Here is a 54494-nt window from a genome sequence, read left to right on the forward strand (position 1 = left end):
GATCTCGTCCGTTCCGGCCGTTATGGTGGCCCGGGCACGGGCCGCGATCACCGGCTACGGGCGCGTACCGAGCGCCCGATCGGGGCCCCGACCGTGCGCCAGCGGCGCCGGCCGGGCGCCGATGACCTGCACCCTCCGCACGGAAAAGACGATTTCTCATGTCCGACACCCTCACCGACACCACCGGACCCGCGGCCAACGGGACCGACGCCGACGAGAAGACGGCCGAGGACACCGCCGCGCACGGCCGCCACCGCGGCCGTTCCGCCGCAGACGACACCCCGGAGTCCGACCCGCACGGCCGCCACCGCGCGGCGGCGGCACAGGGCTGATCCACCCGCACCACGCGACAGGGCCCGCCGAGGGAGCAGCGCTCCCCCTGGCGGGCCCTCGCCCGTGCAGGCGCCGAGGCGCCGGATCCTCAGCGCATCAGGACGCATCAGGACGCATCAGGCCATCGGAACGCGGGGCGTCAGTCCATCGTCACGACGGTCCGCAGGGCCTCACCGCTGCGCATCTGCGCGATCGCGTCGTTGACGTCCGCCAGGCCGACCCGGTGGGTGATCATGCCGTCGAGGTCGATCCGCCCGGCCCGCCAGAGGTCCACGACCAGCGCGATGGTGCGCCCGACGGTCGCGCCGCCGTACAGCGAGGGCAGCAGGCGCTTCTCGTTGAAGAACAGCTCGCCCATGGTGAACTGCGCCAGGTCGTCCTGGGCGCCCGCGCCGATGACGACCACCGCGCCGCCCCGCCGGGCGGCGTCGTAGCCGGCCCGGACGGTGGCCGCGCGACCGACCGCCTCGAAGACGTAGTCGAAGCCGCCGCCGGGCAGCTTCTTCGCCACCGCCTTCAGGTCCTCGGGGGCGATCGCCTCGGTCGCGCCGAAGGCGAGGGCGCGCTCACGGCGGGAGGCGACCGGGTCGACGACGGTGATCCGGCCGGCGCCGCAGACCCGGGCACCCTGCACGGTGGCGACGCCGACGCCGCCCGCCCCGATGACCGCGACGGACGCCCCGGGCTCGACCTCGGCGGTGTTCACCGCCGCGCCTATGCCCGTGGTCACCCCGCAGCCGATCAGCGCGGCAGCCTCGTACGGGAGGTCGGCAGGAACCTTGATGAGGGCGTTGGCGGAGACCACGACCTCGTCGGCGAAGGCGCCCGTGCCGTAGAAGCCGGAGGCGATGACGCCGCCCTCCTCGATGCGGAAGCCCGGGGCGCCGAGCCGGCGCAGGCTGGCGACGCAGAGGTGGCCGCGGTCCCGCACGCAGTGGTCGCAACTGCCGCAGGGGGCCATCCAGCAGAGCACCACGCGGTCGCCGACGCGCAGCCCGGTCACGCCCTCGCCGACCTCGACGACGTCACCCGCGCCCTCGTGCCCGGGGACGAACGGCGCGGGCTGCGGCAGGACCCCGCTCATCGCGGAGAGGTCGGAGTGGCAGAGGCTGGCGGCGCGCATCCGGACCCGGACACTGCCTCTTCTGAAGCCGACCGCGGTCACGTCCTCGCGGACGTCGAGGGTGTCCTGGCCGGTCTTGTGCAGGACGGCTGCGCGCATGGTGCTGCTCCCTGTATGCATCGGATGACACGGAGTGGATCCTCGGACGGGGCGATTGTGGCATGACCTCCGCAACATCAGGAGGACGGGTTCCACAACAACGGTGCGGCAGAACTGTGGAAATTCGCTGCCCGTCCACCACGGGACCACGTCATGATCACCAACGTGCCGAATCCCACCCGCATACCGTCCGACCGAACCGGCCACGGCGCACCGTGCCCCCGGTGCGATGCCGAGCTGACCTCCGACCCGCGCTTCACCGCCTGGTGCCCGGGCTGTGACTGGAACCTGGTCCCCGGTGAGGACGCCGCCCCGGAACCCACCCGGCGCGAGCGGGCCGCCGCCGCCCGCTCCGACCGGCTGTTCGAGGACCAGCTCGAAGGCAGGCCGTCCCCCACCGCGCGGCGCGACTGGCTGCTGGCCTCCGTCGCGGCCGGTCTGATCCACCTCGTCACCCTCACCCTGTGCTGCCTGGGGATCTGGCTGGTCGTCGCCGGCACCACCGTGCAGCGCTGCGCGGGTGCGGTCGTCCTGGTGATCGTCCTCGCCCTGCGGCCGCGGCTGGGCCGGGTGCCGCGCGGCGAGGACGTCCTCGACCGCACGCGGGCGCCCGCGCTGTTCGGGCTGGCGGACCGGGTGGCCGCCGAGGTCGGCGCCGCCCCGGCGGACGTCATCGTGGTCGACGACGACTTCAACGCCTCGTACGGCCTGGTCGGGCTCCGGCGCAGGGCCGTCCTGACCGTCGGCCTGCCGCTGTGGGAGACGCTGGACGACCGGCAGCGGGTCGCCCTGCTCGGGCACGAGTTCGGCCACCGCGTCAACGGCGACCACCGGCGCTCGCTCTGGCTGCACAGCGCCGTCTCGACGCTCGCGGTCTGGTACGACCTGGCGCGGGGCGGCCGGAACGGCGGCTGGGGGTCCGCGGTCGAGGTCGGTGAGTCGGACGGGCCGCGCTACGACGGCACTCCGCTGCTGGTCAAGCTCGGGGCGATCCTCGGCGCGGCCGTGCTGCGGGCCGTCGCCTGGCTGATGTACCAGGGCCTGTTGCTGTTCGACCGGCTCACCTCCCGGGCCGGTCAGCAGGCCGAGTACGGCGCGGACGCCCTCGCCGCCCGGGTCGGCGGCAGCGAGGCGGCGCACGGCATGCTGACGGCGCTCCTGCTCAGCCGTTCGGCGGGCACCGCGGTGAGCCGGATCCGCGCCGAGGAGCGCAGGCGGCCCCGGACGGTCCGCCGCGGCCGGGGCGGGACCGCCGAACGGCCCGGGCAACCCCCGGAGCAGCCCGGGCAGTCCGCACGGACCTCGGAGCAGCCCGGGCAGCGGAGCCCGGCCGTCCCGGAGCCGCCCCGCGGTCCCGAGGCGCTCTGGGAGCGGATGCGCGAGCACCTCGCCTCCGTCCCCGCGACGGAGCACGAGCGTCTGCTCCGGCTGAGCGCGCGCGACCGCGCCGCGGTGGACTCCTCCCATCCGCCCACCCACCTGCGGATCGCCGTGGTCCGGCAGGCCGGCGCCCGGCCCGCCGCCGTCAGCGTCTCCGCCGCCGAGGGCGCGGCGATCGCCGCCGAGCTCGCCCCGCACCGCGCGCGGATCGCGGCCGAGCTGCTCGCGGGCTGAGCCGGTCCGGGGCCGGGCCGTCGCCCCCGGACCGGCCCCGGAGCGGACGGCCCGCCGAAGCCACCGGCGCTACCGTCGAGTAAGGTCCCAGCACGCCCGTCCCCTGATCCGACCCGAGGAGCACCGCATGTCCGACCTGCTGCAGAGCGCCCGCCCGGCGCCCGAGGTGCTGGCGGCGTTCGAGGCGGCCACCGGGTTCATGCCGGTGGACGAGGGGCTCGCGCTGTACGCGGCGGCGGTGGCCGCGGCCCGCGACACCGGCCTGCCCGTGCTGGAGATCGGCACCTACTGCGGACGCTCGGCGATCCTGCTGGCGGCCGCGGCCCGCGAGACGGGGACGCTCGCGCTGACCGTGGACCACCACCGCGGCTCGGAGGAGCAGCAGCCCGGCTGGGAGTACCACGACCCGACCCTGGTCGACCCGGAGGTCGGCCTGATGGACACCCTGCCCCGGTTCCGCCGCACCCTGCACGCCGCCGGGCTGGAGGAGCACGTGGTGGCACTGGTCGGCCGCTCGCCGCGGATCGCCGCGCTCTGGGGGCGCCCGCTGGGCCTGGTGTTCATCGACGGCGGGCACACCGACGAGCACGCGACCGGCGACTACGAGGGCTGGGTGCCGCACCTCGCGCCGGAGGGCCTGCTGGTGGTGCACGACGTCTTCCCGGACCCCGCGGACGGCGGCCAGGCCCCGTACCGGGTGTACCTGCGGGCGCTCGCCGAGGGCTTCGAGGAGGTCTCGGTGACCGGCTCGCTGCGCGTCCTGCGCCGCTCCGCCCGCTGACCCCGCGGGCCCTCCCCCGCTGACCCCGCGGGCCCTCCCCCGCCGCCCCGCCGGGCCCCGCCGCCGCAGATCCCCCGAGCCGCCCCACGGCCCCGCGCCGATGCTCTAACGTCGTGCCGGGGCTGTCGGGCGGGGGTTCGAACGGTACGGTGGCCGCGCAGCACCAGGCAGAGCATCGGCGGACGGTGGGGGCCAGCAGCGACATGACGGACCAGCAGAACACCGCTCCGGCGGTCTGGGACCCGACCGCGCGCGGCGGCGCCGGCGGCTGGGTGCGCGGCCCGCAGCTCCCGGCCGGTGCCGAACCCGCTCCCGGAGCCCCGCAGGCCCCCGTCGGCCCGCAGTCCCCGGCCGCCCCGCAGGCCCCCGTCGACCCGCGCCTCGACCGGGTCGTCCCGCCCGCCGGGCCCGGCTCGGACGAGGACCACGGCCCGCCGCTGGGCGCCCGCCCGTACCTGGCGACCGCGCCCGGCTTCGACCCGCCGACCGCCCCGATCCCCCGCGCCGCCGCCCCGCAGCCGCCCGCCGCTCCCCCGGCTGCCTCGCCCTTCCCCGCCCACGCGACCGCGCAGCACCAGCCGCCGCCGGGCTACGGCTACCCCGGGCCCCCGGCCGCCCCGCCGCAGCCCCCGTACGGCGCCCAGCCCGGCCACCCGGCCGGCCCTCCGCCCGACTATCCGACCGCCTACGCGTACGAGGACGAGCAGGGGGACCGCCCGACCAACCGCAAGGCCCCGCTGCTGATCGGCTTCGCGCTGCTCCTGGTGCTGGCGATCGGCGGCGGCCTGCTGTTCGCCGCCAGGGGCGACGACAAGACCGGCCAGGCGGCGCCGGCCCCGGCCTCCGCCCCCGCGACCGGTGGCGGCACTCCGCAGCCCGTCCCCGCGCCCGCCGGCACGGACACCGCGCCGAGCGGCGGCGCGAGCGCCCCGGCCTCGCCCACCGCCGCGCCGTCCCCGACCGCGACCGGCGCCGGGCCCAACGCCCAGTCCCAGGCGCAGGCGCTGGACGGCGTGCTCAGTGAGGGCGAGAACGCGAAGGCCCCGATCGGCAGCGCCGTCGCCAAGGTGAGCAGCTGCCCGTCGAAGGCCGACATCGCGAGCGCCGCCCAGACCTTCGACAACGGCGCCGCGCAGCGCACCGCGCTGCTGGCCAAGCTCGCCGGCCTGAGCCTCACGGACGTGCCGGGCGGGGCGGACGCGCTGAACTCGCTGAAGTCGGCGTGGCAGTTGTCCGCCGAGATAGACAAGGCGTACGCGGCCTGGGCGCGCACCGTCGCCGCCCAGGGCTGCTCCGGCCGGGCCCCGACGACCCAGGACAAGAAGCACGCGGACGAGCTCAACCCGCAGGCCACGCAGGCGAAGTCGGACTTCATGAACAAGTGGAACCCGATCGCGAAGAGCTACGGCCTGACCCCGCTCACCCAGGACAGGATCTGACCCACCCGTGACCGGCACAGCCCCCCGACCGCCCCGCCGTTCCACCCTGCTGCGCGTCACCACGGTGGTGGCCGCGGCCGTTCCGCTCTGCACGGCGGGGTGGTTCGGCTGGCAGGCCCTCGACCGTTCCGGCCCGGCGGGCGCAACGTCAGCCGCCTCCGCTCCCGCCGCCGCCCCGGACACGGCGCAGGCCGCAGGCGCGCCGTCGGACGCCGCCGACGGCACGGCGCCGCTCACCCCGCCCGTCGCACCGGCGCCGACCTCCGGTGCCCCGGCGGCCGAGGCGCCCACCGCGGCCCCGAGCCAGCTGCCGACCCCGGCCGTACCGGCCCCGACCGCACCGGCACAGAGCGCCGCCACTGCGGCCGGCAGCCTCGCCGGGAGGACGGTCCTCCTCGACCCCGGTCACAACCCCGGCAACGGCGCGCACTCCGCCGAGATCAACCGTCAGGTGGACATCGGCAACGCCCGCAAGGAGTGCGACACCACCGGGACCGAGACCAACGCCGGTTACACCGAGGCCGAGTACACCCTGGACGTCTCCCGCCGGGCCCGCGCCCTCCTGGCCGCCCGGGGCGCCACGGTGGTGCTGGTGCAGGACGGCGACCGCCCCTGGGGCCCGTGCATCGACGAGCGCGCCCGGGCCGGCGCCGACGCGCACGCCGACGTCGCGGTCTCGGTGCACGGGGACGGCGGCCCGGCGAGCGGCAGCGGGTTCCACGTGATCATGCCCGCGAAGGTGGTGGCCGGGAAGGCGGACAACTCCGCGATCGTCGAACCCTCGCACCGGCTCGGCCTGCTGCTGCGCGACCACTTCCACGCCGCGACCGGCGAGCCGTACGCGGACTACATCGCGAACCAGGGCCTGGACACCCGGTCCGACCTGGGCGGGCTCAACCTGTCCGGTGTCCCCAAGGTGTTCATCGAGTGCGGTAACATGCGCAACTCGACGGACGCGAAGCGGATGACGGACCCTCAGTGGCGCCAGCAGGCGGCCCAGGGGATCGCCGACGCGCTCACCGCGTTCCTGACGACTCAATAGAAGATCCGAAGGCCCAGTGGCGGAAGTTGAGCCGCGCAGCGCGGTGGACGGGGTTCCGTCCGGCCCGCGCGGTTTGCAACGACTTCGCCCCATTCCCGGTCCCGCCGTGCGCCGACAGGACGGTTGGGCCTAGGCTTCTGGTCCGTTCGGGAGTTTCGGCCGGTCAGCCCGACCGCACGAAGCACCGTCCACGACACGTCAACGAGGGGAACGTTAGTGAATCTGCGCGCTCTCACCAGGGGAGACGCCGCCGTCGCGGGCGCGGCCGTCCTGCTCTTCATCGCCTCCTTCCTGCCCTACTGGACCCTGGACTGCAGCGGCCGGTACTGCCCGCCCGACGCCTCGCAGAACGCGTGGAGCACCCAGCTGTTCCCCATCCTGCCCTCGATCTACCTGCTGGGCATCGCCGCTGCAGCGCTGATCCTGGCGCAGCGGTTCCAGGGTCAGAACGCGGCCAACCGCCAGGTGCTCGGTCTGCGCCTGGACCAGTGGGGCATCGCCTTCTCCGTCGCCGCGCTGTGGACCTCGATCTGGGCGCTGGGCGGCGGCGTGTCGGGCAACGGCGTCAGCCACGGCTTCGGCGCCTGGCTCGGCTTCATCTCGCTGATCGTGCTCGCCGGTGCGGCCGCGGCCGGCCCGCTGGTGCCCGCGCTGAAGGCCCCGCTGACCTCCGACCGCCCGGCCGTCCCCTACCAGGGCGGCTACCCGGTCCCCGGTCAGCCCGGCCACCCGGGTGCGCCCGGCCAGCCCGGCCAGCAGTACGGCTACCCGGCCCAGGGCCACGACCCGGCGTTCGGCACCCAGGGCGGCTACGGCTTCCCGGCCGCCGGCCAGCCGCAGCCCGGCCAGCCGCAGGACGCCGGCGTCCCGGCCCCGCAGCCGTCCCCGGTCGCGCAGCAGGCCGCCCCGGCTGCTGCGGACTTCCAGCCGTACTGGTTCGCCGTCCCGGCCCCGCGCCAGCTGGCTCCGAAGGACAACCCGGCCGGCGCCCCGATCGGCGAGGTCGTGCCCGGCACCTGGTACCTGGCCGTCGAGCAGCGCGGCACCGCGCTGGTCGCGCAGCTGGCGGACGGCACCCAGGGCGTGCTGACCGACACCACGGGCATCCAGCGGGGCTGACGTCCCGGACACACGGCGAAGGGGCGGGACCGGTTCTCCGGTCCCGCCCCTTCCTCGTACCCGCGCTTCGCCGTACCCGCGCTTCGCCGCACCCGCGCTTCCCGGTTCCCGCGCCCGGGCCGCACCCGTTCCGGACGGGCGGGCGCCCATCCGGACGGGCGGGCACTCAGCAGCAGTCCTGGACCACCAGCCCGGCGGGCAGCTGGTCCCCGCCGAAGACCGCGACCGTCGCCGGGTCCCCGCCGAGGGCGGCCACCGCGAGCAGCAGCGCTCCGGCCGTCCAGGTGGTGCGCTCCTCGGGCCAGATCGCGTCGTCCTCGAACACGTACCCGGTCCAGTACGAGCCGTCCTCGTGCCGCAGGTGCTTCTGGATCCAGCGCAGGATGTCCACCGCGCGGTCGGACTGCCCGATCGCCCAGAGCGCCAGGGCCAGCTCGGCGCTCTCGCCGCCGGTCACCCACGGGCGGTCGCTGACGCAGCGCACGCCGAGGCCGGGGACGACGAAGCGCTCCCAGTCCCGCTCGATCCGGGCCACCGCCGCGTCGCCGCGCAGACCGGTGCCGAGCACCGGGTAGTACCAGTCCATCGAGTAGCGGTCCTTGTCCAGGAACCGCTCGGGGTGGTGGGCGATGGCGTGCCGCAGCCGGCCGGCCGCGAGCTCCCAGTCGGGCTGCGGCTCCTCCAGGTAGTCGGCGACGGCCAGGCCGCAGCGCAGCGCGTGCAGGATGCTGGACGAGCCGGTGAGCAGCGCCTCCTCGGTGGCGGCGCCGTCCTCGGCGACCCGCCAGGCGATCGGGCCGCCGGGCAGCCGCAGCGAGACGATGAAGTCCAGGGCGCGCCGGACGACGGGCCAGATCCACTCCAGGAAGGCGTCGTCGCCGGTGCTGAGGTGGTGGTGCCAGACCCCGACCGCCACGTAGGCGCAGAAGTTGCTCTCCTTGGCCCGGTCGGTGACGACGCCGTCGGTGTAGGCGGCGTACCAGGAGCCGTCCGGGTTCTGGTTGGCCGCGAGCCAGCGGTAGGCGGCCTCGGCGGCGGCGTGCTCGCCGGCCGTGTCGAGGGCCATCGCGCCCTCGGTGTGGTCCCACGGGTCCAGGTGGTGGCCGGCGAACCAGGGTATGGCGCCGTCGGGGCGCTGCTCGGCGAGGATGCTGCGCACGGTGTCGGCGGCCTGCTCGGCGTCGAGCACGCCGTCGAGGAGCAGCACCTCGGGGACGGCGGCGGTCACGCCGCGCCGCCCGGGGCGCGGTTCGGCTTGGAGGCGTACGCGACGAAGCTCTTGCCGATGACCGGGTTGAGCGCCCGCTCGGCGGCCTTGGTGAGGGTGCTGATCACCGGGGTGCCGACGATGTCCCAGACCAGCAGCTGGTGGTAGGCCTTGACCGGCAGCGCCTTGTCGTTGTTCACGCCGACCGCGCACTTGATCCACCAGTACGGCGAGTGCAGCGCGTGCGCGTGGTGGGTGCCGTACGGTTCCAGGCCGGCGTCCTTGAGCTTGCCGAGCAGCTCGTCGCCCCGGTAGATCCGGATGTGGCCGCCCTCGACCTCGTGGTACTCGTCGGACAGAGCCCAGCAGATCTTCTCGGGCAGCCAGCGCGGCACGGTGACGGCGAGCAGGCCGCCCGGCTTGAGGACGCGGAACATCTCGTTGAGCACGCCCTTGTCGTCGGGGATGTGCTCCATCACCTCGGAGATGATGATCTTGTCGAAGTACTCGTCCTCGAACGGCAGGGCCAGCGCGTTGCCCTCCATCGCGACCGCCGACGCGCCCTCGGGGGCCTCGCCGGCCTGCTCCATCGCCGCGAACCACTTCTTGACCTCGGCGATCTCCTCGGTGTTCTGGTCGAGGGCGATCACGTTGGCGCCGCGGCGGTAGCACTCGAACGCGTGCCGGCCCCCGCCGCAGCCCAGGTCGAGCACCCGGTCGCCGGGGGCGAGCGGGAAGCGCGAGAAATCGACGGTCAGCACTGCAGGACTCCCATTCCTATTGCTACCAAGCGTCCTTGACGCTTCGTCACGCTTCGTCGGGCGGCGCGCGCCCCGGGGCGGCGCTCCGCGTCGGCACACCCGGCCGGGCTGCCGACCCGACCCCGGCGGCTAGGCCACGTACCGCCAGCCCGGCCCGGAACGGGCCCGGGCGCCGACGCCGGTGGCGATCGCCGCGCGGTAGGCCTCGGCGGTCAGCTCGGCGGCCCGCTCCCAGGTGAACCGGGCCAGCACCCGCTCCCGGCCCGCCGCGCCGAGCGCGGCGCGCAGCTGCGGGTCGTCCAGCAGCCGGCCGAGCGCCGCGGCCAGCGTGTCCGCCTCGCCCGGCGGCACGGCCAGGCAGGTCTCCCCGTCCGGTCCGGCGACCTCGGGGATCGCCCCGCCGGTGGTGGCGACCAGCGGGGTGCCGGTGGCCATCGCCTCGGCGGCCGGCAGCGAGAAGCCCTCGTACAGCGACGGGACGCAGGCCACCTCGGCCGAGCGGTACAGGTCGACCAGTTCCTGGTCGGTCAGGCCGCTGCGGAACTCGATGTGCCCGGCCAGCCCGAAGCGGCGCACCGCCTCGGCCACCGGCCCGTCCTCCTTCTGCGGCTTGCCGACCACCACCAGGTGGGCGTCCCGCTCGGTGCGGACCTTGGCCAGCGCCTCGACCAGGAAGACCAGGCCCTTCAGCGGGACGTCGGCGCTGGAGGTGGTGACGATCCGTCCGGGCACCCGCTCGACCGCGTCCGAGGGCGACCAGAGCCGGGTGTCGGCGCCGATCGGCACCACCGAGATCGCGCCGGGCGCGGCGCCCAGGTGCTCGGCGATCTCGCGCTGCGAGGTGCCGGAGACGGTGATCACGTGGTCCAGGCGGGCGGCGACCCGACGCTGCATCCGGGTGAAGGCGTACCAGCGGCGCAGCGAGAGGCGCTTGAGCCGGGTGGTGGCCGCGTCCAGCTCCAACTGCCGGTCCACGGTGATCGGGTGGTGGATCGTGGTGACCAGCGGGAAGCCGTGCCGGGCCAGGCCCAGCAGGCCGTAGCCGAGGGTCTGGTTGTCGTGCACCACGTCGTAGCGGCCCTTGTGGGCGGCCAGGTGGCGGCGGGCGCGCAGCGAGAAGGTCAGCGGCTCGGGGAAGCCGCCGGTGCGCATGGTGGCGAACTCCAGCGCGTCCACCGGGCCGCGGAACTCGCCGCGGGCCGGGGTTCGGAAGGGGTCGTCGGCCCGGTAGAGGTCCAGGCTGGGCAGCTCGACCAGGCGCACCGAACCGGGGCCCTCGACCTCGTCCAGCACCGGGTAGGGCTGGGCGCCGATCACGTCCACGTGGTGGCCGAGCCTGGCCAGCTCACGGGAGAGGTGCCGTACGTACACGCCCTGACCGCCGCAGAAGGGGTCCCCGCGGTACGACAGCAGGGCAATCCGCAGCGGCTGCGCGGTCATCCTGGGCCCTCATCTCTAGCTGCTATCTGTGCTGCCGGTCGCTAAAGTAGATCAGGTTTCAGTGGATGTGGAACTCGTCATCGACCACGTGAACAATGAGAGACCTCGAAGATACCGGCCCGTAGCTTTTCCTCAGGTGTCAGGGCTGGTGATTCCCGCCACGCCGACCCTGCCGACCATGTGAGCACACCGCCACTCTCGCCTGCCCGGGAGCACCTTTGCCGCCGTCGACCGAGCCCCTGACCCCGACCCCCGTCACGCCCCGGCCCGGCGAGCCGCCGCTGACCACGCGGCAGGCCGAGCGCCGGCGGCGGATCCTGCGGGCCGCCACCGCGCTGGCCGCCCGGGGCGGGTACGAGGCGGTGCAGATGCGGGAGGTCGCGGAGAGCGCCCAGGTCGCGCTCGGCACGCTGTACCGGTACTTCCCGTCCAAGGTCCACCTGCTGGTCGCGGTGATGCTGGAACAGCTGCAGGGCCTGCACGAACACATCCGGCGCCACCCGCCGACCGACGCGGAACCGGCCCTGCGGGTCGCCGACACGCTCACCCGGGCCTTCCACGCCCTCCAGCGCGAGCCGCTGCTGGCCGAGGCGATGGTCCGGGCGCTGTCCTTCGCGGACCGCTCGGTCGGCGCCGAGGTGGACCAGGTCAGCGTGGCCACCGGGCAGCTCATCCTGGACGCGATCGGCCAGTCCGGCCCGCCCAGCGAGAGCCAGCGCGCCGCGGTGCGGGTGATCGAGCACACCTGGCACTCGGCGCTCGTCGCCTGGCTCTCCGGGCGCGCCTCGATCGCCGAGGTCCGGGCCGACCTGCACACGGCGGCGCGGCTGCTCACCCTGCCGTGACCGCGGCGGGGCACCGCGGGCCGTCGCCCCGGCGACGCCGGGGAGCCCTCCCACTGGAACCTGTTCCTGCTGCGGCGCGGTGGTCCGCCCGCTCCGGCGGTTAGAGTCGACGGGCACCACAACTCCATCCCGCTCCTCCCCCGGGGGAAGCCGGTGGGAATCCGGCACTGACCCCGCAACCGTGAGCCCGGCCCTCCTGGTCGCCGGACGAGTCGGAGCACCCGGGGCGGGGCGAGCGGCCGGTCCGGACGCACGCGCCCGGAACCGTCGAGGACTACGGAACGGCCCGCCCGGGCCACCACCGCTCACCGAAAGGCACCACCGCACCATGCTGACCGCCGCCCGCCTGGGCGCCTCCGCCCTGTCCGCCGCGCTGCTCGCCGGCGTCGCCGCCGGACCGGCCCTGGCCGACAGCCCCCCGCCGACCCCGGCCGCCGCCCCCGACGGCCTGTACGGGAAGAGCGACCCGACGTACGACGGCGTGTGGCGGCAGTCGCTGGCGCTCACCGCGCTCTCCGCGGCCAAGGTCACCCCCGCCGACTCGGCGGTCGGCTGGCTCACCGGCCAGCAGTGCGAGGACGGCGGCTGGCCCTCCTACCGGGCGGCCGGCACGGCCTGCGACCCCAAGACCGAGGACAGCAACGCCACCGCCCTCGCCATCCAGGCCCTGGTCGCCCTCGGCGGGCAGCAGCCGGCCGTCGACAAGGGCGTCGCCTGGCTCAAGGCCAACCAGAACGCCGACGGCAGCTGGGCCTACAACCCGGGCAGCCCGGGCGACGCCAACTCCACCGGGCTCGCCGTGAACGCGCTGTTCGCCGCCCGGACCGACCCGGCGAGCGTCGCCAAGGCCGGGCCCGGCGGCGCCGGGAAGAACGCCTTCGACGGCCTCGCCCGCTTCCAGCTCGGCTGCTCCGCCCCCGCCGACCAGCGCGGGGCCTTCGCCTACCAGCCGGACCCCGCCACCGGCGCCCTCGCCCCCAACGCCCTGGCCGGCGGCCAGGCCGCGCTCGCCGCCGCGGGCGGACACCTGCCGGTCGCCAACTCGGTCCGCGCCGACGCCGAGCCGAAGCCCCTCGCCTGCGCCGACGGCTCCGCACCCACCACCGTCCCGCACGCCGAAGCAGGCGAGGCCGTCGGCGCCTACCTCGCCGCCCAGCTCACGAGCGGCGGCAACCACCTCACCCTCACCACCCCGGGCGCCGCCCCGAGCCCCGACTACACCGCCACCGCCTGGGCCACCCTCTCCCTCATCCAGAGCGGCCACCCCGACCAGGCCACCGACGCCGCCGACTGGCTCGACGCGCAGGAGGCCACCTGGACCAAGAACGGCACCGACGCCGCCGCCACCGCCACCCTCCTGCTGGTCGCCCAGGCCGACCACCGCCCCACCGCCGACCTCACCGGCAAGCTGACCGCGCTCGGCCCCGCCCCCAAGGCCACCGCCCCCGCCGCGGACGAGGCCACCCCGGCGAAGAAGAAGAACGACGGCATCGGCCAGTACTGGCTCATCGGCATCGGCCTCCTCGTCGGCATCGGCGGCGGCCTCCTGCTCAGCCTCCAGCGCAAGCGCAACCCGAACCTCTGATGCCCCCGACCCGCCACCCCCGGCCCGCCCGGCCCGGAGCGGCCGCCACCGGCGGCGCCACCCCGCGTCGCACGCGGGCGCGCGGGCGCCTCGCCGTGCTGCTCCTGCCGCTGCTCGGGGCGCTCCTGGTGCTCGCCGGCGCGGCGCCCGCCGAGGCGGCCGGGTACCGGTACTGGTCGTTCTGGCGCGGCGCCGACGGCGGGTGGGCCTACCAGCAGCAGGGCCCGGCGATCGCGGTGCCGCCCGACGGGGCCGTGGACGGGTGGCGGTTCGCGGTGAGTCCGGACGGCGGGCAGGACGCCGCCAGGCCGCGGACGGCCGGGAGCTTCGCGGACATCTGTGCGCAGACCCCCGCGCAGGACGGCCGCAAGCGGGTGGCCGTCGTCCTGGACTTCGGGACCGCCGACGACGCCGGACCGGCCGCCGGGGCGGTGCCCGAGCCGCGGACGGCGTGCGCCGTCGTCGCCCCGCGCGCCACCTCGGCCGAGGTGCTGGCCGCCGTCGCGCCACCACTGCGGTACGACACCAACGGGCTGCTGTGCGCCATCGCCGGGTACCCGACGGCGGGCTGCGCCGACCAGGTCGGCGCCGCGGGCGCGGCCGCACCGGCCGCCGGCGGCACCTCCCCCGCCCACGGCGGCGGCCCGGACATCGGGCTGATCGCCGGTGGCGCACTGGTCGCCGTCCTCGCCGGCGGCGCCGTCCTGCAGGCCCGCCGCCGCCGCAACCCGTGAACCCCGCCCAGGCCGCACCCGATCCAGGAACGTCTCCGTGAGCAGCACCGCCCGCAGCACCCGGCCGCCCACCGGCCCCCGCCAACTGCACCCCGGCGCCTGGTGGTTGTGGGCACTCGGGCTGGGCGCGGCGGCCACCCGCACGACCAACCCGGCGATCCTGCTGCTGCTCTGCGCCGTCGCCGGGTACGTGGTGGCGGCCCGGCGCGGCGACGCGCCCTGGTCGCGGTCGTACGGGGCGTTCCTGCGGCTGGGCCTGCTGGTGCTCGGCATCCGGCTGGTGTTCGCCGTCTTCCTGGGCTCGCCGATCCCCGGCACCCACGTGCTGTTCACGCTACCCGAAGTGCCGCTGCCCGTCTGGGCGCAGGGCGTGCGGATCGGCGGCCGGGTGACCGTCGAGGGCCTGCTCGCCGCGCTGTACGACGGGCTGCGCCTGGCCGCCCTGCTGGTCTGCGTGGGCGCCGCCAACTCCCTGGCCAGCCCGGCCCGACTGCTGCGCACCCTGCCCGGCGCGCTGTACGAGGCGGGCGTGGCGGTGGTGGTGGCGATGACCTTCGCGCCGAACCTGGTCGCGGACGTCCGCCGGCTGCGCGCCGCACGACGGCTGCGCGGCCGTACGGACAAGGGCGTCGCCGCCGTGCTCAGCGTCGGACTTCCGGTGCTGGAGGGCGCGTTGGAGCGGTCCGTCGCCCTGGCCGCCGCGATGGACACCCGGGGCTTCGGCCGTACCGCCGACGTCCCGCGCCGGCTCGCCCGGGCGACGGCGGCGCTCACCCTGACCGGACTGCTCGGCGTCTGCCTGGCCGCGTACGGGCTGCTGACCGCCGGCGGCGCCGGCTGGGCGCTGCCCGTGCTGGCGCTCGGCACGGCCGCCGCCTTCGCCGGACTGCTGCTCGGCAGCCGACGGTCCGTCAGGACCCGCTACCGGCCCGACCCCTGGGTGCTGCCCGAGTGGCTGACCGCCGGCTCCGGCGCCGCCGTCGCGGCCCTCACCGCCTACCTGGCCACCCGGGACCCTGCCGCCTTCGCCCCCACCGTCGTCCCGCCGACCGTCCCCGCGCTGCCGCTGGCCGCCGTCCTGACCGTGCTGCTCGGCCTGGTACCGGCGTTCGCCGCCCCGACCCCGCCCCGGAGGGCATCGTGATCACCTTCGAGCAGGTCTCCGTCCGGTACGAGGAGTCCGCCGCCCCCGTCCTGGAAGGCGTCGACCTCACCGTCCCCGAGGGCGAACTCTGCCTGCTGGTGGGCCCGTCGGGCTCCGGCAAGTCGACCCTGCTGGGGACGGTCAGCGGCCTGGTCCCGCACTTCACCGGCGGTGTGCTGCACGGCCGGGTCACCGTCGGCGGCCGGGACACCCGCGAGCACCGGCCGCGCGAACTCGCCGACCTCGTCGGCACGGTGGGGCAGGACCCGGCGGCGCACTTCGTCGCCGACACCGTGGAGGACGAACTCGCCTACGGCATGGAGTCGCTGGGCCTGCCCGCCGACGTGATGCGCCGCCGGGTCGAGGAGACCCTCGACCTGCTCGGCCTCGCCGACCTGCGCGACCGCGCGCTCGGCTCCCTCTCCGGCGGCCAGCAGCAGCGCGTCGCGATCGGCTCGGTGCTCACCGTGCACCCCCGGGTGCTGGTCCTGGACGAGCCGACCTCGGCGCTCGACCCCGGCGCGGCCGAGGAGGTGCTGGCCGTCCTGCAACGGCTGGTGCACGACCTCGGCACCACCGTGCTGATGGCCGAGCACCGGCTGGAGCGGGTCGTCCAGTACGCCGACCAGGTGCTGCTGCTGACCCCGGGCGCGCCCCCGGTGCTGGGCGAGCCGGCCGAGGTGATGGCGCACGCGCCGGTGCACCCGCCCGTCGTCGGCCTCGGCCGGCTCGCGGGCTGGCGGCCGCTGCCTCTGTCGGTGCGCGACGCGCGGCGCAAGGCGGCGGCGCTGCGCACCGAGCTGGAGGGCCGCGCACCCGCCGGCGTGCCGGGCCCCGCCGGCGAGCCCGTCGCCGTCGGCCTGCCCGCCCCCGCCGGTGAGCCCGTCGCCGTCGCCGTCGCCGGGCCCGTCGCCGTCGCCGACCGCCTCGCCGTCCGGCGCGGCCCCGTCCAGGCGCTGCGCGGGGTCGACCTGGCCCTGCGGCCCGGCGAGATCACCGCCCTGATGGGCCGCAACGGCGCCGGCAAGTCCACCCTGCTGGGCAGCCTGGTCGGCCTGCACGCCCCCGCCTCCGGCAAGGTCGAGGTCGGCGGCCGCACCCCGCACCGCACCCGCCCCGCCGAGCTGATCCGCAAGGTCGGCCTCGTCCCGCAGGACCCGCGCGACCTGCTGTACGGCGAGTCGGTCGCCGCCGAGTGCGCGGCGGCGGACACCGACGCCGGCGCCGCCGCGGGCACCTGCCGCGCCCTGGTGGAGCGCCTCCTGCCCGGCATCGCCGACACCGCCCACCCGCGCGACCTCTCCGAAGGCCAGCGGCTCACCCTCGCGCTCGCCGTCGTGCTCACCGCCCGGCCCCCGCTGCTGCTGCTCGACGAGCCGACCCGCGGCCTGGACTACGCCGCCAAGGCCCGGCTGGTGGAGATCCTGCGCGACCTCGCCGCCGAGGGGCACGCCGTGCTGCTGGCCACGCACGACGTCGAGCTGGCCGCCGAACTCGCGCACCGCACGGTGATCCTGGCCGAGGGCGAGATCGTCGCGGACGGGCCGACGGCGGAGGTCGTGGTCTCCTCCCCCGCCTTCGCCCCGCAGGTCGCCAAGGTGCTCGCGCCGGGGCCGTGGCTCACCGTGCGGCAGGTCGCGGAGGCGCTCGGCGCATGAACCGTCCCGTCCCCCTCGGTCGCCGGTCGGTCGCGGTCCTCGCCCTGACCTCGCTGGTCGGCGTCGCCGCCTTCGGCTGGCCGCTGCTCGCCTCCACCAAGTCCGCGCTGGTCGGCCACTCCACCGACGCGCCCTGGCTGTTCGCCCTCCTCCTCCCGCTCCTGCTCGCCGTCGTCGTCGCACAGATCTCCGAAGGCCGGTCGGCGGGCGGCGGCGCCCCCGGGCTGGACGCCAAGTCCGTGGCACTGCTGGGCGTCCTCGCCGCGACGGGCGCGGCGCTGCGCCCGCTCGGCGCGGGCACGGCGGGCCTGGAACCGATGTTCTTCCTGATGGTGCTGTCCGGACGGGTGCTCGGGCCCGGATTCGGCTTCGTCCTCGGCTCGTTGTCGATGTTCGCCTCCGCCCTGCTCACCGGCGGGGTCGGCCCCTGGCTGCCGTTCCAGATGCTGGCGATGGGCTGGGTCTGCCTCGGCGCGGGGCTGCTGCCGGGGGCCTCCCGGTTGCGCGGGCGCCGCGAACTCCTGCTGCTGGCGGGGTACGGCGCGGTGTCGGCCGTGGCGTACGGCACCGTCATGAACCTGCAGGGCTGGCCGTACATCGGCGGGCTGGCGGGCTCCATCTCCTTCGTCCCGGGCGACCCGGTGGGTGCCAACCTGGTCCGCTTCGCCGCCTACTGCCTGACCACATCGCTGGGTTGGGACCTCCCGCGGGCCGCGCTGACCGTCGTCCTGTGCCTCACCCTCGGCACGCCCGTGCTGCGCGCCCTGCGCCGCGCCACCCGCCGGGCCGCCTTCGACGCACCCGTCGCCTTCCGGCCGCCGGAAGGGTGAACCGCCTTTCCCCGCGCGCGCCGTACACCTCCGCCGCACCGGTTCGTCCACGATCATCACCACCGTGATCCGAACCCTCACCCGCACGGCGACCGTGGCCGCACTCTCCCTTACCCTCGCCACGGCCCTCACCTCCCCCGCCGCCGCCGTCACCTTCATCGGCCGCGACGTCCCCACCACCGTCACCATCGCGCCCGGCCGCACGGGCGCCGTCCCGTGGACGTACCAGAACACCGGCGGCGCCGGCCTGCTCCCGCCCTCCGGCATGACCGCCGTCTTCACCGCCCCGGGCAACACCACCTTCCCCGCGCAGTCCACCGTCCCGACCGAGTACAGCAGCGACGGCACGACCTGGGGCCCCAACAACGTCGGCCTGCGGGGATGCACCCTCGGCAACGGAAACCGGACCCTCACCTGCGAGGGCTACGGCCGCAACGGCGGCAACAGCGGGTGGCCGGCCAACGGCTACTTCCGCTTCTCCCCGCAGGTCACCGTCGACCCGTACGCCCCGGCCGGCACCACCCTCCCTCGCGGTAACGGCTCGTTCCGCTACACCAACCCGGGGAGCAGCACCGAGTACACCATCACCGACGGCACCCTCAACGTCGCCACCCCGCCCCGGACGTCGACCGCCAAGTGCCTGGACGTCGGCGGCACCCGCTTCAACGCCGACAACGTCCGGGTCTGGGACTGCCTGGAGAACACCAACCAGCGCTTCGTCCTGGACGACGGGAGAGTGAAGGTCGCCGACACCGTCGGCACGGCGCAGGAGATGTGCCTCGACGCCGACTACACCGGCACCAACGGCGACGTCGTCCGCATCTGGGCCTGCGAGAACTCGCAGGCCGCACGCGCCGACCAGACCTGGCTGCTGCGCCGCGGCGCGCTCGTCCTGCAGCGGACCGCCGGCAGCGGCGAGGAGATGTGCGTGGACGTCGGCTCGTACCGCACCAACGGCGACAACGTGTTCCTCTACGGCTGCGGCGCCACCAACCCCAACCAGCGGTTCGTGGTGGACCGCGGGTACATCGAGGTCCGCGACACGCTCTGAGGCCGTCCGTTTGTAGGGTGAACGTCCGTACGCCGCGGAAGAACGGAGTTCCCCCTGTGTCCGACGAGGACGAGCACGAGGACGAGTCGCCCTGGATCGTCGCGGCCTGCCCGGTCACGCCCGAACTGGCCGCCCGGATCGCCGGGATGGCCGAGCTCGACTGGGAGGACCCGGAGATCGCCGAGAAGGCCATGGTGGCCGCCGGCTGGCGCTCCACCGGCGACTACCTCGGCGACCTCAACGAGAAGGCGTACACGCCCGCCGGGCACCTGGTGTACGGGGACGACCGCCTCGCCATGCCGTTCGCGTACGAGTACTGGATCCACCCCGACGGGGCGTGGACGGAGGACTTCTGGGCGGAGCAGCCCGGCTGGCGGAGCGTCGTCGACCCGCCGGCCGGGGCCTTCGACGCCCGACTGGACGCCGTGGCCGGCCACTTCACGGAACTGCTCGGTCCGCCCGACCACGACGTCACGCACGAGGGGTACCGCTGGCGGTACCGGATCTGGCGCCGGGGAGGCAACGTCCTGGTCGTCGCGCCGGGGCTCGACGGCTTCTCGTACTCGCAGTTCGAGCACGCCTACGTCCAGATCCGCCCGCTACCCGCAGACGCGCCGCTGCCACCCACCGACGAGCTGCCCGGCTTCCTCACCTGGTGAGCACCGGCCGCACCGCTGCCCGGCGAACCCGACCGGCCGCCCGCACATCCCGTCCCGCCCGGGACACTCGTGCCGGCGCGGCCCGTCGGCCGCCACGCGTGGCGCCGGAACGGTCGGCACCCCCGCGATCCGTGCCGCGAGGATCGCCCCCGCGCTGCGGGTGACCCGCTCCGGCAAGGGGGCGGCCAGGATCCCGGTCAACGCCTCGCGCGTCCACCCGCCCGCGAGCAACCCCTCCACCCGTGCGGCCTGATCGGACAGCGGCTTCCCCGCCAACGCCATCCGGGGCTCCCGGCGCCCGAGGTCGAGCAGCAGCGACATCCCGGCCGTCAACTTCTCGGGGGGACGGACGGAAGGTCGTTCTGCTTCCTTGACCTTGGGTTCCTTGGACGGGCTTCCCGCCTTCCCGCCGCCCACCGCCCCGGTTCCGGGCACCCCGGCGGCCGGGGGTGCGGGAAGCGGCGGCGGAATCGTGTGAACCGCCTTCCCCACCACCGGCTCCTCGTGAACGGACACCACCGTCCGGACCTGCCCCGTCACCGGATCGCGGTGCGTCCGCCGCACGTAGTGCCCCGCCGCCTCCAACTCGCGCAGCGCCCGCGCCACGGTCGTCCGACCCTCCACGCTCTTCGCCGCGAGGGTGCGGACGTCTTCGCGGGCGCCGTCCGGCAGGCTGAGCAGGTAGCCCAGGAGGCCGCGCGCCGCCCAACTCAGCGAGTGCTTGCGGATGACGTGGCCGTTGTCGAGGATCGTGTACCCGGGGGCATGCCGGGGGATACGATGAATCTGCATTCGGGAGTCTCCTGCTCCTGGTGCCATTCCCCGGGGTGTTCCAGCACCGCCGGGGCTCTCTCATGGCGCAGTGTTCACCATATCGACCTGACGCAACGTCAAACCTTGACTCTCATCACCCGTTCGGGGGGCGCACGCGCACCCCACCCCGCGCGCACCCACCCCGCTCACCTTCCGCACACGACGCGCAGGTGCCGCCGCACACTGAGCCCCGGAAGCCTCGACGGGCAGCGGGGCGTCGTGCAGCACGCCGAGCGGCATTTTCGCTCCCGAGAGGACCCCAAAGGACTCCGGGACCCCCTGAAGGGGCATCCGAGCGGCTGCGCCTCAGAGTCGGCGGGGCATCCGGGCAGGCCCTGCCCAAAACGGCATTTCTGTGGTGTCCTGGAAGTAGTCGAAGATGGCTCTGGAAGATCCGAGAGCCTGGCTCGACACAAAACAGTTCCGACGCACAGCCATGGTGACTCCATGAAGTCAGAATCCTTGAACCGGGCGAGCGTTACGCACTGTGCGTGATGGAGCTGACAGCATGGGCAGACACCTGAGGGATTAGGGCCATGCGTCCGAAGAACAGTGGAAGAATCTATCTCATGCTGGCAGCAGCAGTGACGATTGCGACTGCCACGATCTCCGCCGGATCGGCATCGGCACAGTCAGTCCCGGCGCCGCCGTCGAACCTCAGGGTTACTCCGACGGCAAACAACACGTTTCTCCTCACATGGCAGGACAACTCGAATAACGAAACCGGATTCGAGATCACCGACGGAATCTCGTTCCGCCTTGCCGGCGCAAACGCGACAGCGGACAACTGGCACGTGACTCCGGCTACGTACAAGTGCTTCCGGGTTCGCGCGTACAACGCTGCGGGCGCCTCAGCGTGGTACCCGAGTGCCGCACCGTATTACGTCTGCGGAACCACTCCTTCATAGCCCATTGGATGCCGCGTTTCCGGATGCCCGAAGTCACCGATTCGGTTGGCACAAGAGCGCGTCCTTCAGCGCGCCCCGGGCCTGCAAGCCCGAGCGCGCTCCCGGAGTACCTCGTCAGCCGACCCACGCGGTCCGGCCGGTCCAACCACACCCGACCCGCTTGCGCCCGGTCATTCCCTCCCGGGGCGGGGGCAACTGCGCGAAGGCCATCATCGACCGGTCACAGGACGTTGCGAGGGTCAGAGCAGGCCCTTGGCTTCGTCGCCGGCGGGGTAGGGGTCCATGACGGCGACGTCGAGGGGCTCGGCGAGCGCGTCGGTGATGGCGGCGGCGATGGCGACCAGGGTGTCGCCCGCGCTGTGGGCGTCGAGGGCGGCCTGGTCGGCCCACTTCTCGACCACGGTGACGCGGTCGGGGCCGGCGTGGACGGCGTAGAGCTCGCAGCCGTCCTCGGCGTGGACGGCGGGGGTGTGCTTCTCGAACGCGGCGAGGACTTCGTCGCGCCGGCCGGGCTTGGACCTGATCGTGGCGATGACAACGGGCATGTGAATCTCCAATGGTGTCGAATGATCATGTTATTGGTAGTGATCCACGGGAGGCCCGCTCGGACGGCGGGCAGCACCCGATCGTCAGCCAGGGAGGCACAGTTGAGGGAGATCGCCCTCATGTCCGACCCGAAGGTGTCCGCCGTCGCGGTCCGGGAGTGCGGTGAACGACTCCTGCACGTGCGGGGCGGCAGCGGCCTGCTCGTCGACGAGCGAAAGCAGGACGGCACCGGCGCGTTCACGCACCTGCGGGCCGCCGTCCTCGACCGGCTGCTCGACGCCCAGTCGCGGTTGCCGGACGGACTGCGGCTGCTGTTCGTGGAGGGCTACCGGCCGCCGGAGCTCCAGAGCCGCTACTTCGACGAGTACGCCAGCGAGTTGCGGGCCGCGAACCCCGGCTGGCCGGACGACCGGGTCAGGTCGGCGACCAGCCGCTACGTGTCCCCGCCGGAGATAGCACCGCACAGCGCGGGCGCCGCCGTCGACCTCACCCTCGTCGACCCCGACGGCCACGAACTCGACCTCGGCACCAGGGTCAACGCCAGCCCGGAGGAGAGCGCCGGGGCCTGCTACACCGACGCCGACGGCCTCGACCCGCAGGCCCGGGCCAATCGACGCCTGCTCAGCGCGGTCCTGACCGGCGCCGGGCTGGTCAACTACCCCACCGAGTGGTGGCACTGGTCGTACGGGGACCGCTACTGAGCACTGGCCACGGGAGCGCCGTCCGCCCTGTACGGATCCCGACGCCTGTAGAACCCGCAGGCCTTCAGGTCTCAGGCCCTCCGGTCCTCCGGTCCTCCGCCTCGAAGCGTAGGACCGGCGGGCCCTGCGCCCGATGCCCGACCGACCGTCACCGGCCTACCGTGCTCGGCATGGAGATTCCCGAGCACCACAGGCAGGCCGTCATCCCGCACATCGTCGTCGACGGCGCCGCCGCCGCCATCGACTTCTACGGTGCCGCGTTCGGCGCCTCCGAGCTGTTCCGGCTCGACGGCGAGGGCGGCCGGATCGTGCACGCCGAGATCCAGGTGCACGGCGCGACGCTCATGCTCGGGGACGCCGAGGCGCCGTTCGCGCCGCCCGGCACCGGCGTGCCGTCCGTCATCCTGCACGTGTACGTCCCCGACGTGGACGCGCTGACGGCGCAGGCGGTGGCCGCGGGCGCCGAACTCCTCTCCCCGCCGGCCGACATGCCGTACGGCGCCCGGCAGTCGATGCTTCGCGACCCGTTCGGGCACGTGTGGATCCTCCTCACGCCGTCGGCCTGAGCCGGCGGGGCGAGGGGTCAGCCACCCGTCCCCGTGCGGGCGCCGTACTTGCCGCCGCGGGAGGCGAGTTCCTTGATCACGACCCCGGTGCGGCCGCTGACGTGCACCCGCCGGAGGGTGTCGTCGCGGCGGGTGAACTGGCCGACGGCGTTGTCGCGGCCGAGGGTGACGGCCCGGGCGACGTAGCGCGGGGTGTACGGCACCGGGGTACGGCCGGCGATCAGGCGCGCCACGTTGTCGACGGCGTGGGCGGCCTGCGGGCCGGCGAGGGCGCAGGCGAAGCGGGCGCCGGGGACGGCGGCGCAGTCGCCGACGGCGAAGATCCGTTCGTCGTCGACACTGCGCAGCGACGCCTCCACGACCGCGCGCCCGTCCCCGTCGACGGTGTGGCCGCTGCGGGTCGCGAGGTCGGGGACGCCGGACACGATCGCCCACAGGGTGAGGTCGGAGAGCAGCGACAGGCCCGACCGCAGGTGCACGACACCGTCGCCGACCTCCGTCGCACTGTCGTCCACGATCTCGACCCGCAGCCGCTCCAGCCCGGCCCGGACCTTCTCGTTCGCCCGGTCGGTGAAGGTGTCGCCGACCGCCGGCCCGACGATCCGCACCTTCAGGTCCGGCCTCGCCCAGGCCACCTCGGCGGCCGTCTCGATACCCGTGGCACCACCGCCGACCACCGTCACCGTGCGGCCGGCCGCCAGCGCGGCGAGCGCGACACGGGCCCGCTCCGCGCCCTCCCAGGTGCCCACCGGGACGGTGCCCGGCAGCGGCCGCACCGTGCTGCCGACGGCGAGGAACGCCCAGTCGAAGTCGAGGCGCGTGCCGCCGTCGAGGACGACGCAGCCGTCGCCGATCCGGTCGACGGCGCCGACCTTCAGCACGGCCCCGTTGCGCAGCATCGACGCGATGGGCGTCGCGGCGACGGCCGTCCCGGCGACCTGCTGGTGCAGCCGTACGCGTTCCACGAAGTCGGGGCGGGGGTTGACCACCGTCACCTCGGCGGCCTTCACCTTCCTGGCGACCCGGTTGGCCGCGAGCATCCCCGCGTACCCGGCGCCCACCACGACGACCTTCATCTCGGGAATCGTCCTCATCTCGGCCTCCTGCCGTGTGCTCGTCGGCATGGAGATGCCGACGGGCCGGGAGCCGTGACACCGGGCCGGCGTGGCGCAGGTCACACGGCGTGCCGTGTCACGGACCGGCGGGGTCCGGCGTCCTGTGGGAGGCGTAGCCGAACCAGAGGCACCAGCGGCACCGAGGCACCAGAGGGAGAGACCATGAACAGCGAGGACGGCCGCCGTCCCGATCCGGCCACCGAGGCGTTCGTCGCCCACCGCAACCTGCTGTTCACCGTCGCCTACGAGATGCTCGGCTCGGCGGTGGACGCGGAGGACGTCCTGCAGGAGACCTGGCTGCGCTGGGCGGGCGTCGACCTCGACACCGTCCGCGACCACCGCGCGTACCTGGTCCGGATCACCACCCGGCAGGCGCTCGGACGGCTGCGCACGCTCGGCCGGCGCAAGGAGTCGTACGTCGGCCCGTGGCTGCCCGAGCCGCTGCTCACCTCGCCCGACGTGGCCGACCAGGTCGAACTGGCCGACAGCATCTCGATGGCGATGATGATGGTCCTGGAGACGCTGACACCGACCGAGCGGGCGGTGTTCGTGCTGCGCGAGGTGTTCGCCCTCGGCTACGACGAGATCGCGGAGGCCGTCGGCAAGGCGCCGGCCACGGTCCGCCAGATCGCCCACCGGGCGCGGGCGCACGTGGCGGCGCGCCGTCCGCGCGGCAACGTCTCGGCGGACCAGGCACGGGCCGCGATCGCGGCCTTCCAGCGGGCGGTCGAGACGGGCGACCTCCAGAACCTCCTCGACCTCCTCGCACCGGACGTCGTCCACATGAGCGACGGCGGCGGTATCAAGACGGCCATGCCGCGGCCCACCGTCGGGGCCGAGCAGGTGGCCCGGCTGCTCGCCAGGGGCGTGGCGCTGTGGGGCCCGGTGGCGACGGCCGAGTCGACCCAGGTCAACGGGCACCCGGCGCTGATCCTGCGGATCGACGGGGAGATCGACCTGGTGGTGGCCATGCGGCTCGACGAGGGGCGGATCACCGGCATCTACGCGGTGCGGAACCCGGAGAAGCTGACGCACATGGAGCGGGAGACGGCGGTGAGCCTCTGAGCCTCGGAGTCCCGGTGGCCCGGTGGCCCGGCGCCTCGGACTCTCGGCGCGCCTCGAAGCCGCCGGGGCACCGGGTCACCGGGCCCGACCGGATCACCGGGCGCGGCTGCGCAGCACCGCGAGCGCCGCCGCCCCGCACACCAACGCCGGAAGCAGCATCGCCATCGCGACCGCGCCACCCCCGCCGACGGCGGCGCCCCCGCCGACGAACGCGCCCGTCACCGCCACGCCCAGCGTCGCGCCGACCTGCCGGACGGCGTTGAGCAGGCCGCCCGCCGCACCCGCACGGCCCTCCGGCGCGGTGGTGACGACGGCGGTGACCAGCGCGGGCAGCGCGAAGGAGACCCCGAAGCCCGCCAGCAGCAGCCCCACGGCGAGCAGCGGGTACGGCGTGCCGAGCGACACCGCCGCCGCGAGGACCGCGCAGCCCGCCGTCAGCAGTGCCAGCCCGCCCAGCACCGGCCGCCACGGACCGACCCTGGCGACGATCCGCGCGGTGAGCAGCGGGTTGAAGCCCGGCGGCAGCGTCATCGGCAGGAACGCCACCCCGGCCAGCGTCGGGGACAGCCGCAGCTCCTGCTGCAGCAGCAGCGGCAGCACGAACAGCACGCCCAGCAGGGCGAAGTTGACCGCGCCGCCCGCCAGCAGCACCGCCCCCGTGCCTTGGGCCCGCAGCACGTCCGTCGGGAGGACGGGCGCCGGGCTGCGCCGCTCGCGCCGTACGAAGGCCACCAGAGCCACTGCCGCAGCCGCCCCGGACCACGCCGCGTGCGACCACCCGGAGTCGCCGAGCGCGATCAGCGCGTCCGTGAACAGCGCGAGCGTGGCGCAGGCGGCCAGCTGGGCCGGCCAGTCGATGCGCCGTTCACCGCGCGGGCAGTGCACGGCCCGTCCGGCCACCAGGGCCAGCACCAGCACCGCCGGCGGGACGTTCACCAGGAACACCGCCCGCCACCCGGCGAGGTCGACCAGCGCACCGCCGACCATCGGCCCGAAGGCCATCGCGCAGCCGCTGACCGCCGCCCACACGGCGACGGCACGCGCCCGCTCAGCCGGCTCCGGGTGGAGACGGGTGATCAGCGCCATGCTCGCCGGGACGCAGGCCGCCGCCGCGACGCCCAGCAGGGCGCGCAGCAGCACCAGTGTCGGGATGTCCGGCGCGCACGCGCTGAGCAGCGAGCCCGCACCGAAGGCGGCGATGCCGAAGCGGAAGGCCCGGTGGGCGCCGTAGCGGTCGGCGGCCGCCCCGGCCGACAGCAGCAGTGCCCCGAAGGCGACGCTGTAGCCGGTGACGGCCCACTGCAGTCCGGTGGTCGAACTGCCCAGCGAGGCAGCCAGATCGGGTTCTGCGACGGAGAGCACGGTGGTGTCGAGCAGCACCATGAAGTAGCCGAGGGCGATGCCGAGCAGGGCGCGCGAGCGGGTCGCCGTGGCCGGCGTCGCGGGCGCGGCCGGCGTCGCGGGCGCGGCCGGCGTCGCGGGCGCGGCCGGCGTCGCGGGCGCGGCCGGTGTCGCAGGGGCGACGGGAGGGACGGGGGAGGTCATCGGGGTTCTCCTGATCGACGAGCGGAAGCGCCCCCACCCTGGCCGCGCCACCCCCGTCCGTTCGACCGCCGGAACCGCATGCGGCGTTCGGATTCTCCGAACGCCCCGGTACGACTCCGCGCACGCCGCGGTACAACTCCGCACACCCACCCGTACGCTGTCCCGCAGCACCGGGAGCAAGGCGTCCGGAAGCCGGGGAGTCCAGGGGAAACCAGTGGAACTACGTCAGTTGCGCGTCTTCGAGGCCGTCGTCGCCCACCGCACCGTCACCGGCGCGGCCGTCGCGCTCGGGCTCGCCCCGTCCTCCGTCTCGGAGCAGATCCGCACGCTGGAGCGGAGTCTGGACACCGAGTTGTTCGAACGGGCACCGCGCGGCATGACCCTCACGTCGGCCGGGGAGCGGCTGCTGCCGTGGTCCCGGAGGCTGCTGGACCAGGCCGAACAGGCGCGGCGGGAGGTGGTCGCCGCCCGCGCCCGGCTGCGGCTCGGCGCGCTGGAGACCATCGCGGCCACCCACGTGCCCGCCGTCCTGGCCCGTCTCGCCGAGCGCCGGCCCGACCTGGAGATATCCCTGCACACCGACACCGCCCGGGACGGCCTGCTCGGCGGGGTCGCGGCCGGGGCGCTGGAGGCGGCACTGATCCTGGACACCGCCGGGCCGCTCGGCGAACTCGGCTTCTACCTGCCGCCGGCCCCGCTCGACCACGTCGACCTGCAGGACGTCCCGCTGGCCCTGGTCGCCGCCCCCACCGACCCGCTCGCCGACGCCACCGCCCTCACGCGCGAGAGCCTGCGCGGCCGGCGCCTCCTGGTCAACACCCCCGCCTGCTCCTTCCACCTGGCCGGCGAGCGACTGCTCGGCCACGACCTCGACCGCGTCCGCACCGGCGGCGTCGCCGTCACCCGCGCCTGCGCCGAACAGGGCCTCGGCATCGCGCTGCTGCCCGAGTTCGCCGTCCACGACCAGCTCGCCGCCGGCACCCTGGTGCGCCTCCCGCTCGATCCCCCGCCGCTGCACCTGCGCCTCGTCTGGCGGGCCGACCGCGAGACCGTACCCGGCCTGCGCGAGGTCTTGTATGCAGTCTCGGCATAAGCTCGCGGCGCCATGAGCCCGCCTCATGAGCCCGCGGCGCCATGAGCCCGCGTCATGAGCCCGCGTCATGAGCCCGCGTCATGAGCCCGCGTCATGCGCCTGCCCGGCCTGGCACGCCCTCAGCCTGAGCCGTCCCCTCTCTCAGGCCGGGGCATCGGCGAGCCAGTTGCCGTGGAAGCCGAACGGCACCCGGGCCGGGAGGTGCACGGTGGCGACCGGCGGGGCGGCGAGGTCGTCGGCGGCCAGGACGACGAGGTCACTGCGTTCGGTGCGGGCGTCATGAACGTACGTCATGAGCCATCCGGGTGAGCCGGCTGAACCGGCGCCCGGGCCGACCGGCGTTCCCGTCCCCGCCGGGACGAACACGGCCTCGCCCGGGGTGCGGGTTCTAACGGTCCCCGCAACACCCGCAGCGACATCCTGCTCAGGGTCTTCTTCCTCGGCGTCCTCACCCCCGGCCAGGCCCGCGACTACCTCACCTGCCTGGCCGACCTCTCCGCCCGCGAACACGCCGACCTCGCCGCCCTGGCCGACACCATCGACTGGGGCGAGGACGGCCTCTCCGTCGGCCGGATCGCCCTGGAGTACGGCCTGCGCTTCAACGCCATGCGCCGCGACTGGGCCGAATGGGCCGCCACCCAGATCGAGTGACCCCAGCCCCAACCCTTCCCGCACTACGGCGAATCGGGCCCCGGCAGCCGGGCAACCGCCCACCCCGCCACCACCGCGGGCAGCCGGGAAGCACTTCGGGCCCTCCCCCACCAGGGGAAGGGCCCGAAGGACGAACTACCGACTACCGACCACCGCCGGCAGGTACTGACTCAGGCACCCTTGGGCCCGGCCGACTGGACGACCTCGAAGGACCACAGCGTGGAGCCGGAGGCGGCCGGCCGCTTCGGGGCCTCGCCCTCACCGCCGCCCTGGTGGGCCGACTTCATCGGACCCTCCATCCACGCCTGGAAGTCCTCCTCGCTGCGCCAGCGGGTGTAGACCAGGTACTGCTCGGTGCCCTCGACCGGGCGGAGCAGCTCGAACCACTCGAAGCCGTCCGAGTTCTCCACCGCGCCGGCCCGCGAGGCGAAGCGCTGCTCCAGCACCTCGCGCTGCTCGGCCGGCACCGTCAGTACGTTGATCTTGACGACGGACATGCCGCTCCTTACTGGTCCGCCGGGGCCCCGCGTGCGGCCGCCGGCTCGGTCACTGCCAGCAGTCTCCTACACCTCACACCGGGCGGACCCGCCTCCCGCCGCTCAGGCGATCCATGCCGGGAGGACGCGCTCGGCGTCGCGCGGGGCCATGGCGCAGGCGCCGTCGGGGGTGACGGCGTCGGGGTTGTAGGCGCGGGAGGGCGAGGTGGAGGCGACGACGGCGGTGAAGCCCTCGTCGGTGGTGATCCGGCGGGCCTCGTCGGCGGGGAGGACGAGGGTGTCGCCGGCGGCCAACACGCCGGTTTCGCCCGCGAGTTCCACCGTGGCGGACCCGGCGAGGAAGGTCCAGATCTGCTCGGCGTCCATGGCGTGCAGCGGGCCCTGGGTGCCGGGTCGCATCTCGACCCGCCACAGCGCCAGCGACGTCGAGCCCTGGGTGGGCGAGGCGAAGGTGGTCATGACGGCGTTCGGGGTCTCGGAGCGGCGGGCGTCGGAGAGGCGGATGACAGGCATGACGAAGGAACCCCCTAATATGGACAACGAAGTTGTCTATATGGTCAATGAGGTTGTCTATCGTGTCAAGTGAACCCGCCCCGCCCGGCTTCGAGCTGCCGCTGCGCCTGCTCCTCGCCTTCCGGACGATCATCGACGAGCTGCACGAGCGGATCGCCCGCGAGGGACATCCGGACCTCCGCCCGATGCACGGCTTCGTCTTCCAGGCGATCGGCCCGCACGGCACCACCGCCGTCGAACTCGGCCGACGCCTCGGCGTCTCCAAGCAGGCGGCGGGCAAGACCGTCGAGAACCTCGAACAGCTCGGCTACGTCGAGCGCGGCAGCGACCCGGCCGACGCCCGCCGCAAGGTGGTCCGGCTCACCGACCGGGGTGTGGACTGCCTCGCCCGCTCGGCCCGGATCTTCGACGAGCTGCGCGCCGAGTGGTCCGCCACCCTCGGCGAGGAGGAGCTCCGGCACTTGGAGGACAGCCTGCGCCGACTCGCCCCCGGCGACCCGTTCCGCCTCGACACCCCGCGCTGGTTCGGCTCGCCGTGAGCCTGCGGAAGCGCCGGATCCGGATGCGCACCGTCCACCTGGACAGCGGGCCCCGGGGAGCGGCCCCACCCGGCCGCGGTCAGAACGACCGCCCCTCACCGTGGTACGGCGGCTGCGGCCCGACCGGATCGGGCCGGTCCCGCAGGTCGGCGCAGAGGGCGGAGCTGAGCCTGGTCAGCAGCTCGGCGAGGTCGGCGTACTGCTGCTCGTCCCAGCCCTCCAGCAGGTCGGCGAGTTGGGTGCGCCGGGCGGCGACCAGCCGCAGCGCGACCTCCTCGCCCGACTCGGTGAGCCGCAGCGGCAGTCCGCCGGACCGCGCGGCCAGCCCCCGGCCCTCCACCTCCCGGACGGCCGCCTCGACGACGGCGATCGGCACGATCCGCCGCTCGGCCAGTTCGGCCGGCTCGACCGAGCCGTGCTGGTGCATCTGCAGGAGCAGCCAGCTGGAGGCGGGCAGCAGGTCCAGCCCGGCGGTGGCGGTGATCCGCCCGAAGAGGTCGCGCCGGGCCTCGCGGGTGCTCAGCACGGACAGCGCGCGGGCGATCTCGTCCAGGGAGCTGCGCTCCACCGGGTTCAGCCCGATGGACTCGCTCAGGTCCGGCGCGGTGACGGTGGACCGCAGCTTCTGCTCGCGCAGGAAGAGCGACAGTACGAAGGCGACCGCCGCGACGGGCACCGCGTACAGGAAGACGCGGGTGATCGACTCGGCGTACGCGTGGTAGACCGCCGCCTGGGCGTCGGCGGGCAGCCGGGGGATGACCCTGGGGTCGGTGGTGACCGCCTCGGGCTGGAGGCCGGACGGCAGCGGCACCCCCGCCAGGGCGTCGGCGAGGCGGTCCCGCAGCCCGCTCGCGAAGACCGTCCCGAAGATGGAGACGCCGAAGGAGGCCCCGATGGAGCGGAAGAAGGTCGCGCCCGCGGTGGCCACGCCGAGGTCCTCGTAGCCGACCGAGTTCTGCACGATCAGCACCAGGACCTGCATCACCAGGCCCAGCCCGAGGCCGAAGACCAGGAAGCAGAAGCTCGTCTCGGCGGTGCTGCTGTGCTCGTCGAGCCGGGAGAGCAGCAGCAGCCCGACGGTCGTGACGGCCGTACCGGCGATCGGGAAGGCCCGGTAGCGGCCGGTGCGGGCGACGACCTGGCCGGAGCCGATCGAGGTGACCAGCATGCCCAGGACCATCGGCAGCATGTGGATGCCGGACATGGTGGGCGAGACCTGCTTGACCACCTGCAGGTAGGTCGGCAGGTAGGTGAGCGCGCCGAACATCGCGAAGCCGACCACGAAGGAGATCACCGCGACCAGGCTGAAGGTCCGCGAGCGGAACAGCCGCAGCGGCAGGACCGGTTCCACCGCCGTCCGCTCGACCTCGACGAAGGCGACCAGCAGCACCAGCCCGAGCACGCCGAGGCCGACGATCTGCCAGGAGCTCCAGGCCCAGGTGGTGCCGCCGAGCGAGGTCATCAGCACCAGGCAGGTGGCGACGGCGGCGATCAGGGCGGTGCCGAGGTAGTCGATCCGGTGCTCGCGCCGCACCTCCCGCCCGTGCAGCACCGCGGCGATCACCACCAGGGCGACGACGCCGATCGGCAGGTTGACGTAGAAGACCCAGCGCCAGCTGAGGTGGTCGACGAACAGTCCGCCGAGCAGCGGCCCGAGCACGCTGGTGACGCCGAACACGGCACCGAACAGGCCCTGGTAGCGGCCGCGGTCCCGGGGTGGGACGAGGTCGCCGACGATCGCCTGGGAGAGCACCATCAGCCCGCCGCCGCCCAGCCCCTGCAGCGCCCGGAAGGCGATCAGCTCGCCCATGTCCTGCGCGATCCCGCACAGGACCGAACCGAGCAGGAAGATCACGATGGAGGCCTGGAAGAAGCGCTTCCGGCCGTACATGTCGCCGAGCTTGCCCCAGAGCGGGGTCGCGGCGGTGGCGGCCAGCATGTAGGCAGTGACCACCCAGGAGAGGTGGTCGAGGCCGCCGAGGTCGCTGACGATGGTGGGCAGCGCGGTGGAGACGATGGTCTGGTCGAGGGCGGCGAGGAGCATCGCCAGCAGCAGCGCGCCGATCGGCACCCAGAGGTTGGGGACGGCGGCCGTCGGCGGGCCGGGCTCGCCCGCCGGGCTCCGGTCGGACGCGGCGGGCGGATCCGTCATGGCGTCTCCGTGGGCATGGCGTCTCCGTGGGGTCGCGGGCCCCGGCTGGCTGCCCGTGCGGATGATCACTCCCAGCTCACCATGCTGGCAGATTCGCCCCGTTTTGTTCCTCCGGATTGAGCCGAACGTAAGCACCGGGGACGTCCACGGCGTCCGGGGCGTTCCCCGGAGGAGCTCTCCGGGGCGGTCTCGGGGCGGCGTCGGAGCGGTCTCGGGACGTTCTCGGAGGGGCCAACCGGCACCAACCGGCACAACACCCCCGCGGCGGGTCGGACGCCCCTGTCCACCCTCCGGGCAGTCCTGCATAATCAGGCGCGATCGTGCGCCCGGGGCCCCGCCCGGACGCCACCGGAACCGCACACGAGTACGACCCGAAACCGAGGAGGACCGGCCGATGCCGGACCAGCACTGCCCGACGTGCGGCACCGCACGCTCAGCCGGGTGCGGCTGTGTCCCGGACCCGAGCCTCACCGAGACCGCCGTCCTCCCCCACATCGAGGGCCCGCCGCTGGTCCGCCCGTACGTCCCCCAGACCGCCGACCAGGTGGCCGAGGAGGCCCCGGCGCACGCCCCGACCGTGGACCCGTTCGCGACCACCGTGCTGCCGCCCACCGCACCGGGGCAGCCGTTCGCTCCGGGCAGGCCGGTCACCGCGCCGCTCGGGCCGGACGCGGACGCCTACGCGACCACGGTGCTGCCGCCGGTCCACGCCGGGCAGCCCCCGCTCCGCCCGGACGCCGACGCCCACGCGACCGCGGTGCTGCCCCCGGTGCCGGCCCCCGGGCCGGGCGCGTACGCGGCCGGGCCGCCGCAGGCCCCCGGACAGCACGCCGGCGGGCACGGCAACGGGTACGAAAACGGGTACGGCGGCAACGGGTACGGGGCCGGACACGAGGCCGGGTACGGGGCCGGGCAAGAGATCGGCCTGTTCCCCTTCGACAACGCCCCCGCCGGGCCCGACGCGCCGGACACCGGCGGACGGGCCGCACGCCGGGCGGCCGACCAGGCCGCCCGGAACCCGCTGACCGAGCGCAAGGGGCTGCTCGTCGGCGTCGGCGCCGCGCTGGTGGCGCTCACCATCGGCGTCGCGTACGCCGTGACGCCCTCCTCCGAGCCGGACGCCGAGCAGGCGAAGCCGCTGCCGACCACCACCCTGGCGCCCGCGCCGGTGGACCCGGCCCCCTCGGCGGTCCCCACCGCGACCACGCCGGCGCCGACCAGTGAGGCGCCGAGCCCATCGGCGACGCCCAGCCGCAAGCCGACGCCGACGAAGACGGCCACTCCGACGCCGACCCCCACTCCGACGCCGACGCCCACCCCGACTCCCACGCCGACCCCCACCCCGACGCCGACGCCCACCCCGACCCCCACGCCCACCCCGCGGGTGCTGCAGGTCGGGATGGTGGGGCCCGACGTCCGGGACATGCAGCAGCGCCTCTACGCCGCCGAATGCGGATTCGTCGACAAGTCGATCATCTCCGGCACCTTCGACGACTGGACCAAATCGGTGCTCAGCAGCTACCAGCGCGAGAACCGGATCAAGGGCGAGAACGGCTTCTACGGTCCCAAGACCCAGGCCGTCCTCTCCGCCGACCCGGGCTGCTGACCCCCGGACACCCGAAACGGGCGGCGCCCGCCGATCGGCGGGCGCCGCCCGTTCGCCGCTCCCGGGACGTCAGCCGGTGATCGCCCCGCCGATGCTGACGGCCGCCAGTACCAGCATGATCGCCGCCGCCACCCGGATGATCAGCTTCATCGGCACGTACTTGAGCAGCTTCTGTCCGCCCACGATGGCGATCCCGCCGACGGCGCAGAGCGCCAGCCAGGAGCCGAGGCCGACGGCCAGCGGATCGGCGTACTTGGCGGCCAGGTTGGCGGTCATGATCTGGGTCAGGTCACCGAACTCGGCGATCGCGACGACCACGAAACTGGCCCCGGCCACCTTCCAGAAGCTGTTCGAGGACGGCTCCTTGGCCGCGTGCTCGTCCTCGTCCCCGCCGCCGTGGAACAGCAGCATCGCCGCGCCCGCCAGGAAGAGCACGCCCGTGACGAGCTCCACCCAGCGGTGCGGCAGCAGCGACAGCAGGTGCCCGGCGACCAGTGCGATGCCCACCTGCAGGGCGAAGGCGGCGGCGATGCCGGCGAAGACGTAGCTCGCCCGGTACTTGGTGCCGAGCACCAGGCTGGCCAGCGCGGTCTTGTCCGGCAGTTCGGCCAGGAAGATGATGCCGAACGTCAACACGGCAACGGTCAGGCTCATGCGCCCGCCTCGTTTCGCTCGGCGGGGACGTTCGCACGGACGCGCCCGTCGACGGCTCGTTCGCTTCGCTCACTCATCAAGGGAGGTTCCTCGGTCGGGCTGCCCGGCCGTCGCAGCTCCGTCAGGGGACGCTTCGGCCCGACAGCACTGGTCATGGTCACAGCACTGCGGCCGAAGGTCTCGCCGGCAACGCTCTACGAGCGGTGCCCCGGGCGCCGGGCCCCTGGGGGCCAGTATGTCGACGGTCCGGTGGAGGGCTACTCCCCTTCAACGCCCCCAAGGGTACCCGACGCCTTCCGGTGTCCGGCTCCGGCGGCCGCCGGCTCCCGGCTCCCGGCTCCCGGCCGTCATCGGCCTTCGCCCGGTTCCCCCGCCGTCACCAGGCCCCGGCCGACCAGTTCCAGCACCACCACGATCGCCACCGACTCCACCGCCAGCAACCCGACCAGCACGAACAGCTGCACCGCTCCCGCCTGGACGGGCGAGGCCCCGCCGAGCAGCATCCCGACGAAGGCGCCGGGCAGGGTGACCAGGCCGACCGTACGGGTCTGGTCCAGGGCCGGGACGAGCGAGGTCGCCGCGGCCGTGCGGCAGATCTCCAGCCGTGCGTCGCGCTCCTCGAAGCCGAGCGCCAGCGCCGCCTCCACCTCCCCGCGCCGCAGCCGCAGCTCGTCCAGGGCGCGCCGCCCGGCCAGCGAGGTCGCGGTGAGCCCGCCGCCGATCAGGATGCCCGCCACCGGGATGACGGACAGGCCCTTCGGCGGCAGCAGCCCGACGCCCAGCAGCAGGGCGAGCACCGGCAGCACCCCGGCCCCGATCGGCGCGGCCGCCCAAACCCAGCCCGGCCCCGGGGTCATCCGCCGCCCGGCGGTGCGCACCGCGACGCCGAACATCAGCACCACGAACAGCGCCGACCACCACAGCGAGCCGACCACCCAGGTGATCACCGCGGCGACGGCCGCCAGCTGCACCACCGCGCGCAGCCCGGCCCGCAGCACCGCGTGCCCGTGGCCGAGCTGCCCCCGCCCGGCCACCGCGACGGCGGCCAGCAGCAGCACAGCGGTGACCACCCCGAGCACCGGCGTGACCGGCAGCAGCTGGCCGCCGGACGCCGCGAGGTCCATCAGATCCAGCTGGTGAACCACATCCGGTCCTGCCAGGACGACATCGGGATCACCTCCGCCGTGTACAGCGGGTAGAAGAAGGCGAAGCAGCCGACGATCGCCAGCACGACGGCCCCCGCCCCGATCGCGCCGATCCGGCGGCGCCGGGGGCTGGATCCGGGCGGGCCGAGGATCGCCCCGAGCATCTGGGCGACGGCCAGGCACAGGAACGGCACGAGCACGACCATGTAGAAGGAGAAGATCGTCCGCTCCTGGTAGCGGAACCAGGGCAGGTAGATCCCGGCCACCGCGCACAGCACCGCGCCGGAGCGCCAGTCCCGCCGGAAGAACCAGCGCCACAGCAGGTAAACCAGCGCGAAGCAGGCCGCCCACCAGAGGAACGGCGTGCCCAGGCCCAGGATCTGCGCCGCGCAGCCGCCGGAGGAGGTGCAGCCGCGGGTCCCGTTCGGGATCTGCTCCCAGTACATGGAGACCGGGCGACCGTCGACCAGCCAGGCGAAGGGGTTGGACTGGTAGGTGTGCGGGGTGCTCAGGCCGGTGTTGAAGTCGTACATCTGCGAGTGGTAGTGCCACAGGCTGCGCAGCGGGGCGGGCACCCAGCTCATCGGCACCTGCGGCAGCGGGACGCCGAGGAAGCTGTCCGGGGAGAGCCCGGCGCGGCCGTCGGCCCAGTGCCGGTCGTAGCCGCCCTCGCCGCTGCCGCCGCTGAGCAGCCAGCCGCCCCAGGCGCCGACGTACACCACCAGGGCGGAGCCCACCATGGCGAGGAGGGCGGGCCCGGCGTCCCGGCGCAGCATGGAGCGCCACGGACGGCGGGCGCCCGCCCCGCGGCGGCCGGCCTGGTCCCACAGGACGGTCAGGATGCCGAAGGCGGCGAGGATCGGGGCGCCGTTCCACTTGACCGCGCAGGCCGCGCCGATCAGCACCCCGGCGGCGATCCGCCAGGGGCGCCACCCGAGCCGGACGGTGTCGCCGTCGGCGGCCTCGGCGAGCCGGGCGCGGGCGTGGTCGCGGTCGATCAGCAGGGCACCGAAGGAGCCGAGCACGAAGAACATCTGGATGCCGTCGAGCAGGCCCACCCGGCTCATCACCAGCGCCAGGCCGTCCACCGACATCAGCAGCGCGGCGGTGCAGCCGATCAGGGTGGAGCCGAAGAGCCGGCGGCCGATCCGGGCCAGCATCAGCACGGTGAGGGTGCCGAGCAGCGCCGTCATGAACCGCCAGCCGAAGGGGTGCAGTCCGAACAGCTGCTCGCCGATCGCCATCACCCACTTGCCGAGCGGCGGGTGCGCGATGAACTCGGGCGCGGAGCCGAGCGGGATGGACTGCGGGACGGCCAGGATGTCGGCGTTGGCGTGGTCGGGCCAGTTGGCCTCGTAGCCCTGTCGGAGCAGCGACCAGGCATCCTTGGGGTAGTACGTCTCGTCGAAGACGAAGGCGTTGGGGTAGCCGAGGTTCCAGAACCGCAGCAGCCCGGCGAAGATCGCGACGCCGATCGGCCCGAGCCACCCGGAGCGGTCGGCCGCCCAGCGGACCACGCCCCCGCGCGGGGCCGGTGCGGGGTCGGCCGGGGCCGGGGCCGCCGGGGGGTGCGTGAGCGCCGCTTGCGTCATAGCCTCGCCGATTCGCCTGTCTGCTCTGCCCGGGCCCGGCGCTGCGGCCTGGTCCGGGCGGTCAACAGCCACTGACACTATGTGGCGGTGGTCGCGAAGCCAAGCGCGACGGGCGCCGACCAGGTGACCTGGTCGGCGCCCGTTTCACACGCTCGCACGTGCCCTTTCGTCACGCGGCGGTCTGCAGCTCCCGGACCGGGACGGCGTGGACCACGGCCGGGGCGGCGTTGTCCTGCTCCGGCGTGAGGTGCGGGCGCAGCCGCAGCGCCAGGGCGACGATCAGAAGCGTCGAGCCCGCCATCGCCGCCAGGTAGAGCGGCCAGGTGCCGGAGCCGACCAGCAGCACGCCGACGGCCGGGCCGACCGCGATCGCGATCTGCTTCACCAGGGAGTAGCCGGCGTTGTAGGTGCCGAGCAGCCGGGCCGGGGCGAGGTCCGCCACCATCGGGCCCATGGTGGGCGCGAGCAGCGACTCGCCGACGCCGAAGAGGGCGTAGATCGAGACGATGGCGACCGTGGCGGCCATGGTCTCGGTCCGGATCAGGCCGGCCACCAGGGCCATCGCCCAGGCGCCGAGCCAGACCAGGCCGGCCGCGGCCATCGCAGTGGTGCGGCGGCGGCGCGCGGTGATCCGCACCATGAACATCTGCAGCACCACGATGGTCAGCGCGTTGGCGCCGATCGCGAAGCCCAGGGTGGAGGGCGCGGTGCCGACGGTGTCGGTGGCGAAGGCCGCCACACCGGACTCGAACTGGCCGTAGCAGGTGAAGAAGATCAGCCCGGCGAGCAGGCAGAGCCGCAGCATCGCCTTGTCGGCGACCAGCGCGCGCAGGCCGGTCGGGCCGTCGCCCTTCTCGTGGACGGCGCTCAGCTGGAACCGCGGCATCCGGGCCGTGCCGGTGACCAGGGCCAGGCCGAGGAAGGTCGCCGCCTCGATCGTGAACAGCCGGGTGAGGCTGGCCGGGTCGGTGACGTCGACGATCTGCCCGCCGACCAGCGCGCCGATGCCCATGCCCAGGTTGACCAGGGTGAACTGCAGCGCGAAGGCGTGCGAGCGGGTCGCCGCCGTCGAGCAGCGGACGATCATCGTGGCCAGCGCCGGCTGGCAGGTGGTGACACCCGCGCCGAACAGGAAGGAGGAGACCAGCAGGGCCGGGGTGCCGGTGGCGTGGCCGAAGGCGAACGCGCCGGTGGCGGCGAGCGCCGTACCGGCCAGCAGCACCGGGCGGGGGCCGTACCTGTCGATGCCGCGCCCGGTGAACGGCAGCACGGCGAGGGCCGCCAGCGCGAAGACGGTGAACACCATCCCGGCCGCCAGCGAGCCCAGGCCACGCACCTGGTCCACGTACACGAACATGTACGGCATCGTGAACCCGCTGCCGAACGCACTGAGCGCGTTGCCGATCTGGACGCGGCGCAGCGGGCCACCCGCCCCGCGACGCTGCCTCCGCTGCTTCACCGTGCCGACCACCGTGCACATCCCTTCCTGGCTTCGACTGGATACTCTTAAGTCCAGAAGATTTCAGAGCTAAAGTTTGACGAGATAAAGTCTTAGCACCAGAAGGCTGCGGAGTCAAAGGCTTAAGGGGTGCACGCTCGTGCGACACTGGTCCGCATGACTACGGACAAGCCGGCGCCGGCTGCCGGAAAGCCCGCACCGGCCACCCCCCTGGAGCTCGGAATCGCCGAGCAAGTGGCGCTCTACCAGCGGGAGTTCCCCACCGTGGACCCCCAGGTGGAGACCATCGTGCAGACCCTCAACCGGGTCTCCCGGCGGATGGGCGTGGCGTACGACCGGCAGCTGACCGTGCTCGGAATCACGTCCGCCGAGTGGGAGGTGCTCAAGGCCCTGGTGGTCGCCGGCAGCCCGTACCGGCTGGGGCCGGGCGAGCTGGCCAAGCGGCTCGGACTCACCCCGGCGGCGATGACGCACCGGATCGACCGGATGGTGGCCGACGGCCTCGTCACCCGGGAGCGGGACGAGTCCAACCGGGTGCGGGTGATCATCGAGCTGACCGAGACCGGCCGCGACAAGTGGCTGGAGTCGATGCGGATGGCGGCGGTGTTCGAGGAGGAGCTGCTCCAGGACGTCGTGGGCCCCGAGCGCACCGCGCTCTCCGGCCTGCTGGCCCGGATGCTGCGGCGGATCGAGGAGACCCAGCCCGACGCCCTCGGCCGCACCGCCGACCTGGACTGAGCGCCGGAGGAAGGCCGGACCGACGGAATTCCGTTGGCATCCGGCCTTTCGTGTGCCACTCTGCCTGGCGCCCGGAACCACTGAGGCACCGTCACACGATTGGCTCACACCATGCCGCTCAAGCGCACCTCCGCCCTGCTCGCCACCCTGGTCGTGGCCGGGCTCGCGCTCACCGCCTGCAACGACGACAGCTCCTCCACCGCCGCCGCGAGCACCGCGGCGACGAGCTCCCCGACCGCCCCGGCCGCGGTCTCCTCCGCACCGGCGGCCACCCCGAGCGCCCCGAGCGCCTCACAGCCGGCTTCCGCCCCGGCCGCCCCTGCCACGACCCCCGCCGCCCCGCCGGCGGGCGCGACCCCGCCCGCCGGAGCGGTCCAGAACGGCAAGACCCGGCCGGCCGGCCTGCCCGCCGACATACCGCTCCCGCCGGGGAAGATCACCCTGGTCAACGGGGCGGACGGCGCCTACATCATCACCTGCGAGGCCACCGCCGGTGACTACGACAAGTACCAGGCGGCACTCAAGGCCGCGGGCTTCGAGGTCACCTCCACGGGGGGCGGCTCGGGCCTCGCCGAGCGGGGCGCGGACAACCTGGTGATCACCAGCTCGTCGACCTCGATCTCGGTCGCCTACGCCAAGGTCTGAGCGGCCGGGCGGGCCGCCGCCCGGCCCGCAGGAACGGCGGAGGTCCGGCCCGCCGGGGGTGCTCCCCCGGCGGGCCGGACCCGTTCGGGTGCCGCGGAGGCCCGTCGGGGCCCCGGTCATCCGGTGGTTCGGGTCGTCAGCAGGGACCGTTGTCGGTCCAGACGCCCCACTGGCCGCTCAGGCTCGGGTCCTCGCCCTTGGTCCACCACTTGTTGGTGTAGTAGTGGCCCTTCCACGAGACCTTGGTGCCGCCGGCCGCGTAGGTGGTGTTCGGGTCCCAGCTCGGGGCGGCCGAGCAGGTGGCCGGCGAGGTCGGGGTGCCGGTCGGGGTGCCGGTCGGCGTACCGGTGGGGGTGCCCGTCGGGGTGCCGGTCGGCGTCTGGGTCGGGGTCGGCGTGCCGGTCGGCGGGGCCGGGCAGGCCGCGGCGGAGCCGTTGGTGGCGTTCACCATCGTGTCGAACAGCCCGGTCCGGGTGCCGAGGTCGTAGAGCGAGAAGGCGAAGGAGCCGCCGAGGCCGTTGCAGTGCGCGTAGTCGAGCTTGGCCTGGATCGACTTGGTGTCCTCACCGCTCCAGAAGGTGTTGCCGTCGTAGAAGTACGTGGCCTTGGCGTCGTCGTCCCAGAAGGTCCTGGACGGGTTGTCGACGAAGCCCGCGAGCTCCTTGTACATCTGGATGCCGGGGACGTTGCCGGACATCGCCGCGCCGGCCGCCGGGCTGGCGGCGGGCTGGAAGAGGCCGTGCTTGCCGTTGTCCTTCACGCCGGTCCAGCCGCGGTAGTAGAACGGCACACCCATGTTGATCTTGTTGGCGGGGAATCCGCCGGGGATGCCGTACTGCGCGTCGCCGACCGTCCACGCCTTGACGGCGTTGTCGATCGAGTACTTGCCGTTGCCCGGCTTGGCCGGGGTCGACGGGTCGTTCGGGCCGGAGTAGAGCGGGGCCTGGTGGTTCGTCGGGCCCTGCGCGTCCCAACCGCCGTGCATGTCGTAGGTCATGACGTCGAGGAAGGTCAGGTACTGACCGATCTTGTCGGTCTCGACGTTCATGATCTTGTCCTGGCCGGCGCCGACCGCGGCCGACAGGGCGTAGGTCTTGCCGTCGGTCTTGCCCTGCGCGTCCAGCTGGGTGCGGAACTCCTTCAGCAGCGCCGTGAAGTTCTGCTTGTCGGCCGGGCTGGAGATGTTGCCGGTGTGGCCGCCTCCGCCCGGGTACTCCCAGTCGATGTCGACGCCGTCGAAGATGCCGGCCGCCGAGCCCGGGCCGCCGTAGCCGGCATCGGATGGCAGGTTGCCCTTGATGAACATGTCGAGGCACGACGACACCAGGTGCTTGCGCGAGGCGTCCGTGGCGGCCGCCGCCGAGAAGTACTTGGAGTAGGTCCAACCGCCCAGCGAGATCAGGACCTTGAGGTTGGGGTTCTTCGCCTTCAGCTTCTTCAGCTGGTTGAAGTTGCCCGCGACGGGCTGGTTCCAGACGTCACCGACGCCGTCGACCGAGATGTCCGCGCCGAAGCTCTTCTGGTAGTCGGCGAACGCGTCGCCCGCGCCGTCGCCCGCGTTGGGGTTGTTGTCGTTCGTGTCGGCGGCCTTGGTGGCCTCGAAACACCCCAGGTCGGTCGGGTGGATGTTGGCGAAGTCGTAGATCAGGTAGTCCAGCTTCCCGGCCACACCGGTGTCCTGGATCGTCTTGGGGTAGTAGCCGTTCGCGTAGATCGACCACTGGTCGAAGTAGGCCACCTTGATGCCGCCGCTGGTGGCGGGCGCGCCGGTGGAGTTGGTGGTCGCGGCGTTGGCCGCGCCGCCGCCGGACAGCGCGAGGCCCGCGCCGAGCAGGACGGAGGCGGCGGTGCCGGCCGCGACGGCGGCCAGGCTCTTCGGACGGCGTCGGCGGCCGCCCTGCGGAGCCGGGGTCCCGGCCCTTTCGATGCGTGAGCGCAGCATGCGTACGTGACTCCTGGTTGTGGGGGAGGTTTCCCGCCGCCCCGGGGGCGCGCGTCCGGGGTGGGGCCGAACGACCGGGACATGACAGGAAGGGGTGGGGAATCGTGCGGTTCGGGCCATGACGGGACACCGGGATGTGCCGAACCGGCGCCGGCGGCACGAGGCCGTCGACGCCGGTTCAGGGGCTCCCTGCACCTGGGCATAAAAATGGACTAGACCAACTCGCCCGTCAAGGGGTCCTGTTGGGCCTTGAGTTCCGCTTAAGGTTCCGCCCCCGCTCCGACCGGGCGTCAGTACCTGGCTTCAGTACCGGGCGTCAGTACCGGATCGCGTTGGCCACGTCGGCCTTGACCGTGCCGGAGAGCTCCCGGTTGCTGCGCGCGGCCGCCTGGACGCTCTGCCCGGCGGCCAGCTCCGGGACGGTCACCGCGGTGGCGTCGACCACCTTGCCGGACTCGTCGGTGAAGTTCACCTGGATCACGTACTTGTACGACTGCTGACCGTGGTTGGTGACGGTCAGCTGCACCTGGGTCCTGTTGTCCGTGCCGGTGGTCACCGCCCCGACCGTCACGTCACCCTTGGCGTCCAGCCCGCCCTTGACCCCGGACACCGCCGAGGAGGCCGCCGACACCGCCTCCGAGGCCCGCGCCTCCGCCGACGCCAGGGCCGAACCCGCCCCGCTCGCCACCGAGGCCAGCGCCGAACCCGCCCCGCCGGCCGCCGAGGCCAGCGCCGAGGCGGCGGAGGCGGCGGCGCTCGCGCCCTTCTCCGCCGCGGACACCGCCTGGGAGGCCACACTGCTCGCGCTCTGCCCGGAGGAGCAGCCCGCCAGCGCGGCCGCGCCGACCAGCGCCGCCGTCAACACCCCTGCCACGGCGGGTCGTCGACGGCGCAGCGGTGACACGTCCAGGTCCTGGGCGGTGACCCTCGCACCCGTGGCAGCGGCCCCGGCACCCGGGGCGGTGACCCTCGCGCCCCGGGCAGCGGCTCCCGCGCCCGGCGCGGTGACCCGGGTGTGCGACTGGCGGTCCATGCGGTCCCTCGATTCCGGTCGGCCGGTTCCGGTCGGCGCCGGGCTGTCCGGCCCGCCTCCCGCCCACCCTCCGAGGCCCCGGGGGCAGCCGCCAGCAGGGCTGCTGCCTCCGGGTGACGCGCGCGGCCCGACGACGCGGCCGGACCACCCGGCCCGACCGCGCGGCCCGACTGCCGGCCCGCCCCGGCCTCGGCCCGTCAGGACAGCCCGGAGCCCTCCTGTTCGTCCGCCTCCACCGCGGCCCGCTCCTCGCGCAGCCGCACCACGTGCCGGCGCCGCGCCACCACGCCGTACGCGCCGGCCGCGCTCGCCACGAAGGACAGCACGCCCAGCCAGGGCCGGTCGAAGACGTGGCCGGTCGCGTGGTCCAGCGAGTACCGCCCGGCGCCGGCCAGGCCGATCGCCAGCCCGGTCGCACCGAGGAAGGCCGGGTACTCGTAGCCGCCGCCCATGGCGAAGAAGCCGGCCGGGGCGTGCACCGCCACGGCGGTCGCCATCGTCCCGGCCACCACCGCGCCGGCCGCCGGCGTGGCCAGCCCGGCGACCAGCAGCGCGCCGCCGCCCGCCTCGCCGAGCCCGGCCGCGATCGCGCTCTGCCGGGCCGGGTGGAAGCCCATGTGGTCCATCGCCTGGGTGGTGCCCTCCAGGCCGCCGCCCCCGAACCAGCCGAACAGCTTTTGGGTGCCGTGCGCGATCAGCACCCCGCCGACCGCGCTGCGCAGGGCCAGCAGGCCCAGGTCCTTACGGTTCAGGCACATGTCGCATCCTCGATTCCGCGGCGGAGTGTCCCCGCCGGTGGCCGCTGCCGGTGGTCGTGCCGACGGTCGTGCCGGTGGGGCCGCCGGCGTGGCGGTCCTCCCTCCATAGCAACCGAGACCGCCCGTGCGTTCGAGCCGGAGCCGCCATCCGGGCGAATTCACCCCCGATCGGGAATGAACCGTTGACGGGGATGCGGCGCGGGCCGGCGAGACGCACGCCACGCCCGGCCGCGGGGCGTGGCGGACCGGCCGCCCGCGGTGCCGCGGTCATGCTGGGCGCATGTTCGTCTTCAACCTGAGCAGCGCGTTCATCACCTTCTTCGCCGTGGTCGGCCCCCCGAAGACCCTGCTGGCCTTCGCCCGTCTGGCCACCACCCGCAGCACCCGGGAGCTGCGGCGGCTGGCGGCGTGGAGCACGGTCATCTCGGCGGTGATCGGCCTGGTGCTCGGGTTCACGGCGGACGAGGTCAGCACCCTCTTCCACATCAGCGACCAGTCGCTGCAGCTGGCGGGCGGGCTGATCTTCTTCGTCTACGCGGTCGCGCTGGTCTTCGGCGTCCACCTCGGCGGCAGCAGCGAGGAGGACGAGCACCTCTCGAACCCGCTGGTGGACGGCATCCGCGAACTGCTGCTGCCGTACATCGCCAGCCCGCTCGCGGTCTCCGCCGTGCTGGTCGCCTCGCTCAACCGGGACGACTGGGCCTGGAAGGCCACCGTCGCCGCGGCGTACGTGGCCGTCACGGTGATCAACTACGTCTGCGTGGCCCTGCTGGCACCGCTGATGCGGCGCACCCACCGGACCTCGCTGGAGGTGCTGTCCCGGCTGCTCGGGCTGCTGCTGGCGGCGGTCGGCGTGGAGCTGGTCCTGGCGGGCCTGGCCGGGCTCGGGGTGCCCGTGCCCGAGGCGCACTGAACCCGGCCCCGACCGCCCCGGCCGCAGGTCGGGGCGGCCGGGCCATCGGCCGGGCCGCCGTTCAGGCCGCCGTTCAGGCCGCCGTTCAGGCCGCCGTTCAGGCCGCCGTTCAGGCCGCCGTTCAGGCCGCCGTTCAGGCCGCCGTTCAGGCCGCCGCCAGCCTCGCCAGCACCTCGCCGATCCGCTCGCGCACCTGCGGGTCGGCGGCCAGCCCGTCCGGGCCGACCGCCCCGCGCTCCAGCGGGATCCGGACGCAGGCCTCGTCCACCACGGCCGCGCCGGTGTAGCCGAGCACGGTGCGCAGGGTCGCCTCGGCGCCCCCTCCGCGGCCGGGCCCGGCGGCGTTGATCCAGGCGGCCGGCTTGTCCGAGATCTCCACGCCGCCGACCGTCCAGTCCAGCAGGTTCTTGAACGAGCCCGGCAGCGTCCCGGCGTACTCGGGCGTGCAGATCAGCAGCGCGTCGGCCGCCTCGATCGCGGCCCGCAGCGCGGCCACCGGGCCGGGCAGCGGGTCGGTGTCGTGGTCCGGGTTGAAGTGCGGCAGCTCGGCCAGCCCGGTGTAGTACGTGGTCCGCAGGCCCGGGGCGGCGGCGGCCACGGCGGCAGCCGTCCGCAGCACGGTCTCGTTGGTGGAGCCGGCCCGCAGACTCCCCGGCAGCAGCAGGATGTGGCGCTCGTTCGACATGCGGTGGAACCTACTCCTTGACGTCGGCGTCAGGGCCAGGCACGACCGTTCGCCGAGGGCCGCGCGCCCCGGTCAGCGCGGCGCCAGCGGCCGCCACGGCACCGGGCTGGAGAGGATCATCGAGCTGGCCGGCTGGCCGTACCCGCCGAGCCGGTCGCAGAGCGCCTCGAACTCGGCCATCGTCGGCACCGCGACCAGCAGCACGCAGCAGGCCCCGCCGGTGACCCGGTGCAGCTGGAGCACCTCGGGCCAGGTCGCCACCTCCGGGTCGCGCAGCACGCAGCGCGGGCCGTAGCACTGGATCTGCACCAGCGCGGTGATCGGCAGCCCGGCCCGGGTCGGGTCCACGTGGGCGTGGTAGCCGCTGATCACCCCGTCGGCCTCCAGGCGGCGGACCCGTTCGGCCACCGCGGGTGCGGACAGGCTCACCCGGCGGGAGAGTTCGTTGTACGAGAGCCGGGCGTCGGCCTGCAGCTCGGCCAGCAGGCGGCGGTCGACGGCGTCCATGGCGGGCTCCCCGGGTGATCGGGATCAAGTGGTTTTCATTCGTAAAGCGAATCCGCCGAACGCCTCGTGAACGACAGCTCCGAAGGCAGTTGCGGTGTCCGTCGACCATTCAAGCGGGGGCCACCCCCGCCGCACAATGGGCACCCGGTGGAACCAGGCAGTCCGTCTGGTTCACCGGAGCGGGCGAGGGGCCCGGACGGATCAGGAGGCATCGGGATGGGGCACGACACGGTGGAGACACCCAACCTGTCGTTCGGTCGGGGCAGGACGCCGGGTCGGAGCACCCCGTACGCCCAGTACGTCCGGCTGGACGAGCTGCACAGCCTGCAGCACCCGCGCAGCAAGGAGCCCGCCGAGCTGTCGTTCATCGTCACCACCCAGGTCATGGAGCTGCTCTTCGACCTGATCCGGCACGAGTGGACGATCGCCCGGCAGGCGCTGCGCGAGGACGACCTGCCCACCGCGCTCGCCGCGCTGCGCCGGGGCACCCACGCCCAGGACGTGCTGGTGGCGTCCTGGGACCTGCTGGGCACCATGACGCCGCAGGAGTTCAACTCCTTCCGCTCGCTGTTCGGCGAGGCCTCCGGCTTCCAGTCCGCGGCCTTCCTGCACCTGGAGTTCCTGCTCGGCAACAAGAACGCCGCCCTGCTGACGATGTACGACGGCATGCCGGACACCCAGGACGGGCTGGTCGAGGCGCTGCGTTCCCCGGGTCTGTACGACGAGGCGCTGGCGCTGCTGGCACGGCGCGGCCTGGAGCTGAGCCCGGCGCACTCCGAGCAGCGCTACCGCCCGTCCGAGGAGGTCGCGGCGGCCTGGCGCCGGGTGTACACCGAGCCGGAGTTCGCAGCGCTGCAGCCGCTCGGCGAGGCCCTGCTGGACGTCGCGGAGCGGGTCACCCGCTGGCGCCAGCGACACCTGTCCGCGGTCAAGCGGACCATGGGCGGCAAGCCCGGCTCGGGCGGCTCCAGCGGGCTGACCTGGCTGCGCAAGTCCGCCGAGCAGGACGTCTTCCCGGAGCTGTGGACGATCCGGGACGAGCTGTGAGCGAGGAGAACGAGGGAATGGGCATGACCACGCGCGAGGAGTGCGAGGCGCTGGACGCCGTCGACCCGCTGGCGGCGTTCCGCAAGGAGTTCGCGCTGCCGGACGGGGTGATCTACCTGGACGGCAACTCGCTGGGCGCGCTGCCGGTGCGCACGCCGGAGCGGGTGCGCCAGGTGGTCGAGGAGGAGTGGGGCCGGGAGCTGATCCGCAGCTGGAACGACGCCGGCTGGTTCGAGCAGCCGTACCGGCTGGGCCGGCGGATCGCGCCGATGATCGGGGCCGATCCGGCGGAGGTCGTCGTCTGCGACACCACCTCGGTGAACCTGTTCAAGGTGCTGGCGGCCGCGCTGGGCCTGCGCCCCGGCCGGCGCACGGTGCTCGGCGACGCCGAGGCCTTCCCGACCGACCTGTACATCGCCGAGGGCGTGACCGGCCTGGTCGAGGGCGCGCGCAGCGTGCTGATCCGGCCGGAGGAGCTGGACCGGCACCTGGACGGGGACGTCGCCGCGGTCGTCCTCTCGCACGTGGACTACCGCACCGGCGAGCTGCTGGACATGCCCGGGATCACCGCCCGGGTGCAGGCCGCGGGCGCGCTGATGATCTGGGACGTGTGCCACGCGGTGGGCGCGCTGCCGGTCGAACTCGGTGCCGCGAACGTGGACTTCGCGATCGGCTGCACCTACAAGTACCTGAACGGCGGCCCCGGCGCGCCGGCCTTCCTGTACGTCGCCGAGCGCCACCTGGCGGCCGGCCCGCTGCAGCCGCTGAGCGGCTGGTTCGGGCACGCCCGCCCGTTCGCGTTCGAGCCCGGGTACGACCCCAAGCAGGGCATCGGCCGCTTCCTGACCAGCTCGCCCTCGCTGCTCGGCCAGGCCGCCCTCGGCGCCTCGCTGGACGTCTGGGAGCGGGCCGACCTCGCGGCGGTGCGGGCGAAGAGCCTGGCGCTGACCGACCTGTTCATCGAGCTGACCGAGGGCCTGGACGGCATCGAGGTGGTGACCCCGCGCGAGCACGCCCGGCGCGGCAGCCAGGTGGCCCTGCGGCACGCCGACGGCTACCCGGTGGTGCAGGCGCTGATCGAGCGCGGGGTGATCGGCGACTTCCGCGCGCCGGACCTGATGCGCTTCGGCTTCACCCCGCTCTACCTCTCGTACACCGAGGTGTGGGACGCCGCCCGGCAGCTGGCCGAGGTGCTGGAGAGCGGCGAGTGGCGGGCGGAGCGCTTCTCCCGCCGGGGCGAGGTGACGTAGGCGGGTTCGGCCGGGTGAGGCCGGGTGCCGCCGTGAGGTCCGGGCGCCGGCCCGCTGCTGCAGCGGGCCGGCGCCCGGACCGGCGCGGCACCGTGACGATGGCCATGCCCGCGCCGAGTTCGATCACCATCGACCCAGGGAAGACTGCGGATTGACGGCACGTCAGCCCACGGGGAGGTCGCGTGAACCTCGAACTCGGCCCGCTCAAGCCCGAACCGGTCCCGCTGGGCCTCGGCCTGGCACTGTTCTTCCTGGTCCTCTGGGCGCTCGGCCGGCACCTGCTCCCCCGCATCGAGCGGGTGCAGGCCGAGCGCTGGGAGGCCACCGAGGGCCGGATGGAACGCGCGGAGGCCCTGCAGGCCGAGGCCGACGCCGTCCGGGACGCCCATCTGCGGGAACTGGCGGCGGCCCGACACGAGGCCGCCCGGATCCGGGCGGACTACGCCGAACGCGGCGCGGCGGCGATCGCCGCGGCCCGCGCCGAGGGCCTGCGCGCCCGGGACGCCCTGCTGGCCACCGGCCGCGCGCAGATCGCCGCCGACCGGGCCACCGTGGCCGACCTGCTCCGGCAGGACGTCGGCGAGCCGGCCATCGCCCTGGCCGGGCGGGTGGTCGGCGAGCCGGTGCACGACGTCGCCGCCCAACGCCGCACGGTGGCCCGCTTCTTCGAGACGAACCAGCCCTCTCAGCAGGACAGTTCGGCCACCAGCTTCCGGTAGGTGTCGAAGGCCGGCTTGCGCGAGTAGTCCTCGCGCAGCAGGCCGAAATGGGGGAAGAGCCCCGCACCCGCGCTGTCGGCGTCCCGCAGCGCGAAGAACGCGTAACCGGTGACGGTGAGTTCGGCGGCCAGCTCGGCGACCGTCCGGACCACCTCCTCGACCACCTCGGCCTGCCGCGCCTCGCTCCGACCGGGACCGGTGGGCCACCCGTTCTCGCAGATCCGCAGCGGCACGGCGGGCCCGATGCCGGCCCTGGGCAGCCAGTCCCGCCGGAATCCGGTGACCACCGCCCGCACCGCGTCGGCGAGCCGGTCCGCCGGGACGGGCCGGAAGACGTCCGGGAAGAAGTCCACGCCGACGTAGTCCAGGGCGCGGTGGAAGCGCTCGTCGGCGAGCTCGCCGAGCTCGGACCAGAAGGTGTCCGCGGGGTCGAAGGAGGGCACCGCGTTGAAGCCGACGGCCAGCCGGTCGAACCCGCAGGCCAGCGCCTCCTCCTTGGCCGCGATCACGCCCGCCACCAGCGCCCGGAGGACGTTCGGGATGCTGCCGTCGACGGGTGGCAGGTCGAGGTTGGGCTCCTCGCAGATCTGGAGCACCGCGACCCGGTGGCCCTCGGCCCGGACGGTGCGCCGGACGAAGTCCAGCCAGCCCGCCGACTCCCCGCTGCGGTCCCGGTACTGGAGCACCAGGTCGAGCTTCCGCCCCTCGACGGCGTACTGCTCGGGCCGGTCGGGGGCGTGTCCCGGGTCGGCGTACGAGCGGTAGGCGCGGACCAGGAACTCGGCCGCCCCGCCCTGGAGTTCGCGCAGGGCCGCGGTGATCAGCGCCGGGTCGTCGGGGCGGACGGGAGCGAGCACGCCGGTGTCGCTTCCGAGCAGCCCGCCGGGATAGATGCCGAAGGTGAAGGTCATGCCGCCACCGTAGCCGATAATTTTGGTGCCACTGCAAGTTTGATGTGACACCATGGTCCTGGCGTAGGATCCGGCCATGGGACTCCGTGAACTCAAGAAGCAGCAGACCCGGGAACTCCTGGCCGACACCGCCATGGGCCTGTTCGCCGAGCGCGGCTTCGACCGGGTCACGGTGGTCGAGGTGGCGCGGGCCGCCGGGGTCTCCCCGAACACGGTCTTCAACTACTTCCCCACCAAGGAGGACCTGTTCTTCGACCGGCAGGACGCGGTGGTCGCGCACCTGGCCGAGGTGGTCCGGCACCGCCCGCCCGGCAGGTCCGCCGCGGCCGCCGTCCGGGCGGACCTGCTGGCCGCGCTCGCGGACGGGGAGCCGACGATCGGGCTGAGCCCGCGGATGGCCGCGTTCTGGCAGATCGTCGCGGACAGCCCGGCACTGCGGGCCCGGCTGCTGGAACTCGGCGAGCGGGCCGAGGCGGCCCTGGCGGCCGTCCTGGCCGAGGAGACGGGAGCCGCGGAGGACGACCCGCTCCCCCACGTGGTGGCCGGGGCCATCGCGGGGGCCCACCGCGCGGTGCTCGGCGAGATCCGGCGGGCCATGGTGGCCGGCGAACCCGCCGAGGCCGTCCGGAACAGGATCCGGGAGACGGTGGAACGCGCCTTCGACCTGCTCGCCTCGGGGCTCGCGCAGTACCCGGCGCCGCAGTAGGGCCGACACCCGGGAACGCCCCGGGCCGCCCGGTCGGATCGACTCGGGCGGCCCGGGACAGCGGCCAGGCGTCCTGACGTTCAGGCCCGTCAGCCGGTCAGCTGTGGCGGCCGCGACGACGGGCGGCCATCACGGCCAGACCGCCGAGACCGAGCAGGCCGACGCCCGCCAGGCCGAAGACCACCGGGGCGTTGCCCGCTCCGGTGGAGGGCAGCTCACCGCCGTCCCCGGGGTGGTGGCCGGTCGGCTGCCCGCTCGGATGCCAGGTCGGGTGGTGACTGCTCGGGGCCGGCCCCGCGCTTGAGGTCGAGGCGCCGGCCGACGGCGAGTGGTGGTGACTCCCACTGGCCGACGGCGAGTGGTGGCTCTCGCCGGCCGACGGCGAGTGGTGGCTCGGACTGGGGGAGGTCGGGTGCGGTGACGTCGGGTGCGGTGACGTCGGGTGCGGCGAGGTGGGTGACGTCGGGGCCGGCGACGTCGGCGAGGAGGTCGGCGACGGCGAGGTGGAGGTCGGCGACGGGCTGGGCGTCACCGTGCACTCCGGCAGGTCCCCGTCGAACGGGTAGCTGTGGATCTCGTAGCCGCCGGTGCCGGTGTGGATCAGGCTGCCCGCCAGGTACACCCGGCCGTTCATGCCCGCCTGGGCGATGGTCGTGGTGCCGGCCGGGTTCCCGGCCAGGACCGACCCCTGGAACTGGGCACTGCCGAGGATCCGGGCCGAGGTCGCGGTCGGGAAGTTGTACATCAGCTTCGAGCGCATCTCGGTGGTCTGGTCGCCCGGCAGGGCGGTGCCCGTGTAGGTGTTGATGACCGGGCTGTCGCCGAGCATGTTCACCACGACGGTGGCGCCGGCCGGGATGCCGGTGAAGACCAGGCCGATCTGGCCGCCGGTCGGCGAGGCGAGGTCCCGGGTGACGTTGAAGACCTGCCTCGCGCCGGTCCCGTCGCCGGTGAAGGTCGCCGTGCTGGAGGAGATGTCGACGGTGCCGGTCGCCGTGGCCCGCCCGACGCAGTCGGAGGTCTCCTCGATCCGGGTCAGCACCGCCCGGTAGGGCGCGGCGGCGGCGTCGTCCTGGATCGACCGGCCGGTGGGGTCGATGTTGACGGTGCCGGTCACGCCGCCCGCGTGGCGCAGGTTGCCGAAGGCCTGGCCGTGCGAGTCACTGCCGCCGATCAGGATGCGGTTGCCCCGCCGGACGTCGACGTTCCCGCCGGTGGTCACGAAGTCGCTGCCGTCCGGCGGCGGGACGCGCGAGCCGACGCCGACGACGCCCATGTTGTAGACGCCTCCGCCGTCCTTCTCGACGGTCAGGTTCCCCAGCGCGACGATCTTGCCCTCGGCCTCGGCGGCGCGGCCGTTCACGGTGTAGTCGCCGCCGGTGAAGACGTTGATGGTGGAGTCCCGGCCGGTGAAGTCACCGTTGTTCGGCGCCGGCCAGGTGGCCGGGCAGTCCGGTCCGGTGCAGGCGCCGAGCGGCGGGGCCAGCGGAGCGGCCGAACCGACCGTCAGCACGGCGGCCAGCGGCAGCGCGGCGACGCCGGTGGCCACCGCCACCCGGACGGCGCGGCGGCCGCCGGAGGCGGGCGTTCTCACGGCGGTCGTTCTGTGATCCGGCGAACCGGTGGCCTGACCCATCGACAATTCCTCCGCGCATGAGAAAAGGGCAGGCCGAATGACCTGCCATGTTCCGTGTTATCTGACGTCAATCCCACATTTCCGGGGCATCCAACCTTAAATCGGACTATTCATCCCTTATGGACCCTCAGGGCGGGTTCGAAAACTCACCCGGACGGCGCAGCAGCACTCGGGCCTCGGCCACCGGGCGACGACCCCGCCGACGGATCCCGGCATGGAGCTAGGTTGAACGCATGACCACCGAGGCCCAGGACCAGAGCGCGCCGCTCGTCGCCGTCGCGTCCGCCGACGCCGTGCTGCGGCACCCCGAGGCGGACGAGCACCTGCTGACCGCCCTCGAACGGGAGCGCGCCGCGCGCTTCCGGCACGAGTCCGGGCGGGTCGACTTCACCGCCGGGCACCTGCTGGTCCGGCTCTGCGCCGCCCGGCTGCTCGGCGTGCCGGCGGCCGGCCTGGTGCTCGCCCAGCAGTGCCCGGACTGCGGGCTGGCCGACCACGGCAAGCCGTACCTGCCGGACCACCCCGGGGTGCACGTGAGCCTCTCGCACACCAAGGGCGTGGTCGCCGCGGGCGCCGGTCACCAGCCGATCGGCGTGGACGTCGAACTGTCCGCCCGGGGCGGCTCGCTGGGCGCGGTCGCCCGCCGGGTGCTGGCCCCGGAGGAACTCGCCCTGGTCGAGGCGGACCCGGAACCCGAGCGGGCGTTCCTGCGGCTCTGGGTGCGCAAGGAATCGCTGATCAAGATCGGGCGGGCCACCCTGGACACCCTCGGCCGGATCGACCTCTCCGCCCTGCCCCTGGCCGTACCGCCGGGGGAGCCGCTGCGCAGCCGGTACGAGGACCTGCACCTGCTCGACTGGACGGACCCGGAGCACGGCGCCGCCGTCGCGGCGGTCGGCACCGCGGCGCCGCGGATCGTGGAGCTGACGACGGCGGGCTGAATGGCCGCCCTCGCCGGGGCGGGGGTGGGCGAGGGCCTTCCGCAACCGCCCACCCGAGCGGTGGGCCCGTGAATAAGCGGTGTTAGCGTGCCTGGTCGTGGGCACGCCGACCGCGCGCGCCCGCTCCCCAGCTGCCCACCGGATCCAAAGGGTGCCCCGCCATGGCCAAGTTCCTGCTGAGCCTGCACGTCCTCGTCTCGGTCCTGTTCATAGGCCCGGTCGCGGTGGCCGTCAGCATGTTCCCGCGCCGGGCGAAGGCCGCGCTGGCCGGCGGCCCGGACCAGGCCTCCGACGCCGGTGTGCTGCGCGTCCTGCACCGGATCACCCAGGTCTACGCGCTGCTGGGGGTCGCCGTGCCGGTGCTGGGCATCGGCCTGGCCCAGGTGATGGACGTGATCGGCCAGTCCTGGGTCATCGTCTCCATGGTGCTGACCGCGATCGCCGCACTCTCCCTGCTGCTCTTCGTCCTGCCCGGCCAGCAGGCCGCCGTGGACGCCCTCGCCCTCGACCCGGCGGACGAGCAGCGCACCAAGGCCGTCGACGGCCTGCGCCTGCTGCCGATGACGGCCGGGGTGTTCAACCTGCTGTGGGCCGTGGTCGTGGTCCTCATGGTCATCCGGCCGGGCTCCAGCACCGGCGTCTGATCCGGCCGATCCCCCTTCGCCCCCTCCCGCGGAGCGGGCTCGTTCGAGTACCGTCCTGGGCCATGACGATCATGGCGGGCATGGGCAGCCCGACGGGAACCGGGGTCGGACCGCTGCTGCGCGGCTGGCGGGAACGACGGCAGCTCAGCCAGCTGCAACTGGCCCTGCGGGCGGACTCCTCGGCCCGTCACCTCAGCTTCGTCGAGAACGGCCGCTCCCGCCCCAGCCGCGAGCTGGTACTGCGGCTGGCCGAGCAGCTGGACGTCCCCGTGCGCGAGCGCAACACCCTGCTGCTCGCGGCCGGCTACGCCCCGCACTACCCCGAGACGCCGCTGGACGACCCCTCGATGGCCGCGCTGCGCGGCGGCATGGAACGACTGCTGGCCGCCCACGACCCGTACCCGGCGGTCGTCGTCGACGGGAGCTTCCGGGTGCTGGCGGCCAACCGCTCGCTCGGACTGCTCCTGGACGGGATCGCCCCGCACCTGCTGCAGCCGCCGCTCAACGCCGTCCGGGTCACCCTCCACCCGGAGGGGCTGGCGCCGCGCATCGTCAACCTGGGGCAGTGGCGCCGGCACCTGCTGGAGCGGATGGAGCGTCGGCTGGAACTGGTCCGCGCCGAGCCGCTGCGGCAGCTGTACGAGGAGGTCCGCGGCTACCCCGAGCCGGACGCCGACCCGGCGGAAGGAGCGGCCGACGGGCCGGCCGAGGACGGCTTCCCGTTCGCGCTGCCGATCCGGATCCGCCACGAGGGGCGGGTGCTCTCCTTCCTCTCCACCATCGCGACCTTCAACA

54 protein-coding genes and 1 riboswitch (1 of these 55 only partly in view) are annotated in these 54494 nt (G+C 74.2%); of the genes, 31 read left to right on the forward strand and 23 right to left on the reverse strand.

The features are described 5' to 3' along the window. Window positions 1-158: 158 nt before the first annotated feature. Window positions 159-332: a hypothetical protein gene (locus ACIGG8_RS25120; RefSeq protein WP_350523266.1), complete on the forward strand. Its 174-nt coding sequence runs from the start codon at window positions 159-161 to the stop codon at window positions 330-332. Between the two features lie 140 nt (window positions 333-472). Here the strand turns inward: ACIGG8_RS25120 and ACIGG8_RS25125 are convergent, their stop codons facing one another. Then, window positions 473-1555, reverse strand: coding sequence for an alcohol dehydrogenase catalytic domain-containing protein (locus tag ACIGG8_RS25125; RefSeq protein ID WP_396550892.1), 1083 nt, complete (start codon window positions 1553-1555; stop codon window positions 473-475). Between the two features lie 153 nt (window positions 1556-1708). Here ACIGG8_RS25125 and ACIGG8_RS25130 point away from each other — a divergent pair, with 153 nt between their 5' ends. The 5 genes from ACIGG8_RS25130 to ACIGG8_RS25150 all read left to right on the forward strand — a co-directional run bounded on the left by ACIGG8_RS25130 (window position 1709) and on the right by ACIGG8_RS25150 (window position 7550). Next, entirely contained in the window at window positions 1709-3169 is a 1461-nt protein-coding gene (locus tag ACIGG8_RS25130) for a M48 family metalloprotease (RefSeq protein ID WP_396550893.1), read from the forward strand. A gap of 127 nt (window positions 3170-3296) precedes the next feature. Next, window positions 3297-3950: a class I SAM-dependent methyltransferase gene (locus ACIGG8_RS25135; RefSeq protein WP_396550894.1), complete on the forward strand. Its 654-nt coding sequence runs from the start codon at window positions 3297-3299 to the stop codon at window positions 3948-3950. 203 nt (window positions 3951-4153) lie between these two features. Beyond that, complete coding sequence (locus ACIGG8_RS25140; protein ID WP_396550895.1) at window positions 4154-5389, forward strand: hypothetical protein; 1236 nt, start codon at window positions 4154-4156, stop codon at window positions 5387-5389. Between the two features lie 7 nt (window positions 5390-5396). Next, window positions 5397-6431, forward strand: coding sequence for an N-acetylmuramoyl-L-alanine amidase (locus tag ACIGG8_RS25145; protein ID WP_396550897.1), 1035 nt, complete (start codon window positions 5397-5399; stop codon window positions 6429-6431). 216 nt (window positions 6432-6647) lie between these two features. Further along, the gene (locus tag ACIGG8_RS25150; RefSeq protein WP_396550898.1) at window positions 6648-7550 is read left to right on the forward strand and encodes a hypothetical protein; all 903 of its coding nucleotides are present in this window, start codon (window positions 6648-6650) and stop codon (window positions 7548-7550) included. 166 nt (window positions 7551-7716) lie between these two features. Here ACIGG8_RS25150 and ACIGG8_RS25155 read toward each other — a convergent pair whose 3' ends face one another. The 3 genes from ACIGG8_RS25155 to ACIGG8_RS25165 all read right to left on the reverse strand — a co-directional run bounded on the left by ACIGG8_RS25155 (window position 7717) and on the right by ACIGG8_RS25165 (window position 10958). Then, on the reverse strand, window positions 7717-8778 hold the full coding sequence (locus tag ACIGG8_RS25155; RefSeq protein ID WP_396550899.1) for a prenyltransferase: 1062 nt from the start codon (window positions 8776-8778) through the stop codon (window positions 7717-7719). Further along, a complete protein-coding gene (locus tag ACIGG8_RS25160) occupies window positions 8775-9518 on the reverse strand; it encodes a class I SAM-dependent methyltransferase (protein WP_396550900.1) in 744 nt (247 codons plus the stop codon). Before ACIGG8_RS25160 ends, ACIGG8_RS25155 begins: the two co-directional genes overlap by 4 nt. 129 nt (window positions 9519-9647) lie before the next feature. Further along, window positions 9648-10958, reverse strand: coding sequence for a glycosyltransferase family 4 protein (locus ACIGG8_RS25165; protein WP_396550902.1), 1311 nt, complete (start codon window positions 10956-10958; stop codon window positions 9648-9650). 218 nt (window positions 10959-11176) lie between these two features. Here ACIGG8_RS25165 and ACIGG8_RS25170 point away from each other — a divergent pair, with 218 nt between their 5' ends. From ACIGG8_RS25170 to ACIGG8_RS25205, 8 genes are all read left to right on the forward strand, one after another. Continuing rightward, window positions 11177-11803, forward strand: a complete 627-nt coding sequence (locus ACIGG8_RS25170) for a TetR family transcriptional regulator (RefSeq protein ID WP_396550903.1) — start codon at window positions 11177-11179, stop codon at window positions 11801-11803. A gap of 143 nt (window positions 11804-11946) precedes the next feature. Next, window positions 11947-12026: riboswitch (cobalamin riboswitch) on the forward strand. 105 nt (window positions 12027-12131) lie between these two features. After that, window positions 12132-13388: a prenyltransferase/squalene oxidase repeat-containing protein gene (locus tag ACIGG8_RS25175; RefSeq protein ID WP_396550904.1), complete on the forward strand. Its 1257-nt coding sequence runs from the start codon at window positions 12132-12134 to the stop codon at window positions 13386-13388. Continuing rightward, on the forward strand, window positions 13388-14122 hold the full coding sequence (locus ACIGG8_RS25180; RefSeq protein ID WP_396550905.1) for an SCO2322 family protein: 735 nt from the start codon (window positions 13388-13390) through the stop codon (window positions 14120-14122). The genes ACIGG8_RS25175 and ACIGG8_RS25180 overlap by 1 nt, the downstream gene beginning before the upstream one ends. Before the next feature lie 37 nt (window positions 14123-14159). Continuing rightward, a complete protein-coding gene (locus tag ACIGG8_RS25185) occupies window positions 14160-15266 on the forward strand; it encodes a CbiQ family ECF transporter T component (RefSeq protein WP_396550907.1) in 1107 nt (368 codons plus the stop codon). Continuing rightward, entirely contained in the window at window positions 15263-16924 is a 1662-nt protein-coding gene (locus ACIGG8_RS25190) for an ABC transporter ATP-binding protein (RefSeq protein ID WP_396550908.1), read from the forward strand. The genes ACIGG8_RS25185 and ACIGG8_RS25190 overlap by 4 nt, the downstream gene beginning before the upstream one ends. Next, complete coding sequence (locus tag ACIGG8_RS25195) at window positions 16921-17754, forward strand: ECF transporter S component (protein ID WP_396550910.1); 834 nt, start codon at window positions 16921-16923, stop codon at window positions 17752-17754. Before ACIGG8_RS25190 ends, ACIGG8_RS25195 begins: the two co-directional genes overlap by 4 nt. 64 nt (window positions 17755-17818) lie before the next feature. Next, window positions 17819-18805, forward strand: a complete 987-nt coding sequence (locus ACIGG8_RS25200) for a ricin-type beta-trefoil lectin domain protein (protein WP_396550911.1) — start codon at window positions 17819-17821, stop codon at window positions 18803-18805. Between the two features lie 56 nt (window positions 18806-18861). Beyond that, a complete protein-coding gene (locus ACIGG8_RS25205; protein ID WP_396550913.1) occupies window positions 18862-19464 on the forward strand; it encodes a hypothetical protein in 603 nt (200 codons plus the stop codon). Here the strand turns inward: ACIGG8_RS25205 and ACIGG8_RS25210 are convergent. Next, complete coding sequence (locus ACIGG8_RS25210) at window positions 19405-20256, reverse strand: helix-turn-helix domain-containing protein (RefSeq protein WP_396550915.1); 852 nt, start codon at window positions 20254-20256, stop codon at window positions 19405-19407. The genes ACIGG8_RS25205 and ACIGG8_RS25210 overlap by 60 nt on opposite strands. A gap of 1168 nt (window positions 20257-21424) precedes the next feature. Next, window positions 21425-21730: a putative quinol monooxygenase gene (locus ACIGG8_RS25215; RefSeq protein WP_396550917.1), complete on the reverse strand. Its 306-nt coding sequence runs from the start codon at window positions 21728-21730 to the stop codon at window positions 21425-21427. Between the two features lie 102 nt (window positions 21731-21832). Between ACIGG8_RS25215 and ACIGG8_RS25220 the strand changes: the two genes are divergently transcribed. Beyond that, on the forward strand, window positions 21833-22432 hold the full coding sequence (locus ACIGG8_RS25220; RefSeq protein ID WP_396550919.1) for a M15 family metallopeptidase: 600 nt from the start codon (window positions 21833-21835) through the stop codon (window positions 22430-22432). A 170-nt stretch (window positions 22433-22602) separates the two neighbouring features. Then, window positions 22603-22998 (forward strand): VOC family protein, encoded by a 396-nt coding sequence (locus tag ACIGG8_RS25225; RefSeq protein ID WP_396550920.1) that lies wholly within the window; start codon window positions 22603-22605, stop codon window positions 22996-22998. Window positions 22999-23015: 17 nt separating this feature from the next. Here ACIGG8_RS25225 and ACIGG8_RS25230 read toward each other — a convergent pair whose 3' ends face one another. Continuing rightward, entirely contained in the window at window positions 23016-24092 is a 1077-nt protein-coding gene (locus ACIGG8_RS25230) for an NAD(P)/FAD-dependent oxidoreductase (RefSeq protein WP_396550922.1), read from the reverse strand. Between the two features lie 183 nt (window positions 24093-24275). On the opposite strand from ACIGG8_RS25230, the gene ACIGG8_RS25235 reads away from it, so the two are divergent. Then, a complete protein-coding gene (locus tag ACIGG8_RS25235; RefSeq protein WP_396550924.1) occupies window positions 24276-25178 on the forward strand; it encodes an RNA polymerase sigma-70 factor in 903 nt (300 codons plus the stop codon). A gap of 93 nt (window positions 25179-25271) precedes the next feature. On the opposite strand, the gene ACIGG8_RS25240 is transcribed toward ACIGG8_RS25235, so the two are convergent. Continuing rightward, window positions 25272-26723 (reverse strand): MFS transporter, encoded by a 1452-nt coding sequence (locus ACIGG8_RS25240; RefSeq protein ID WP_396550926.1) that lies wholly within the window; start codon window positions 26721-26723, stop codon window positions 25272-25274. A 214-nt stretch (window positions 26724-26937) separates the two neighbouring features. Between ACIGG8_RS25240 and ACIGG8_RS25245 the strand changes: the two genes are divergently transcribed. After that, window positions 26938-27816 (forward strand): LysR family transcriptional regulator, encoded by an 879-nt coding sequence (locus tag ACIGG8_RS25245; protein WP_396550927.1) that lies wholly within the window; start codon window positions 26938-26940, stop codon window positions 27814-27816. A gap of 141 nt (window positions 27817-27957) precedes the next feature. On the opposite strand, the gene ACIGG8_RS25250 is transcribed toward ACIGG8_RS25245, so the two are convergent. Next, a complete protein-coding gene (locus tag ACIGG8_RS25250) occupies window positions 27958-28326 on the reverse strand; it encodes a carotenoid oxygenase family protein (protein ID WP_396551003.1) in 369 nt (122 codons plus the stop codon). On the opposite strand from ACIGG8_RS25250, the gene ACIGG8_RS25255 reads away from it, so the two are divergent. Beyond that, window positions 28237-28467 carry a hypothetical protein gene (locus tag ACIGG8_RS25255; protein ID WP_396551004.1) on the forward strand — a complete coding sequence of 77 codons (231 nt, stop codon included), beginning with the start codon at window positions 28237-28239 and terminating at the stop codon, window positions 28465-28467. The genes ACIGG8_RS25250 and ACIGG8_RS25255 overlap by 90 nt on opposite strands. 170 nt (window positions 28468-28637) lie before the next feature. On the opposite strand, the gene ACIGG8_RS25260 is transcribed toward ACIGG8_RS25255, so the two are convergent. After that, a complete protein-coding gene (locus tag ACIGG8_RS25260; RefSeq protein WP_396550929.1) occupies window positions 28638-28964 on the reverse strand; it encodes an antibiotic biosynthesis monooxygenase family protein in 327 nt (108 codons plus the stop codon). A 102-nt stretch (window positions 28965-29066) separates the two neighbouring features. Then, window positions 29067-29477, reverse strand: a complete 411-nt coding sequence (locus ACIGG8_RS25265) for a cupin domain-containing protein (RefSeq protein ID WP_396550931.1) — start codon at window positions 29475-29477, stop codon at window positions 29067-29069. A 62-nt stretch (window positions 29478-29539) separates the two neighbouring features. Between ACIGG8_RS25265 and ACIGG8_RS25270 the strand changes: the two genes are divergently transcribed. Further along, on the forward strand, window positions 29540-30016 hold the full coding sequence (locus ACIGG8_RS25270) for a MarR family winged helix-turn-helix transcriptional regulator (RefSeq protein WP_396550933.1): 477 nt from the start codon (window positions 29540-29542) through the stop codon (window positions 30014-30016). Window positions 30017-30095: 79 nt separating this feature from the next. Here ACIGG8_RS25270 and ACIGG8_RS25275 read toward each other — a convergent pair whose 3' ends face one another. Continuing rightward, a complete protein-coding gene (locus tag ACIGG8_RS25275) occupies window positions 30096-32168 on the reverse strand; it encodes an MFS transporter (RefSeq protein WP_396550935.1) in 2073 nt (690 codons plus the stop codon). Between the two features lie 394 nt (window positions 32169-32562). Between ACIGG8_RS25275 and ACIGG8_RS25280 the strand changes: the two genes are divergently transcribed. Continuing rightward, window positions 32563-33774 carry a peptidoglycan-binding protein gene (locus ACIGG8_RS25280; protein WP_396550937.1) on the forward strand — a complete coding sequence of 404 codons (1212 nt, stop codon included), beginning with the start codon at window positions 32563-32565 and terminating at the stop codon, window positions 33772-33774. Window positions 33775-33843: 69 nt separating this feature from the next. Here the strand turns inward: ACIGG8_RS25280 and ACIGG8_RS25285 are convergent, their stop codons facing one another. From ACIGG8_RS25285 to ACIGG8_RS25300, 4 genes are all read right to left on the reverse strand, one after another. After that, window positions 33844-34428, reverse strand: coding sequence for a TMEM165/GDT1 family protein (locus tag ACIGG8_RS25285; RefSeq protein ID WP_396550939.1), 585 nt, complete (start codon window positions 34426-34428; stop codon window positions 33844-33846). Between the two features lie 347 nt (window positions 34429-34775). Continuing rightward, window positions 34776-35552 carry an ABC transporter permease gene (locus ACIGG8_RS25290; protein WP_396551006.1) on the reverse strand — a complete coding sequence of 259 codons (777 nt, stop codon included), beginning with the start codon at window positions 35550-35552 and terminating at the stop codon, window positions 34776-34778. Beyond that, the gene (locus ACIGG8_RS25295) at window positions 35552-37165 is read right to left on the reverse strand and encodes a dolichyl-phosphate-mannose--protein mannosyltransferase (RefSeq protein WP_396550941.1); all 1614 of its coding nucleotides are present in this window, start codon (window positions 37163-37165) and stop codon (window positions 35552-35554) included. The genes ACIGG8_RS25290 and ACIGG8_RS25295 overlap by 1 nt, the downstream gene beginning before the upstream one ends. Window positions 37166-37334: 169 nt before the next feature. Beyond that, window positions 37335-38645, reverse strand: coding sequence for an MFS transporter (locus ACIGG8_RS25300; protein ID WP_396550943.1), 1311 nt, complete (start codon window positions 38643-38645; stop codon window positions 37335-37337). Window positions 38646-38780: 135 nt separating this feature from the next. Here ACIGG8_RS25300 and ACIGG8_RS25305 point away from each other — a divergent pair, with 135 nt between their 5' ends. After that, window positions 38781-39362, forward strand: coding sequence for a MarR family winged helix-turn-helix transcriptional regulator (locus ACIGG8_RS25305; RefSeq protein ID WP_396550945.1), 582 nt, complete (start codon window positions 38781-38783; stop codon window positions 39360-39362). A gap of 99 nt (window positions 39363-39461) precedes the next feature. Further along, on the forward strand, window positions 39462-40007 hold the full coding sequence (locus ACIGG8_RS25310) for a hypothetical protein (RefSeq protein ID WP_396550947.1): 546 nt from the start codon (window positions 39462-39464) through the stop codon (window positions 40005-40007). Window positions 40008-40143: 136 nt separating this feature from the next. Here ACIGG8_RS25310 and ACIGG8_RS25315 read toward each other — a convergent pair whose 3' ends face one another. From ACIGG8_RS25315 to ACIGG8_RS25325, 3 genes are all read right to left on the reverse strand, one after another. Next, complete coding sequence (locus tag ACIGG8_RS25315; RefSeq protein ID WP_396550949.1) at window positions 40144-41949, reverse strand: glycosyl hydrolase family 18 protein; 1806 nt, start codon at window positions 41947-41949, stop codon at window positions 40144-40146. Between the two features lie 316 nt (window positions 41950-42265). Next, entirely contained in the window at window positions 42266-42982 is a 717-nt protein-coding gene (locus tag ACIGG8_RS25320; protein ID WP_396550951.1) for an FxLYD domain-containing protein, read from the reverse strand. 197 nt (window positions 42983-43179) lie between these two features. Continuing rightward, entirely contained in the window at window positions 43180-43740 is a 561-nt protein-coding gene (locus ACIGG8_RS25325; protein ID WP_350523227.1) for a DoxX family protein, read from the reverse strand. A 280-nt stretch (window positions 43741-44020) separates the two neighbouring features. On the opposite strand from ACIGG8_RS25325, the gene ACIGG8_RS25330 reads away from it, so the two are divergent. Beyond that, window positions 44021-44653: a MarC family protein gene (locus ACIGG8_RS25330; protein WP_350523226.1), complete on the forward strand. Its 633-nt coding sequence runs from the start codon at window positions 44021-44023 to the stop codon at window positions 44651-44653. A gap of 145 nt (window positions 44654-44798) precedes the next feature. Here ACIGG8_RS25330 and ACIGG8_RS25335 read toward each other — a convergent pair whose 3' ends face one another. Together ACIGG8_RS25335 and ACIGG8_RS25340 are read right to left on the reverse strand one after the other, a co-directional pair. After that, window positions 44799-45338 carry an NADPH-dependent FMN reductase gene (locus tag ACIGG8_RS25335; protein ID WP_396550954.1) on the reverse strand — a complete coding sequence of 180 codons (540 nt, stop codon included), beginning with the start codon at window positions 45336-45338 and terminating at the stop codon, window positions 44799-44801. Between the two features lie 72 nt (window positions 45339-45410). Next, the gene (locus tag ACIGG8_RS25340; protein ID WP_350523224.1) at window positions 45411-45845 is read right to left on the reverse strand and encodes an Lrp/AsnC family transcriptional regulator; all 435 of its coding nucleotides are present in this window, start codon (window positions 45843-45845) and stop codon (window positions 45411-45413) included. Between the two features lie 216 nt (window positions 45846-46061). Between ACIGG8_RS25340 and ACIGG8_RS25345 the strand changes: the two genes are divergently transcribed. From ACIGG8_RS25345 to ACIGG8_RS25355, 3 genes are all read left to right on the forward strand, one after another. Continuing rightward, a complete protein-coding gene (locus ACIGG8_RS25345) occupies window positions 46062-46892 on the forward strand; it encodes a tryptophan 2,3-dioxygenase (protein ID WP_396550956.1) in 831 nt (276 codons plus the stop codon). A 23-nt stretch (window positions 46893-46915) separates the two neighbouring features. Continuing rightward, window positions 46916-48142 (forward strand): kynureninase, encoded by a 1227-nt coding sequence (kynU, locus tag ACIGG8_RS25350; RefSeq protein ID WP_396550958.1) that lies wholly within the window; start codon window positions 46916-46918, stop codon window positions 48140-48142. A 182-nt stretch (window positions 48143-48324) separates the two neighbouring features. Further along, window positions 48325-48861 carry a F0F1 ATP synthase subunit B gene (locus ACIGG8_RS25355; protein ID WP_396550960.1) on the forward strand — a complete coding sequence of 179 codons (537 nt, stop codon included), beginning with the start codon at window positions 48325-48327 and terminating at the stop codon, window positions 48859-48861. Here the strand turns inward: ACIGG8_RS25355 and ACIGG8_RS25360 are convergent. Next, a complete protein-coding gene (locus ACIGG8_RS25360) occupies window positions 48828-49772 on the reverse strand; it encodes a hypothetical protein (RefSeq protein WP_396550962.1) in 945 nt (314 codons plus the stop codon). The genes ACIGG8_RS25355 and ACIGG8_RS25360 overlap by 34 nt on opposite strands. 76 nt (window positions 49773-49848) lie before the next feature. Here ACIGG8_RS25360 and ACIGG8_RS25365 point away from each other — a divergent pair, with 76 nt between their 5' ends. Next, entirely contained in the window at window positions 49849-50478 is a 630-nt protein-coding gene (locus ACIGG8_RS25365) for a TetR family transcriptional regulator (RefSeq protein ID WP_350523219.1), read from the forward strand. A 97-nt stretch (window positions 50479-50575) separates the two neighbouring features. Here ACIGG8_RS25365 and ACIGG8_RS25370 read toward each other — a convergent pair whose 3' ends face one another. Then, a complete protein-coding gene (locus ACIGG8_RS25370) occupies window positions 50576-52072 on the reverse strand; it encodes a choice-of-anchor A family protein (protein WP_396550964.1) in 1497 nt (498 codons plus the stop codon). A 275-nt stretch (window positions 52073-52347) separates the two neighbouring features. On the opposite strand from ACIGG8_RS25370, the gene ACIGG8_RS25375 reads away from it, so the two are divergent. The 3 genes from ACIGG8_RS25375 to ACIGG8_RS25385 all read left to right on the forward strand — a co-directional run. Further along, on the forward strand, window positions 52348-53055 hold the full coding sequence (locus tag ACIGG8_RS25375) for a 4'-phosphopantetheinyl transferase family protein (RefSeq protein ID WP_396550966.1): 708 nt from the start codon (window positions 52348-52350) through the stop codon (window positions 53053-53055). 161 nt (window positions 53056-53216) lie between these two features. Then, a complete protein-coding gene (locus ACIGG8_RS25380) occupies window positions 53217-53699 on the forward strand; it encodes a hypothetical protein (protein WP_350523216.1) in 483 nt (160 codons plus the stop codon). A gap of 62 nt (window positions 53700-53761) precedes the next feature. Continuing rightward, window positions 53762-54494: the 5' portion of a helix-turn-helix domain-containing protein gene (locus tag ACIGG8_RS25385; protein ID WP_396550969.1), read on the forward strand. The gene runs 110 nt beyond the window's last position; the window shows 733 of its 843 coding nt (coding positions 1-733); the start codon lies at window positions 53762-53764; its stop codon lies beyond the right edge, outside the window.

It is taken from the genome of Kitasatospora sp. NPDC085464 (assembly GCF_044541955.1).
GTDB lineage: Bacteria > Actinomycetota > Actinomycetes > Streptomycetales > Streptomycetaceae > Kitasatospora.

Excerpts from the sequence above, each read along its gene's own strand:
- ACIGG8_RS25380 (WP_350523216.1), top strand. The coding sequence starts at position 53,217 with ATGGCCAAGTTCCTGCTGAGCCTGCACGTCCTCGTCTCGGTCCTGTTC.
- ACIGG8_RS25345 (WP_396550956.1), top strand. The coding sequence starts at position 46,062 with ATGGGGCACGACACGGTGGAGACACCCAACCTGTCGTTCGGTCGGGGC.
- ACIGG8_RS25305 (WP_396550945.1), top strand. The coding sequence starts at position 38,781 with ATGACTACGGACAAGCCGGCGCCGGCTGCCGGAAAGCCCGCACCGGCC.
- ACIGG8_RS25320 (WP_396550951.1), bottom strand. The coding sequence starts at position 42,982 with ATGGACCGCCAGTCGCACACCCGGGTCACCGCGCCGGGCGCGGGAGCC.
- ACIGG8_RS25140 (WP_396550895.1), top strand. The coding sequence starts at position 4,154 with ATGACGGACCAGCAGAACACCGCTCCGGCGGTCTGGGACCCGACCGCG.
- ACIGG8_RS25135 (WP_396550894.1), top strand. The coding sequence starts at position 3,297 with ATGTCCGACCTGCTGCAGAGCGCCCGCCCGGCGCCCGAGGTGCTGGCG.
- ACIGG8_RS25290 (WP_396551006.1), bottom strand. The coding sequence starts at position 35,552 with ATGGACCTCGCGGCGTCCGGCGGCCAGCTGCTGCCGGTCACGCCGGTG.
- ACIGG8_RS25235 (WP_396550924.1), top strand. The coding sequence starts at position 24,276 with ATGAACAGCGAGGACGGCCGCCGTCCCGATCCGGCCACCGAGGCGTTC.
- ACIGG8_RS25295 (WP_396550941.1), bottom strand. The coding sequence starts at position 37,165 with ATGACGCAAGCGGCGCTCACGCACCCCCCGGCGGCCCCGGCCCCGGCC.
- ACIGG8_RS25275 (WP_396550935.1), bottom strand. The coding sequence starts at position 32,168 with ATGACGGATCCGCCCGCCGCGTCCGACCGGAGCCCGGCGGGCGAGCCC.
- ACIGG8_RS25315 (WP_396550949.1), bottom strand. The coding sequence starts at position 41,949 with ATGCTGCGCTCACGCATCGAAAGGGCCGGGACCCCGGCTCCGCAGGGC.
- ACIGG8_RS25215 (WP_396550917.1), bottom strand. The coding sequence starts at position 21,730 with ATGCCCGTTGTCATCGCCACGATCAGGTCCAAGCCCGGCCGGCGCGAC.
- ACIGG8_RS25265 (WP_396550931.1), bottom strand. The coding sequence starts at position 29,477 with ATGCCTGTCATCCGCCTCTCCGACGCCCGCCGCTCCGAGACCCCGAAC.
- ACIGG8_RS25195 (WP_396550910.1), top strand. The coding sequence starts at position 16,921 with ATGAACCGTCCCGTCCCCCTCGGTCGCCGGTCGGTCGCGGTCCTCGCC.
- ACIGG8_RS25375 (WP_396550966.1), top strand. The coding sequence starts at position 52,348 with ATGACCACCGAGGCCCAGGACCAGAGCGCGCCGCTCGTCGCCGTCGCG.
- ACIGG8_RS25365 (WP_350523219.1), top strand. The coding sequence starts at position 49,849 with ATGGGACTCCGTGAACTCAAGAAGCAGCAGACCCGGGAACTCCTGGCC.
- ACIGG8_RS25120 (WP_350523266.1), top strand. The coding sequence starts at position 159 with ATGTCCGACACCCTCACCGACACCACCGGACCCGCGGCCAACGGGACC.
- ACIGG8_RS25285 (WP_396550939.1), bottom strand. The coding sequence starts at position 34,428 with ATGAGCCTGACCGTTGCCGTGTTGACGTTCGGCATCATCTTCCTGGCC.
- ACIGG8_RS25230 (WP_396550922.1), bottom strand. The coding sequence starts at position 24,092 with ATGAGGACGATTCCCGAGATGAAGGTCGTCGTGGTGGGCGCCGGGTAC.
- kynU (WP_396550958.1), top strand. The coding sequence starts at position 46,916 with ATGACCACGCGCGAGGAGTGCGAGGCGCTGGACGCCGTCGACCCGCTG.
- ACIGG8_RS25260 (WP_396550929.1), bottom strand. The coding sequence starts at position 28,964 with ATGTCCGTCGTCAAGATCAACGTACTGACGGTGCCGGCCGAGCAGCGC.
- ACIGG8_RS25330 (WP_350523226.1), top strand. The coding sequence starts at position 44,021 with ATGTTCGTCTTCAACCTGAGCAGCGCGTTCATCACCTTCTTCGCCGTG.
- ACIGG8_RS25175 (WP_396550904.1), top strand. The coding sequence starts at position 12,132 with ATGCTGACCGCCGCCCGCCTGGGCGCCTCCGCCCTGTCCGCCGCGCTG.
- ACIGG8_RS25210 (WP_396550915.1), bottom strand. The coding sequence starts at position 20,256 with ATGCAGATTCATCGTATCCCCCGGCATGCCCCCGGGTACACGATCCTC.
- ACIGG8_RS25240 (WP_396550926.1), bottom strand. The coding sequence starts at position 26,723 with ATGACCTCCCCCGTCCCTCCCGTCGCCCCTGCGACACCGGCCGCGCCC.
- ACIGG8_RS25360 (WP_396550962.1), bottom strand. The coding sequence starts at position 49,772 with ATGACCTTCACCTTCGGCATCTATCCCGGCGGGCTGCTCGGAAGCGAC.
- ACIGG8_RS25280 (WP_396550937.1), top strand. The coding sequence starts at position 32,563 with ATGCCGGACCAGCACTGCCCGACGTGCGGCACCGCACGCTCAGCCGGG.
- ACIGG8_RS25165 (WP_396550902.1), bottom strand. The coding sequence starts at position 10,958 with ATGACCGCGCAGCCGCTGCGGATTGCCCTGCTGTCGTACCGCGGGGAC.
- ACIGG8_RS25130 (WP_396550893.1), top strand. The coding sequence starts at position 1,709 with ATGATCACCAACGTGCCGAATCCCACCCGCATACCGTCCGACCGAACC.
- ACIGG8_RS25125 (WP_396550892.1), bottom strand. The coding sequence starts at position 1,555 with ATGCGCGCAGCCGTCCTGCACAAGACCGGCCAGGACACCCTCGACGTC.
- ACIGG8_RS25340 (WP_350523224.1), bottom strand. The coding sequence starts at position 45,845 with ATGGACGCCGTCGACCGCCGCCTGCTGGCCGAGCTGCAGGCCGACGCC.
- ACIGG8_RS25300 (WP_396550943.1), bottom strand. The coding sequence starts at position 38,645 with ATGTGCACGGTGGTCGGCACGGTGAAGCAGCGGAGGCAGCGTCGCGGG.
- ACIGG8_RS25325 (WP_350523227.1), bottom strand. The coding sequence starts at position 43,740 with ATGTGCCTGAACCGTAAGGACCTGGGCCTGCTGGCCCTGCGCAGCGCG.
- ACIGG8_RS25335 (WP_396550954.1), bottom strand. The coding sequence starts at position 45,338 with ATGTCGAACGAGCGCCACATCCTGCTGCTGCCGGGGAGTCTGCGGGCC.
- ACIGG8_RS25225 (WP_396550920.1), top strand. The coding sequence starts at position 22,603 with ATGGAGATTCCCGAGCACCACAGGCAGGCCGTCATCCCGCACATCGTC.
- ACIGG8_RS25180 (WP_396550905.1), top strand. The coding sequence starts at position 13,388 with ATGCCCCCGACCCGCCACCCCCGGCCCGCCCGGCCCGGAGCGGCCGCC.